Origin of the sequence: Pseudomonas sp. UC 17F4 (assembly GCF_900101695.1) — a bacterium.
In the GTDB taxonomy this organism is placed as follows: Bacteria; Pseudomonadota; Gammaproteobacteria; order Pseudomonadales; family Pseudomonadaceae; genus Aquipseudomonas.
The window spans coordinates 4002996-4060666 of the sequence record NZ_FNKV01000001.1 but is presented as its reverse complement, the minus strand read 5'-3'; the positions used below and the strand labels follow the sequence as shown (position 1 = coordinate 4060666).

Below are 57671 nucleotides of genomic sequence, written 5' to 3'. Positions count from 1 at the left end.
TGGCGGCAGGCAACGAGAAAGCTGTGACGCTCGTCGAAGCCCTCGTGGTAGCGGCCGAGAATGGTCGCCAGGTCGAAGCGAAAACCGTCGACGTGCATCTCGCCGGCCCAGTAGCGCAACGAGTCGGTGACCAGTTGCAAGACGCAGGGGTGGCTGAGGTCGAGGGTGTTGCCGGTGCCCGAATCGTTGATATAGAAGCGCTTGTCATCGGGCATCAGCCGGTAGTAGGAGGAATTGTCGATGCCGCGCATCGACAGGGTCGGGCCCAGCTCGTTGCCTTCGGCGGTGTGGTTGTAGACCACGTCGAGAATCACCTCCAGACCGGCGTCATGCAGGTGCGCGACCATCTCCTTGAACTCGGCGATCTTGCCGTTGGCCAGGTAGCGCGGGTGCGGGGCAAAAAAGGCGATGCTGTTGTAGCCCCAATAGTTGTTCAGGCCCTTTTGCAGCAGATGCTGGTCGTTGACGAAGGCATGGATCGGCAGCAACTCGATCGAGCTCACCCCAAGCTGCTTGATATGCCCCAGCAGTTCGTCGCACATCAGCCCGGCAAAGGTGCCGCGATTGGCCTCTGGCACCGCCGGGTGGCGCATGCTGATACCGCGCACGTGGGCCTCATAGAGGATGGTGCGCTCCCAGGGAATGCCCACGCGCTGGTCGCGGCCCCAGGTGTAGGCCGGGTCGATGACCTTGCACTTGGGCACGAACGGCGCACTGTCGCGCTCATCAAAGCTAAGGTCGCCGTCGGGGTGGCCGATGGTGTAGCCGAACAGCGCCTCGGACCATTTCAGGCTGCCGACCAGTTGCTTGGCGTAGGGGTCGATCAGCAGTTTGTTGGGGTTGAAACGGTGGCCGTTTTCCGGGTCGTACGGGCCGTGTACGCGGTAGCCGTAGATCTGCCCGGGATGGGCATCGGGCAGGTAGCCGTGGAAGATCTCGTCGGTGTACTCCGGCAGCTCGATGCGTTCGAGCTCGACCTCGCCGCTGGCATCGAACAGGCACAGTTCAACCTTGGTGGCGTTGGCCGAGAACAGGGCAAAATTGACCCCCAGCCCATCCCAGCTGGCGCCCAGCGGGAAGGGCAGGCCCTCGCGGATGCGCGAGGGTTCGAGGTGAACTTCGGCGGTAGGCTTTGGCTTGCTCATGGAAATCCTTGATCAGACCGGGGGTTGGCACAGGGGTTATCGCGGGGCAAGTCGAGGCGTCGCACCGCCGCTCCCACAGGCTGTGCAGGAGCGGGCTTGCCCGGCGATCAGGTTCATGCAGTCGGTGGCTTTTTGCTTGCCCTGGGCTTTTTCGGCGCTGGCGCAGTGCTTGCCGGCTTGGCCTTGGCGTTACTGGCCGGCGGCGCCTTGGCCGGTTTGCGCGGCGTTACCTTGGGCGCCAGCGCTTCGGCCTCGGCAAGCTTGCGCGCCATCGCCCAGTGCCGCTCTTCCTGGCCTTCGGGCTTACCTTCCGACTCCCAGATCTGATAGGCGAATTCACGGATACGTTTTTCTTCGACACTCATCTCTACGCTCCTGAGGACTTAACGATGTTCAACGAACAGATTGACCGGAAACTCCTTGAGTGCAGTGCTCAGCCACAGCTCCTTTGAGGCTGTGACTGCGCCTGTGGCAAAAAGTCCCGAGCAATTGCCAGGCGACAAGGCAAACGGCAAAACCAGCCGGGTATCGTCCCAGTTCTGTGCCGGGATCAGCGGTAGCGGTGATTGGCCAAGCAAGCTGCAGGCCAGGCGCGGCACCACCACCACGGCGCGCTGTTCGGCGCTCACCCGGGCAAACGCCAGGACCCGCCCGGCGTGTCTGCCGCGCACTTCGATCGGCAGGTACTGACCGCGCAGGAACAGCTGCGGGGACTGCTGGCGCCACTCCAGCACCTGGTTGATCAACGCCTGTTTGACCCGGCCGCTGCGCCAGTCCTGGAGCAACTGCGCCGTTGTGGTGCCATCCGCCAGGGCCTGGCGCCGACCGGCAAAGTCCACCGCGCGGCGGTTGTCCGGGTCGACCAGGCTGAAGTCCCAGAACTCGTTGCCCTGGTACAGATCGGGCACCCCGGGCACGGTCATGCGCAGCAGGCACTGCACCAGGCTGTTGAGGGCGCCCGGGCAGGCGATGGCCTGCGCCGCCTCGGCCAGGGAATGACGCAACTGCTGGCTGGCGCGCTCCAGCAGCAGGGTGTCGATGAAATCCAGGCAGGCCTGTTCATAGACCTCGTTCGGGGCGCTCCAGCTGCTGCGCAACTTGGCTTCACGCAGGGCTTTGCGCTGCCATTGGCGCAGGCGCTCGGCATAGGCCTCAAGCGCCAACGGATTGTTCTCATCAAGGTCCAGTGGCCAGCTGCCGAGCAGGGTCTGGTACAGCAGCAGCTCATCGCCTGCACCTGGCGCTTCGCCGTCGGCCAGGGTGCTGCGCAAGGGGCTGGCCAGCTCGCGCCAGTGTTCGACCCGGCTGGCAAACCAGCTGCTGCGTTCGCTGAGCACTGCCAGGCGCGCACGGCTGTCTTCGCCGCGCTTGTGGTCGTGGGTGGCGGTGGCCAGCAGGTTGTCCGGGAACTGCTCAAGGCGCGTGAGGCAATGTTGGTGAAAGTCCTCGACCGGGGCGCTGAAACGTTCGGCATCAAAACCTACGTCGTTACGCGACAGCAACAGTGCCGAGCGGTAGAAGGCCGTGTCTTCCACGGCCTTGGCGGCGGTGGGCGAGGTCAGTTGCTGAAAGCGCACGCAGGCGTGGCGCAGGTGCTTGCGCGGCCGGCCCGGCGGCAAGCGCCGCCAGGGCTCGCCGCCGAGCCAGCGCTGCAGGTAGTCGAGCACCGGCCAGTCAGCCTCGCTCAGGCACTGGCGGGCACCGCGCATGGCTTGCTGGAAGTACGCTTCATCTTCTACCGGGCGCCCGCAGGCATTGATGTAGGTGCGGTACACCGGGTAGTGCTCGATCAGCGCCTGCAACGCCCGGCGAATGGCGCCCAAGGTCAGGTCGCGGCTCATCAGGTCGTCGCGGGCCACTTGCAACAGCGCCTGGGCCACCGACTCGAAATCGCCGGCCAGGCTGCCATTGAGGATTTGCTGGCGGGCCAGGCGCACTTCCTCGCTGAAGTCCGGGCGTTCGCTTAGCGCGCTCCATAGCGCCGCCAACTCTGCTTCGCCGTCTGGATCATGCTGCAGCAGCGAGACCTGGTTCATGAACTCGTAGCCGGTGCTGCCGTCGACCTGCCAGTCGCGGTGCAGCTGCTCGTCGGCGCCGAGGATCTTCTCGACATAGATCGGAAAGTGCTCCAGCGCTGCCTCCAGTGGGCGCTGGGCCAAGAGCCCGTCGACCCGCCGGTGCAGCTTGCGGCAGTAGCCGCGCGGATCGGCCAGGCCGTCGATGTGGTCGATGCGCAGGCCGTCGACCAGGCCGCGGCCGATCAGCTCGAAGACCTTGCTGTGGGTGGCCTCGAACACCGCCGCGCGTTCGACCCGCAGGCCGCCCAGCTCGTTGACGTCGAAAAAGCGCCGCCAGTTGATATCGTCGCCAGCGGTGCGCCAGCTGGCCAGGCGGTAGGACTGATGTTCGAGCAGGGCGTGCAGGCGCTTGAAACCTTCGGGGCTGCGGCTGTCGAAGGCGCTGAGCACATCGTCCAGGGGCTGTTGGCAGGCCAGCGCCGCCAGTTCGGCCAGCAGCGGCCTGGCCTGCGCCGGCGCATCGTCAGCGCTGCGCAAGGCATTGAAGCGGCTGGCCAGTGTCTGCAGGGCTACACCACCTTCGGCGAGCACCAGGCCATAGTCGGCCGGGCAGATCGGAAAGCGGTGCTCGTGGTGCTGGATATGCAACTGGCCGGTTGCAGCGTCGAAGCGCAGCGGGATGTCGCCGCCTTGCAGCATCGCGCCGTAGTCACCGGCCAGAAACGGCAGCAGCAACTGACCTTCAAGCAGCGGGTCGGGCGAGTGCCACTGGATGTCGAAGAACTCGGCATAGCGGCTGCGCCGGCCCCAGGCCAGCAGGTCCTGCCACCAGGGGTTGTCGCTGCCGACCGCCATATGGTTGGACACCATGTCGAGGATCAGGCCCATACCGTGCAGGCGCAGCGCTGCCACCAGGCGCTCTAGCGCAGCTTCGCCGCCCAGATACGGGCTGACCTGCCCGGGGTCGACCACATCGTAGCCATGGCGCGAGCCGGGGCGCGCGCGCAGCAGCGGCGAGGCGTACAGGTGGCTGATGCCTAAGCGGGCGAAGTAGGGCACCAGCGCCGCCGCCTGGTCGAGGCCGAAGTCGGCATGAAACTGCAGGCGCAGGGTCGCGGTCAGGGCTTTCATCGGTCACGCTCCCAGGCTTGTTCGCGGGCCTGCGCCAGCAGCTCCAGGCGCCGCGCCGCATCCGCGTCGTCAAGCAGCACGCTGGCCGCCAGGGCAAAGCGCCGGCGCCAGTTGGGGTGGCTGTCGATGGTGCCGGGCAGGTTGGGTTGCTCATCGACACCCAGCAGATCTTCCAGCGGTACCAGCACCAGCGGCGCGCGGGTATGGCCAAGGTAGCGGATGCTGGCATCGATCAGCGCGTCGCTCTCGGCCAGGGCCTGGCCGTAGTTCTGTTCAAGAGTGCGCCGCAGGCCCTGGCGCTCGTGTTGGCGGCTGTCGCGCCAGTGCCGCTCGGTGATGCCGTCGATCAGGCTCAGGCGCTGGTTCCAGTCGATATCACGGGCCTGCAGCCAGCCGGCCAGCGGCGGCAGGTCATGGGTGCTGGTGGTGGCCAAGGCGTTGTCGGGCCAGTCGAGGATGGGCTTGAAATGGCCGGGCGGGTCTTGCTCGAACAGCAGTACGCGCATGCCGAGGATGGCCCGCGCGGCGAGCTTTTCGCGCAGCCCCTCGGGCACGGTGCCGAGGTCTTCACCCAGCACGATGGCCTGGTGGCGCACTGACTCAAGGCTGAGCAGGCGCAGCAGATCATCGAGCGGGTAGTGCAGGTAGGCTCCTTCGGCCGGGGTGGCACCCTGGGGTATCAGCCACAGCCGTTGCAAACCCATGACATGGTCGATGCGCAGGCCCCCGGCATGGGCAAAGTTGGCCCGCAGCATCTCGATGAACGCCCGGTAGCCGTTGCGTCGCAGGCCTTCGGGCGAGAAGGCGCAGATGCCCCAGTTCTGCCCGGCGCGGTTGAGAATATCCGGCGGCGCGCCGACATTGAGGCCGGCCAGCAGCTCGTCCTGGCGGCTCCAGGCCTGGCTGCCGGCGCCGTCGGCACCCACCGCCAGGTCGGCGATCAGGCCGATGCCCATGCCATGGCTGCGCGCCGCATCCTGGGCACGTTGCAGGCTGCGTTCGATCAACCACTGACAGAAGGCGTGAAACGCCACCTCCTCGCTGTGCTGGCGGGCGAAGGCACTCACCTCGGGGCTGTGCGGGTCGTGCCAGGCAGCGGGCCAGTCGCGCCAGTCCTGGCCGATGTCGCGCTTGAGCGCGTGCTCCAGCAGTACCTCGAAGCGGCAGTGGCGTTCCAGGGCGGGGCCGGCGTGCTGGCGATAGCTGTCGAAGTCGGCGAACAACGGGTGCTCGGTGGCGATAAAGTCGCGGTACAGCGCACGCAGCAAACGCTGGCGAAACGATGCGGCCTGCGGCCAGTCGATCAGCGGCAGTTGTTCAAGCTGCTCCAGCGGCCCGTGCAACTGGCAGGCTTCAATGGCCATGCGCACCGCACGGTCCCCGAGCAGCGCCGCCGGGCTTGCATACAGGCTGTTGAGAAACAGCCGGCTGGAGGGCGAGTACGGGCTGTAGCGCTGGCTGTCGCTGGCGAACATGGCGTGCAGCGGGCTGATCGCCAGGGCATCGGCGCCGCGTTCGGCGGCGCTGCGCACCAGCGCCTCGAGGGCCAGGCAATCACCATAGCCGCCATCGTCGGGGCGACGCAGGCTGTACAGTTGGGCGCTCAGTCCCCAACTGCGAGGCGTCGGCGTGCCCAGCGCATCGGCGATGCTGTAGCAGCGGGTTGGCGCCACGGCCAGGGTGAACTGTTGCTGGTCGATCTGCACCTGGTGATAGCCGATCGGCAAGCCGGCGGGGAGCCTGGCCTGATCATCCAGTTGCAACGGTTGTTCGCTGCCATCTTCAAGCAGCACCTGGCAGTCCATCGCTGGCGGAAAATAGCCGGACAGCTGCAGGGGGAGGCCGTGGTCAACCGTCAACAGCGGCGGCAGGTGGCGGGCATCGTGGGCGCGCAGCAGCGCCTGGATACTGGCTTCGATCGCCTCAACGCTGTCGGCCGGGTGGCCTAGGCCGGCCAGCACCCGCTGCAGCGCCGGGTCACTGACCCGCTGGGCGCGGCCGTTGGCGTCGATCCAGTCCACCGCCAGGCCCGCCAGTTCGGCCAGTTGCTGCAAGCGTGGGTCAGTCATGGGCAGGCTCCGCTGGAGTGGTCGGCAGCAGGCTGACCAGGGTGGTGTAGGGCGGCAATTGCGTGTTGCCGATGCAGCTTTCGCTACAGCTGAACAGGCGTGCAGCGTTGGCCGGCAGGTCGGCCACTTGCGCGGTAGGGCCAAGGTTGAGGTCAATACGCAGCTCGCCGCCGCGTTCGAGCTGCCAGCGCACCGTCAAGGCCTGCGGCCCCAGCACCCGGGCGCCGAGGGCATGGATGCCGGGCAGGTTGGGGACGATGTGGCGGGCGCGCAGGGCCAGTAATTGCCGGTACAACTGCAACCATGGCTGTTGGCATGAGTGTGCTGGCCGCGGCCGCGAAGCGTCGAAGGTCTCGAGGGCATTGGGGTCGGGAATCCGCGAGCGGGTAGCGGCGTCGGCGAAGTGGGCAAAACCGGCAAACTCGGCGCGCCGGCCTTCGCGTACGGCGTCGGCCAGTTCATCGTGGTGATCGGTGAAAAACACGAAAGGTTGCTCGCAGCCCCATTCATCACCCATGAACAGCAGCGGGATCATCGGCGCCAGCAGCAACAGGGTGGTGGCCGCGCGCAAGGCCTGGGGCGGGCACAGTCGGTTAAGGCGCTCGCCGAACGCGCGGTTGCCGATCTGGTCGTGGTTCTGCAGGAACAGCACGAAGGCCGTGGGGGGCAAATGCCCGCTGGGCTCGCCGCGGGGACGGCCGTTGCGGTCGGGCTGGCCCTGGAAGACGAAGCCCTGGCTCAGGCAGCGCGCGAGTTTTTCGATGGTCGACTCGCTGTAGTCGGCGTAGTACGCCTCCTGCTCGCCGGTGAGCAGCACGTGCAGGGCGTTGTGACCGTCGTCGTTCCACTGCGCATCGAAGCCCTGTTCAAGCAGGTGCGCCTGGTTGTGTTCGTTCTCAAGGGTCAGCCATACCTGACGCCCCGGGGTGATCTCGCTGCGCACCCGGCGCGCCAGTTCGGCAAGAAAATCCGGGTCGTCGATGGCGTGCACGGCGTCCAGGCGCAGACCGTCGACGCGGTACTCCTGCAGCCACATCAGGGCGTTCTCGATAAAAAAGTCGCGCACCTGGCGGCGGCGAAAATCAATCGCCGCGCCCCACGGGGTCTGGCGATCCTGGCGAAAAAAGCCACTGGCGTACTGGCCGAGGTAATTGCCGTCCGGGCCGAAGTGGTTGTAGACCACATCCATCAGCACCATCAGGCCATGGCCGTGGGCCTGGTCGATCAGTTCGCGCAGTTGCTCGGGGCTGCCATAGCTGTGCTGTGGAGCGAACGGCAGGACGCCGTCGTAGCCCCAGTTACGCTCGCCGGGGAATTGCCCGAGCGGCATCAGCTCGATGGCGGTAATGCCCAGCTCGGCCAGGGCCGGCAAGCGCTCGATCACCCCGGCATAGCCGCCGCACAGGCCGACATGCAGCTCGTAGATGACCGCCTCAGGCCAGGGGCGCCCGCGCCAGTCGGGGTACTGCCAGCGGTAGGCTGCGGGGTTCAGCAACTGGCTGGGGCCGTGCACGCCGTCGGGTTGGTAGCGCGACGCCGGGTCGGCCACCGTGAGCGTGGCGTCGATCCGGTAGCGGTAGCGGTCACCGGCCTTGCACGGCAGCTGGCCGACGAACCAACCGTCGGCCTGGGCCTGCAAGGGCTGGCGCGCACCGGCGTCGAATTCAACCTCCACCTGCTGTGCGTCCGGTGCCCACAGGGCAAACCGGGCGCTGTTGCTGTCCAGCATCACGGCCCCGTGGGTCGCGTGTTCCTGTGACCTCAAGGGCATACCTGCCATCTCCGCTTCAGCGTGGGGTTGCTCGGGCGTTTTCGACCAGCTCCTGATAAAGACGGGCATAAGGCTCGACGGCCTGGCACCAGTTGAACGGTTGGGTCATCGCCAGGCAGCGCATGGCATTGAGCAGGTTCTTCTTGCTGTACACGTAGAACGCCCGGCCCAGTGCTTCGCGGTAGCTGTCGACGGTCGATTCATCGAACAGAAAACCGGTGACGCCATTCTCGATGGTGTCGGCCAGGCCCCCGGTGTTGCGCGCCACCGGCAGCGAGCCAAAGCGCTGGGCGTACATCTGGCTCAGGCCGCAGGGCTCGTAGCGCGACGGCATGAGCAGGAAGTCGCTGCCGGCGAACATGCGCCGGGCATCGGTTTCGTTGAAGCCGATGCGCACGCCGATCTGCCCGGGATGGCGCAGGGCAAGTTCGCGCATGGCCTGTTCTTCTTCCGGTTCGCCACGGCCGATGATCGCGATCTGGCCGCCCTGGCGGACGATGTATTCGGCCACCCCCAGGGTCAGGTCCAGGCCTTTCTGGTAGACCAGGCGCGAAACCACTGCGAACAGTGGCCCGTTCGAAGGTTGCAGGCCGAACAGCTCACGCACCTGGCGGCTGTTGGCGGCCTTGCCGTGCCAGTCGTTGAGGCTGAAGGGGTGATCCAGGTGCGGGTCGCTGGCCGAGTCCCAGCTCTCGTCGATGCCGTTGGGAATACCGCTGAGCAGGCCTTGCTGGGCCTTGCTGGCGAGAAAGCCATCCAGCCCGCAACCGAACGAGGGCGTAGTGATTTCCCGGGCATAGGTGGCGCTGACCGTGGTGATGTGGCTGGAGTAGGCAAGGCCGGCCTTGAGGAACGACAGCTTGCCGTAAAACTCCATGCCTTCCTGTTGCAGGGCGTGGTCGGGGATCGCCAGTTCCGGGCAGCAGGCGCGGCTGACCACGCCCTGGTAGGCCAGGTTGTGGATGGTGAACAGGGTCGGCGTCTGCAGGCCGCGCCAGTGCATGTAGGCCGGGGCCAGGCCGGCCGGCCAGTCGTGGGCATGGACCAGGTCGGGCTTCCAGTGGACCATGCCTTCACCGGCGGCGATTTCTGCCGCGGCCAGGCCCAGGCGGGCAAAGCGGATGTGATTGTCGGGCCAGTCGCGACCGTTGTTGGCGCCGTAGGGCGTGCCCTCGCGCTGGTACAGCTCGGGACAGATCAACACATAGATGACCAGGCCATCGGCCAGGTCCATGCGCCCGATCTTGCAGGGCGGCAAGGCCGCGTGGCCGCCCAGCTCGCCGACCAGGTGGATCGGGTTGTCGCTTTCCAGCACCTGCGGGTAACCGGGGATCAGCACCCGCACATCGTGCAGGTGACGCATGGCCCGTGGCAGCGCCGCCGAGACATCGCCCAAGCCGCCGGTCTTGACCAGGTCGGCGATTTCCGAGGTGACGAACAACACTTTGCGTTTATGTGAAGAATGTCTGGGGTCAGCACCCAGTGCCTTGGCTGTCGGCGTGAAATCCGCTGCAAGCGGTTCACGCGAATCCGGGGTGAATTGCTCTACATGAGGTTCGACAGCGGCACTGATCATACTTCTCTCCGTCCCTATGTTGTGCGGGCGTGGGCGCCCGTTGTTGTTTGTCTACCGATACTGTTCTCTGTGAGTGGTATTGCCTTGCCTTCCATGCCCCGCAGCCAAGCGCACAAGCGCTACGCAAGCCGGCGTCCTGCCGACGGCGTGGTGACGATATGGGGTGGGTGGGCCGCGTCCGTTGAAGCGGAATCGTTGGCCTACTTAGTTCCTGACCTACCGCGATTGCAGAAGTTTCGACTATTTTCAGTCGAGTTTTCCGGGCGATGTCTGGCCGAATACCGAGTGTAGGAGAGAATTCGTGAAGAATGTGACCCGCTGGTCACTTTTGCTCGCAGGAACCTGCAGCAGCGCGACTGCAGGTTGTGGCACAACGTTTCAGACGGCTTAGGCGGGAGAAATGCCGTCAAGCAGGGCAGAAAACATCAGGTGCACAACCCGCCGCGGGGACGCTCAGCTGCGCGCTGGCAACTGGCCGTCCTGGGCTTGCTGCAGAAGCAGACTGAGTTGGGCGACCTGTTGTTGCAACTGCTCGCGCTCTTCTTTAAGGCGACGCAGCTCGTCGCGGTGTACCGTCACGTAGAGGGTCTGGGCAGGCATTTTTGGCAGAAGGGTTCCCATTGCACACCTCGCATAGGGTGGTTCGTTTTTCTAACAGCGTAGCTGCTGGATCGGCGGCGATTCTGAATTCTTTTGCAGGCCTTGGGAACTTTTTTGTTTCTGGCTGTCTTGCCGTTCGTCGCTGAACCAAGCGCGCCAGGGCTGGACTAACCTTGAAGGCCTGAAGCGCTATTTTTCATTCCAGGGGAGCATCGCACATGCAATTGGGAATCGTGGGGCTGGGCCGCATGGGCGGCAATATTGCACGGCGCTTGATGCGTGGCGGGCACCGCATGGTGGTGCATGACCGCGATCGTCAGGCAGTGGAAACCCTGGTCAAGGAAGGCGCCAACGGCGCCCATGACCTTGGCGCGCTGGTAGGCAAACTGGAGAAACCCCGGGCGGTGTGGGTGATGCTGCCGGCCGGTGAGCCGACCGAGCAGACCATCGCCCAGCTTGCTGACCTGCTGGACGCCGACGACGTGATCATCGACGGCGGCAATACCTTCTACAAGGACGACATGCGCCGCGCCGCCGAGCTGGGCAAGCGCAACTTGCACTATATCGATGTCGGCACCTCGGGCGGCGTCTGGGGCCTGGAGCGCGGCTACTGCATGATGATCGGCGGCGAGCAGGCGGTGGTCGAGCGCCTCGACCCGCTGTTCGCCACCCTCGCCCCCGGCGTTGGCGAGATCCCCCGCACCCGTGGCCGCCAGGGCCCGGCCGGGCGTGCCGAGCAGGGTTATATTCATGCCGGGCCCGCAGGTGCCGGGCACTACGTGAAGATGATCCACAACGGCATCGAATACGGCCTGATGCAGGCCTATGCCGAAGGGTTCGACCTGCTCAAGAGCAAGGGCAGCGATGCCGTGCCGGCCGAGCAGCGCTTTGACCTGAACCTGGCGGAAATCGCCGAAGTGTGGCGCCGTGGCAGTGTGGTCACCTCCTGGCTGCTGGACCTTACCGCCGACGCCCTGGTGGCAGACCCGCAACTGGGCGGCTACAGCGGCTCGGTGGCCGACAGCGGCGAAGGGCGCTGGACCATCGATGCGGCGGTGGAGCAGGCGGTGCCGGTGCCGGTGCTGTCCAGTGCGCTGTTCGCCCGCTTCCGTTCGCGCCAGCAGCAGGGCACCTACGCCGACCGCATGCTGTCGGCCATGCGTTTTGGCTTTGGTGGCCACGTCGAGAAGAAAGCCGAATGAGCAAAACACAGATCGAAGCGGCACCGCCTTGCAACCTGTTCCTGTTTGGTGCCAACGGCGACCTGGTCAAGCGCCTGTTGATGCCGGCCTTGTATAACTTGAGCCGTGATGGCCTGCTCGACAAGGGCTTGCGCATCGTTGGCGTCGACCACAACGCCGCCACCGACAACGAATTCGCCGCGCGCCTGCAAGCCTTCATGCGCGAACGCGACAGGGCCAGCGAAGGCGCCAGCAAGTGCCTGGATGACAAACTCTGGGCGCGCCTGGCCAAACGCATCGGCTACCTCACCGGCGATTTTCTCGACGAGGCCACCTACCAGGCCATCGCCGAACGCATCCGCAGCAACCCCAGCGCCAACGCGGTGTTCTACCTGGCCACCTCACCGCGCTTTTTCAGCGAAGTGGTGCAGCGCCTGGGCACCGCTGGCCTGCTCGACGAAAGCGCCGGCTTTCGCCGGGTGGTGGTGGAAAAACCCTTCGGCTCGGACCTGGCCAGCGCCGAAGCGCTCAATGCCTGCCTGCTCAAGGTCATGAGCGAAAAGCAGATCTACCGCATCGACCATTACCTGGGCAAAGAGACGGTGCAGAACATCCTCGTCAGCCGTTTTTCCAACGGCCTGTTCGAAGCGTTCTGGAACAACCACTACATCGATCACGTGCAGATCACCGCTGCCGAAACCGTCGGTGTCGAAAGCCGCGGCGCCTTCTACGACAGTACCGGCGCCTTGCGCGACATGGTCCCCAACCACCTGTTCCAGTTGCTGGCGATGGTCGCCATGGAGCCGCCGGCGGCCTTTGGCGCCGATGCGGTGCGTAGCGAGAAGGCCAAGGTCATCGGCGCGATCCGGCCCTGGTCGAAGAACATGGCCCTGAAAAACTCGGTACGCGGCCAGTACAGCGCTGGCAAACAAGGGCGCAAGAAGGTCCCCGGTTACCGCGAAGAACCTCGGGTCGCGCCCGACAGCAACACCGAAACCTTCGTCGCCCTCAAGGTAATGATCGACAATTGGCGCTGGGTCGGCGTGCCGTTCTACCTGCGTACCGGTAAGCGCATGAGCGTGCGCGACACCGAGATTGCCATCTGCTTCAAGCCAGCGCCCTATGCCCAGTTTCGCGATACCGAAGTCGAGCGGCTCAAGCCCAACTATCTGAATATCCAGATCCAGCCCAACGAAGGCATGTGGTTCGACCTGCAAGCCAAGCGCCCGGGCCCGGCCCTGGCCATGGAGAACGTCGAGCTGGGTTTTGCCTACAAGGACTTTTTCAAGATGCAGCCGTCCACCGGCTACGAGACGCTGATCTACGACTGCCTGACCGGCGACCAGACCTTGTTCCAGCGCGCCGACAACATCGAGAACGGCTGGCGCGCGGTGCAGCCGTTCCTCGATGCCTGGCAGGAGGGCGGCGAGGTGCAGCTCTATGCCGCCGGTGACAACGGCCCGACTGCGGCGGACGAACTGCTGACCCGCGATCGGCGGGTCTGGCACCCGATTGGTTGAGGGTTCACGCACAAGGGGGATGAATGCCGGGTTTGATCGAAGACTACGCCCTGCTGGGTAACTGTCGCAGCGCCGCGCTGGTAGGCCGCGACGGCTCCCTGGACTGGCTGTGCCTGCCCAGGTTCGACTCCCCGGCGGTGTTTGCCGCCTTGCTCGGCAATGAAGAAAACGGCCGCTGGCGCCTGGCGCCGAGCGAGCCTTTGGTGCAGGTCAGCCGTGAATACCTGGACGGCACCCTGATCCTGCACACCACCTTCACCACCGCCAGCGGCCGTGCGCGCCTGATCGACTGCATGCCCCTGGCTGAACACAACAGCGTGCTGCGCATTGTCGAGGGCCTGGAAGGCGAAGTGCCGTTCGAGATGGACCTGGTGATGCGCTTTGACTATGGCAACAGTGTGCCTTGGGTCGAAAAGGCCGAGCCGCTGGTGCTCTCGGCGGTGGTTGGCCCCGACCGGCTGATACTGCGCAGCGGCGCCGCCACCCAGGCCCTGGATCACCACACCGGCAGCCGCTTTACCGTCAAGGCCGGCCAGCGCCTGGCCTTCAGCCTGAGCCACCAGGCGTCACACCTGCCATTGCCTGCAGCCTTCGATGCCGAGCAAGCTTTGCAACGGACCCGGGAGCAGTGGCAGCAGTTTTCGGCGCGCTGCCCGGACGTCGGCCCCTGGACGGCGCTGGTCAAGCGCTCACTGCTTACCCTCAAGGCCATGACCTACGCGCCCACCGGCGGCATTGTCGCGGCGGTGACCACCTCGTTGCCCGAGCGCCTGGGCGGTGAGCGCAACTGGGACTACCGCTATTGCTGGCTGCGCGATGCGACCATGACCTTGCTGGCGTTCATGAACCTTGGTTACTTCGAAGAGGCCCAGGCCTGGCGCGAATGGCTGCTGCGCTCGGTGGCCGGCAACCCCGAGCAGATGCAGATCATGTACGGCCTGGCCGGCGAGCGGCGGCTGGCGGAGTATGAAGTGCCGTGGCTGGCCGGTTATGAAGGTGCACAACCGGTGCGTATCGGTAATGCCGCAGCGTTGCAGCACCAACTGGATATTTATGGCGAGGTCGCCGATGCCATGAGCCAGGCAATTCGTGGTGGCCTGCCGCGCCACCCGCGTAGCGCGGCGATTGCCCGGTTGATCATGCCGTACCTGGAAAAAACCTGGCAGCAGCCGGACGAGGGCATCTGGGAGGTGCGCGGTGGGCAGCAGCACTTCACCCATTCCAAAGTCATGGCCTGGGTGGCCTTCGACCGCGCTGCCGGCTTGAGCGATACCACCGAAGAAGGTCAGGTGCGCGCCGGGCATTACCGTCAGGTGGCGGCCAGGATTCACCGGCAGGTGTGTGAACAGGGCTTCGATGGGCAGCTGGGCTGTTTCGTCCAGGCTTATGGTTCGACCGAAATGGATGCCAGCCTGCTGCAGATTGCCCTGACCGGCTTCCTGCCGGCGGATGATCCGCGCTTTCTCGCCACCCTTGCGCGCATCGAGCAGCGTCTGCTACGCAATGGCCTGTTGCTGCGCTATGACAGCGACAGCGGTTGCGATGGGCTGACGCCGGGTGAGGGGACCTTCCTGGTCTGTTCGTTCTGGCTGGCGGATGTCTATGTGCTGCTGGGGCGGGAGGAGGAGGCCAGGACCTTGTTCGAACGTCTTGCGGCCCTGTGCAACGACGTCGGCCTGCTGGCCGAGCAGTACGACCCGCTGGGCCGGCGCATGCTCGGCAATTTCCCCCAGGCTTTCAGCCATATCGGCATCATCAACACCGCGCTGAACCTGCACCGCGCCCAGTGCCCGGTGCGCGACCGGGCGCAATGTGGTTAAAGGCATCGCGGGTCAAGTCGGGTCGCCGCACCGCCGCTCCCACAGGTAGCGTAGGCCTTTAGAGGCGCGAGCTGATCCATTGGCGATGCTGCTCACACTTCACCTTTGCGCCTTGTCGGCGAATGGACCGGCGATGCACGAGAAGCGAAAGCAAAAAAGCGCTCTGCTTCTAGATGTACGTAATTGCAGACGCCACCGATCGTCCCTTGCAGAAGGCCGAGTGGAACCCTTGCGTAGTGGGGCGACGGCCATGGATGGCCGGCGAGCGCCGCAGGGCCAGGGACGGCCCTTCGGCGCGCCCCCACGGGAGCAAGGGTGGAAGGAGGGAACCCGGAGCGCAGCGCAGGGCCGATGAAGGGACAGGGCGTTTTTGGTTACTTTTGCCGCCAAGCAAAAGTGACCCGCCGTAAGGGCGGAAGGCGCCGGCAGCGCCTCATCATCAAATGGATCAGCTCAAACACAGCCTGGCTGCCCCAATACTTGCAAGCTGCTTAAGACAGTTGCTCCCACAGGCCCGTGCAGTCAGCGTTACAACCAGTAGGTCACCGCCCACCACCCCAGCCCACCCATGACCACGGTATAGGGCAGCGCCATCCACACCATGCGCCCATACGACAGGCGAATCAGCGGCGCAATCGCCGAGGTCAGCAGGAACAGGAATGCCGCCTGGCCGTTGGGCGTGGCTACGCTCGGCAGGTTGGTGCCGGTGTTGATCGCCACCGCCAGGGTCTCGAAGTGCTCGCGGCTCATGCCGCCGTTGACAAACGCCTGCTTGACCTCGGTGATATAGATAGTGGCGACGAACACGTTGTCGCTGATCGCCGACAACAGGCCGTTGGCGATAAACAGCATGCCCGGCTGCTGATCGGCCGGCAGCGCCAGTACCCACTGGATCAGCGGGGTAAACAGCTGCTGCTGGTGGATCACCGCGACCACGGCAAAGAACACCACCAACAATGAGGTGAACGGCATGGCGTCCTGGAACGCACGGCCCAGGCGGTGCTCGTCGGTGATGCCGGTAAAGGCGGTAATCAGCACGATCACCAGCAGGCCGATCAGGCCGACTTCGGCCACATGCAGGCCCAGGCCGATGATCAGGATCAGCGCTGCCAGGCCTTGCACCACCAGTGCGGCACGTTGCTGGGTGGTGCGCTGGGCGTCGTCTTCGGCGGCATAGGCGGCCAGCACCTGGCGCACGTTGTCCGGCAGCAGGGTGCCGTAGCCGAACCAGCGCAGTTTCTCCAGCAGCACGCAGGTGACCAGCCCGGCGGCCAGTACTGGCAGCGACACCGGCGCCACCTTGAGGAAGAACTCGGCAAAGTGCCAGCCCATTTCGTGGCCGATCAGCAGGTTCTGCGGCTCGCCGACCAGGGTGCACACGCCGCCCAGGGCGGTACCGACGGCGCCGTGCATCAGCAGGCTGCGCAAGAATGCGCGAAATTGCTGCAGGTCTTCGCGGTGCAGGTGGGCGACGTGCTGGTCGCTGTCCAGGTCCGAGTCTTCCCGTGGGTTGGCGCCGGAAGCGACGCGGTGATACACCGAGTAAAAGCCGACCGCCGCGCTGATGATCACCGCCGTCACCGTCAGCGCATCGAGAAACGCCGAAAGAAAGGCCGAGAGAAAACAGAACAGCAAGGCCAGCAGGGCCTTGGAGCGCACGCCGAGAAGAATCCGCGAAAACACGAACAGCAGCAGGTCCTTCATGAAGTAGATACCGGCGACCATGAACATCAGCAGCAGGATCACCGGAAAGTTGTGCTGCAGCTCTTCATACAGCGCTTGCGGCGTGGTCATGCCCAGCAGCAGGGCCTCGACCATCAGCAGGCCGCCGGGCATCAGCGGGTAGCACTTGAGCGCCATGCCGAGGGTGAAGATGAACTCGATCACCAGCACCCAGCCGGCCACCACCGGGCCGAGGGTGAACAGCAGCAGGGGATTGAGCAGCAGGAACAGGCACAAGGTAGCCTTGTACCAGCGCGGCGACTGGCCAAGAAAATTGTGGGCCAGGGCGCCGGCCAGGGAGCGGGACATGAAAATGTATCCTTATGATTCAACAGCTGGGCAAAGTGCCGCATGTGTGAACGGAGATCAAGGTAAAAGTCCCGGTTTTGGCACAAGCGCGGCCTTGGCGCCGACGGGCACCTTGTTATAGTCCTGCGATCAACCTCGCCGTCTTCAAGGAGAGCACCGTGACTGACTACCAAGCGTTCAAGGTCGAACTGAACAACCGCATCGCCCACGTGCAGATCAACCGCCCGGAAAAGTACAACGCCATGAACGCGGCGTTCTGGAGCGAAATCGTCGAGATCTTCCGCTGGATCGATGAAACCGACGAAGTGCGCGCGGTGGTCATCAGCGGTGCCGGCAAGCATTTTTCTTCCGGCATCGACCTGATGCTGCTGGCCTCGGTGGCCAACGAACTGGGCAAGGACGTCGGCCGCAACGCGCGCCTGCTGCGCCGCACCATCCTGCGCATGCAGGCCTCGTTCAATGCCGTGGACAACTGCCGCAAGCCGGTGCTGGCGGCAATCCAGGGTTACTGCATCGGCGGCGCCATCGACCTGGTCTCGGCCTGCGACATGCGTTACTGCAGCAGCGACGCGCAGTTCTCGATCAAGGAAGTCGACATGGGCATGGCCGCCGATGTCGGCACCCTGCAGCGTCTGCCACGGATCATCGGCGACGGCATCATGCGCGAACTGGCCTACACCGGGCGCAATGTCGCCGCCGACGAAGCCCAGCGCATCGGCCTGGTCAACCGTGTGTTTGACAGCCATGAGGCACTGCTTGACGGAGTCTTTGCCATTGCCGCCGAAATTGCGGGAAAATCTCCCATTGCCGTGGCCGGCACCAAGCACATGATCAGCTACATGCGCGATCACCGCATCGACGATGGCCTGGAGTACATCGCCACCTGGAACGCCGCCATGCTGCAATCCACCGATCTGCGGGTGGCGGTTGCCGCCCACATGAGCAAACAGAAACCCGAGTTCGCCGACTGACCCCCGGCGGCGAACCCCGCAAGGAACCGGCACATGTCAGCGCGTTGGACCACCGCAGTACTGGACACAAACCTCACCGGCGGCTGGGCGGTCGCCCGCAGCAGTGAGGGTTTTCTGGTCGATGACAACGGCGCGCTGTTCCCGCGCGACTGGCTCAAGCGCCAGGAGCTGGACGTGCTTTGCGAGCACGGCATCGGCCATTTCGATGGCCAGCCGGTGTTCCTTCTGGAGTTGCGCAGCCCCCAGGCGGTAGCCGGCTGCAGCTGGCGCGGCTTGCGTCAGTTCATGCTCGAAGGCGACTTCGAGACCTACAAGATTCTTGGCTATGCCGCGCAAATCGGCACCTGGGCCCGCGAGCACCGCTTCTGTGGCAGTTGCGGCCAGGCCATGGAGCAAATCCACTGGGAGCGGGCGATGTACTGCGCGCCGTGTGATTTACGCAGCTACCCGCGCATCTCGCCGAGCATGATCGTGCTGATCAGCCGTGGCGACGAAATCCTCCTGGCCCGTTCACCGCGCTTTGTCAGCGGCGTGTACAGCACCCTGGCAGGCTTCGCCGAGCCTGGCGAATCGGCCGAAGACTGCCTGGTGCGCGAAGTGCGCGAAGAGGTCGCGATCGAGGTGCAGAACATCCAGTACGTCGGCAGCCAGTGCTGGCCGTTCCCCCATTCGATGATGCTCGGTTTTCATGCCGAGTACGCCGGCGGCGAGATCGTCATGCAGCCGGACGAGATCGAGGACGCCCAGTGGTTTCGCGTCGATGCGCTACCGCCGTTGCCGGCGGGGCGTTCGATTGCGCGCTATCTGATCGACCTGTACGTGGCCCGCCGCCTAGGCCTGGCCGAACCAGTGCTGCCACGCTAGGCGCACGGTCAGCGCCAGCACCACGGTGATGAACACCGGGCGGATGAACTTGCTGCCGCCGCTGATGGCGGTGCGCGCGCCGAAGAACGCGCCGACCATCAGTGCCGAGCCCATCGACAGGCCCACCAGCCAGTCGACCTGGCCGGAGAAGATGAACACCGACAGCGCTGCGGCGTTACTGACGAAGTTCATGCTGCGCGCCACGCCGCTGGCCTTGACCAGGTCGATGGGGTAGAGCAGCAGCGTGCTGACGGTCCAGAACGCGCCGGTGCCCGGGCCGGCCACGCCGTCGTAGAAGCCCAGGGTGAAGCCTTGGGGGATCTGCCACTTCTTTTTCACCGGCGCATCGGCATCCAGCGGCGCCTTGGGCGTGCCGCCGAACAGCAGGTAGACGCCACAGAGAAAGACGATCACCGGCAGCATCTTGTTCAGCCATTCGGCCGGCAGGTAGTGGGCCACCACCGCACCGATCAGGGCACCGATAAAAGTACCGACCAGGGCATGACGCCACTGCGCCGGGTGGAACAGCTTGCGCCGGTAGTAGGTGAAGCCGGCGGTGGCCGAGCCGAAGGTCGAGCTGAGCTTGTTGGTGCCCAGCACCAGGTGCGGTGGCATGCCGGCGGTGAGCAGCGCCGGGGTGGTGAGCAGGCCGCCACCGCCGGCAATGGCATCGATGAAACCGGCAACGAAAGCGACGGCGGCAAGAATCGCCAGGGTGGTGGGGTCTACGCTGAGTTCGAAAGGCATGGCGTGGGCTTAATCGACTGGGCGCAGAAGGGCTGCGCCGAAGGGTCGATATGGTAATGGAGATCGGGACTGTCTGTCAGGGCCTCATCGCGGGGCTAGCCCGCTCCTACTGTAGGGGCGGGCCTGCCCCGCGATGCTTTCATCAGGACAAAAAGCCACCGTCGACATTCAACGCCACGCCAGTGGTGTAGCTCGATGCGTCGCTGGCCAGGTACAGCACCGCGCCGGCCATCTCTTTCGGGTCGGCCACGCGCTTGAGCGGGATCTGCTGCAGCGCGGTGTTGAGGATCGCATCGTTCTTGACCAGCGCCGAGGCGAATTTGGTATCGGTCAGGCCTGGCAGCAGGGCGTTGCAGCGGATACCGAACGGCGCGCATTCCTTGGCGAAGACCTTGGTCATGTTGATCACCGCCGCCTTGGTCACCGAGTAGATGCCCTGGAAGATCCCCGGCGACACGCCGTTGATCGAGGCAACGTTGATGATGCTGCCGCCACCGTTGTCGCGCATCAGCTTGCCGGCTTCCACCGACATGAAGAAGTAACCGCGGATGTTGACGTCGACGGTCTTCTGGAAGGCGCCAAGGTCAGTGTCCAGCACGTTGCAGAACTGCGGGTTGGTGGCGGCGTTGTTGACCAGGATGTCCAGGCGCCCGAACTGTTCGCGAATGCCGGCGAAGACCTGGCTGATCTGCTCCATCTCGCCGATGTGGCAGGCAACCGCGGTGGCCTTGCCACCGGCGGCGATGATCGCTTCGGCAACCTGCTGGCAACCCTCGAGCTTGCGGCTCGAGACGATCACATGGGCGCCTTGCTGGGCCAGCAGGTGGGCGATGGCTTCGCCGATGCCGCGGCTGGCGCCGGAGACGAAGGCGACTTTGCCGTCGAGGTCGAACAGGTGGGTCTTGGACATGGTCTTTTCCTTGTTGGAGTCGTCAGAGTGGGGACTTGCCGATGACCTGCAGGCTCATGTGCTCCAGCAGCGTGTTCATGTGGATGAACTGGGCGAAGCGCTTGTCCTGGGTCTGGCCGTGGAAGAACCGGTAGTAGATCTGCTGGACGATGCCGGCCAGGCGGAACAGGCCGTAGGTGTAGTAGAAGTCGTAGTTGTCGATTTTGATCCCGGCACGTTCGCCGTAGTAATCGACAAACTGCTGGCGGGTGAGCATGCCCGGGGCGTTGCTTGGCTGGCGGCGCATCAGTTGCACCGGCGCCGGGTCGTCGGCTTGAATCCAGTAGGCCAGGGTGTTGCCCAGATCCATCAGCGGATCGCCAATGGTGGTCATTTCCCAGTCGAGCACGCCGATGATGCGCATGGGGTTGTCGGCATCGAGGATGACGTTGTCGAAGCGGTAGTCGTTGTGCACGATGGCAGGCTTGGGGTGATCGGCCGGCATTTTCTCGCGCAGCCAGGCGATGACCTTTTCCCAGCGTGGCGCATCGGCGGTCAGGGCTTTTTCGTAGCGGCTGGCCCAGCCCTCGATCTGGCGTTGCACGTAGCCTTCGGGCTTGCCCAGGTCGCCCAGGCCGCAGGCGTTGTAGTCGACCTGGTGCAGCTCGACCATCCGCTCGATGAAGCTCTTGCACAGGGCCTCGGTGCGTTGGGCATCCAGGCCCAGCTCCGGCGGCAGGTCCGAGCGCAAGATGATGCCCTTGACCCGGTCCATGACATAGAACTCGCCACCGATCAGCGACTCGTCGGTGCAATGCACGTAGGCCTTGGGGCAGTAGGGGAAGCCGCTGTTGAGCTGGTTGAGGATGCGGAACTCGCGGCCCATGTCATGGGCGGATTTGGCCTTGTGACCAAACGGCGGGCGACGCAACACAAACTCGCGCCCGGCGTATTGCACCAGGTAGGTCAGGTTCGAGGCACCACCGGGGAACTGGCTGATGGTCGGCGCACCGGTCAGGCCCTGGATATGCGCTTTCAGATAAGGGTCGATCACTGCGGCATCAAGTTCTTCGCCGGGTCGGACCTGGGTGGACTGGTCGGTGAGCGTCATGCGTTTCCCTTATGTTCAAAGCCAGAGATTATTGGCCAATCTAATTCCTGCCGCGCACGCTCACAAGCACACCCGGGCGTTATAGGTGAGCGTGTTGCAGCACAATCAGCAGGTTTGATCGGCTGAGCATATATAACTACACCCCGCTCCCTGCGTGCCTTTGATTGACTGCTGCCTTCCGCCATCCATGAGGCAGCGACAATGACCACCGACACCCTGACGCCTTTCAAGAGCCATGAGCGCTATTTCAACCAGCAGATCCCCACCTGGCTGAGCCATGCCAGCACCCATGCCATCAAAGAGCTGCATCAACGTCAACTGCCTCCCGCGCAGAGTGCCGCAGATACCGACGCGCAACTGCGCCAGGCATTGAGCGACAGCCTGAGGCGTACCCAGGCCTCCAGCGCTGCGGCCGCCCGGGTTTTGAGGCAAATCAAGGGAATCAGCGAGTTTGCCGAGCCGCTGCTACGCGCTGAAATAAACAAGCGCTTCGCGCTGGATATCAGCGTAACGGCCAATGAGCTGGTGCACATGCGCGATGATGCTTCGTTGCGCGAAGATCGCCTGGCCTCGGTGTTGATATCACGCCAGCCGTTATTGCAGGCGGCCTTGCAGAATTTTACTGCAAGCGACGCAGAGATCTTTCGCACCGATACCTACAGTGCGGTGACGGCGGTCGGTGCCTTGCAACCTTTCCCCTCGACAGTGGACCCTGAGCGGCGCGCCCATCAATCCATCCGTTACGCCAGCAAGCTGCCCATCAGCCCCCAGCAGTTTGCAAAGCTGTGCCGGGAGCTGGATATCGGCCAACAGTACCAGGACCATCTCAAGTCGATTCTCGATGCCGCCCACAGTCGCGACGCCGTGCGCCGCACGCTGGTAGCAGCGGCCAGGGACCGCTGCGAAAGCAACGTGCACGCGGCGCGTATCGCCGGCCACATCAGCGAGCCGGCTTACCACATGCTCAAGCAGATGCTCAGGCAGTCGGCAAGCGCCCCGGCGACACAGACCTTGAGGGTCGACAAGGTGTATGAGAGTGGCAGCAGCGCGTTCGACGGCTCGCGTTGCTACCTGCTCAACCTCTTCGGTAGCACCCTGGGCGGCGGTTTTCTATTGCTTGGCCCCGATCCTGCCGGCCAGGCGCTGCCGGTGCCGGTCGTGGTGATAATGCCGGGCGATGCCAAGCCTGTGCAGGAATACGACTCCTACGCTGATTTTTACCGCAGCCTCAAGGCGCGCCTGCAAGACCCGCAGTTCCAGGGCTTTTTCAGTCGCTTCGTCGGGCGCCGCGGGCAATCCACCGTATTCGCTCAATTGAAGCAAAGCGACAACTGGCACGCGCACCCACCCAGGCTTCAGGAAATACGCGGCGAGTGCTTCGACTACCTGCACAGCGCGATGTTGGCCAGGGCCTGGGACGACGCCAGGACCCTGGCGGTGCCGACCGCTGATGTCGATCGCGACGCCTGGTTGCAGGAGCTGAACCATTACCTGGGCCTGGGCTTTAGTATGCTCAACGTAGCCGCGTTCTTCGTGCCGGGCCTGGGCGAGGTGATGATGGTGGCCCTCGGTGCGCAGCTGCTGGGCGACCTGTTCAACGGCCTGCAAGCCTGGGAGGCCAATGACCAGCAGCAGGCTATCAGCTACTTGCAGTCCTTCGGTATCAACCTGGCTATCACTGCCGGACTGGGTGTGGCTGCGGGAGCCGCGGGCGCAGCGTTGAGCCAGCCGCTGGCGATCGATGCGCTGGAAGTGGTCGAGCTACCAGGGGGTGAGGTCCGCCTGTGGCGACCGGATCTTGCCCCTTACCAGCAAAGCACAGCACTGCTGGAGGGCCACTTTGCCGATGCGCAAGGCATTTACCGGGTCGCTGGCAAACGCTACATCCGCATCGAGGGCAAGCCATTGGAAATCACCCAGGATTCGCACCTGGGCAAATGGCGTGTCGAGCACCCCGACGACCCTCAGGCTTACCGGCCTGTACTTGAGCATAACGGTGAGGGTGCCTGGCATCATGCGCTGGAGCGCGTCGACAGTTGGCCACGCCCGACCCTGGTGCGCAGGCTCGGGCACGCCTTCGAAGGTTGGGCAGACGCGGCGCTTGAGCGCATGGCCGACATCAGCGGCGTCAGCGATGCTGAGCTGCGTGCGGTCTACAGTGACGACCAACCCGCCCCGGCAGCCTTGCTCGACGTCAGGCGGCGGTTTGAAATCGATCGCCTGATCGCGGCACAGATCGACAATGTCAGGACCGGGCAGGGGTTGCAATCAGGCTTCAACTACCCGGTATCGCTGCTGCCGGAGTTACCGCGCTGGCCGCAAGGCAAAGCCGTCGAGCTGTATGACAGTGCCGAACTGTGGGGGCAACCGATGGTGTATGGTCGTGCGCAGCCTGAGGTGGCCGCCATCAAGCTCTCGCGCAGTGACCTGGCCGCAGGACGCCTGATTCGCAGGGTGGTAGAGGGTTTGAGCGTGGCCGAACGCAGCCGCTGGTTTGGTAATGACCACTTGGCCCGCGACCTTGAAGCCGAGATCGGCCAGCAACTGGCTGAGCAGATGCAGGCATCAAGGTCACGGATTTTCGACAGCCTGTACCTGAATGTGAGTGAACCGCTCGACCCCCTGCAAACGGCGTTGCAGCGGGATTTCCAGGGGCTGTCGCGGCCGCTCGCCGAAGCCTTGGTCAAGGCGGCCAGCGAAGTTGAGCGCAGCCGCTGGCAGGCTTCCGGGCGGGTGCCGCTGACGCTTGCCAAACGGGCCCGCGAGGCGTCGCGCCAGGTACGCCTGTCACGCGCTTGCGAAGGCCTCGAAATCAGCTACCTGGCCAATGACGACAACTACCGGCTGGCCCTGCATTTGTTGCCGGAATTGTCCGGCTGGAGCGACTCGGTTCATTTGAGCGTGCGCCGCGACAGTGTGTCCGGCACTGAGCTCGACAGCATTGGCAGCGCGGGCGCGACGTCGCGAAAAACCCTGGTTAAAAGTGCCCAGGGCTGGCGCGCTTTCGACGAAAATGACGCCGAGTTGAGCGGGCTTGAGACAGCGGATCACGGCTTCTTCACCAGCCTGCTGCAGGCTTTGCCCGATAGCGAGCGCGTGGCGCTTGGCTTGAACATCGGTGACAGCACCGCACTGCGCCGCGCCCTGCTGGTGCAGGCGGCGCGTCAGCCTGCCAAGGCGCGGCTGGCGTTGGGCATGGCGGTGGAGCAGGGGCGTTTCAGGCCGCCCCTGCCGGTCGGGGCCGGGCGCCGTGGCTATCCCTTGGGTGGTACGATCGGGCGCTTGTTGCCGCGCACGTATGAGCAGCGTCTGCGCAGCCTGTTTCCCGACAAGACCGATGATCAGTTGCGCGATATTGTCCGTAATGCAGTTTTGCAGGGTGAAAACCTGGAAAATTTAGTCGGCGATCTGGAGCAGGAGCTGGAAGCCGAACGCCAAGGCCTGTCGTCGTGGGTGGAACAGGGGGCTACAAACACGGCCCGCGAAAGGCGCCGGCAATTGGCGATGCAGTTGCTGGATGTCTGGCAACTGCGCAGCAGGGCGCCACTTGAGGTCAGCGAGTATCAAGTGGATGGGGCGCCCGGCTACGTACTGACACTCAACTCCCCCAGGGTTGATGCGCTGCCGCCTCTTACGAGCGCCGTCGGCCAGATTCTCGAACTCGAGTTGAGCAGCATGACGGCCATCAGTGAGTTGCCGGCAGAGTTCTTGAGCGCCTACCCCAATCTGCGTCGCTTGAGCGTACGTCACACGCCGATCACGCAAATCCCGCAGAACATTGGCCAACTGAGTGAGTTGCGGGTGCTGGATCTCACCTATAGCCGAACAGGGTTGGCCCACCTGGCGCGCTTGGGCGGGCTTCGGCGTTTGTGGTCGCTGGATCTTCGGGGCGTGTCGCCCTCGCCGGTCACTGTCACGGCCGAGCAACTGGCGCCCTTGCGGCAGCTGTCCGGCTTGCGCTTCTTGTCACTGATGGAGAACGAAGCCAGCTTCGGCCCAGGCGCGTTTGCCGAATTGGCCGGGATGCCGAACCTGCGCCGGCTGTACCTGACGCGCAACAACATCACCCTGAGCGAAGCCGATGTCAGTGAGCTGGCGGGCATAACCAACTTGCGTGAGTTGTCCATGGGCCATAACCCGCTGGTGCTTACTCCGGACATTCGCCAGATGCCGCGGCTGCGCCTCTTGGCGTTGCCGGACGCGCACATCACTGGCTGGCCGCTGGGGCTTGAGACCACCGCGAACTTTGACGTTCGCCTCGAAGGCAATGCCATTATCGAAGTGCCTGCTGGCGCCGGACGAATGCCGCGGCTGTTGTTTGGCTACGAGGGCATGAGCGAGGCGCTGACTACCCGCTTGATTCGTGAGCGCATGGCGGTTCAGGCCGAGCCCGGGGCGGACGTGCGTATCGAGGAGGTGCTGGATGACGGAGGGGACACCGACCTGAGCGCCTATCAGCAACTGACGCAAGAGCAGGAGCACACCGCGCTGGAGCTGTTTCGCCTGCCTGAGTCACGCTCGTTCAGGCGTTTACTGGCCCGGTTGCTGACCAACGGACAAGTAACCGAGCCTCAGGCTGTGCAACTGATCGAGGCGGCTGCAGCGGACCCTGAACAACTGGGCAGGCAACTGTTCGCCCAGGCAGTTGACGCCGATACCTGCGAGGACCGCGATATCGTGGTATTCAGTGACCTGCAGGGGCTGCGAGAGGCCGATCAGGCACTCGGTCAGGGTGGCCAGGCAAGTCGACAGTTGCTGGCCCTGGGCATCAGCCGCTGGCGCCTGCAACGCCTGCGCACCTATGTGGCGGAGCAGATCCGCGGCTGGCAGGCCGATCCGCAGTTCGTGCACTTCATCGATGCGATCGAAGTGGAACTGTATTACCGGATTCATCTGGCTGAACGCCTGGGCTTGCGTCATCAACCGACAGAAATGATCCATGGCCATACGGTGTTCTGGGTCACCAGCGATATGCTGGCTGAGGCTGCGCGTATAATCCGCCAGGATCAGGCGGCTCTGCTGCCTGAATGGATGACCCAGGAAATCTATTGGCAAGATTACCTCAAGCGCAGGTATCGCGCGCGCTACGAGGCGCTACAGGCTCAACTGGCCGGCATCTTCGATCCTGCGACCGGTTTCATGGAAGACTTGCAACGGCTACGAGGAACGCAAGCAGACCTGACGACGCCGCTTCCTGTGGTAGCGGGGGAGACGGCTGAACAGCTGGCCTCGGCATTTGCGCTGGCACCAAGCGAGCTGGCGCAGCTAGCGTACGATGAAGCCACATGGATTCAGGCCTACAGGAAACTGCAGGATGCCCGGGAAGTGAGGGAAAACGAGCTTCCAGGGGTGCTGACAAAAGAAGAAATTGGACGTGATGCTGGTTGAGCCAGCAAAAAAAAACCGAAGCCTGGGCTTCGGTTTTTTTTATCGCTGCCAGCCGATCAGGCCGGGAACAGCTCGCTCAGTTTCATCGACAGCATCATGTCGCCTTCAACGCGCAGCTTGCCGCCCATGAAGGCCTGCATGCCGTCGGTTTCGCCGCTGACGATACCCTTGAGGGTGTCGCTGTCCAGCACCAGGGTGCAGTTGGCGTCGGCGTTTTCGCCTTCCTGGATTTCGCAGGTGCCATCCTTGACGATGAGGGCGTAGTGCTTGTCTTCGTCAGTGATGTTGAAACCGAATACCAGGTCCAGGCCAGCGGCGGCGGCTGGGTTGAACTTGGCTTTCATCGCTTCGACGGCTTTTGCTACATCGCTCATGGTGTGTTCCTTATTAAGTGATTTGCGTGACGGGTGAGGTCACAACGAGCCGGGGTTCATCGGTAGGTGATGAGCTCCGGCGCCTTCAACAGCTGCACATGGGCCTGACTGTTGAAGGAAGCCAGGGCCACCTCGCGGCCGCGAAACTTCAGTTGGCTGAGCGAGGTGTTGATGATCTGCCAGTTCAGCTCGAAAGCCTGGCCGGCAGTGATACGGGTTACCAGGTGGAGCAGGGCGGCAATGGTGCCGCCCGAGGTGAAAATGGCAATGTTGTCGCCGTTGCCGGCCTGTTGCAGCACCCGCTGCAGGCCGCCATCGACCCGCTGGACAAAGCCCTGCCAGCTCTCGGCGCCTTCGCAGGCATGTTCGCCGCCGTGCCAGCGCTGCACCAGCAAGGCGAACAGGCGCTGGAACTCGCTGCGGTTCTGGGTGCCGTTGCGTAGCACGTGCAAGGCTTCCGGCTCGTCCGGCAACAGGCCGGGCAGCAGGCCGCGGATCACGCCGTCGGCATCGAATTCGTTGAAGGCGTTGTCGGTTTCCAGCGTGGGCACTTCGCAACCGGCGTTGTGCATCACTGCCAAGGCCAGTCGCGCGGTGTCCTGCTGGCGGCGCAGGTCGCCGGCCAGGCAGCGGTCCAGGCGCAAGCCCAGTTGCGCCAGGTGCTCGCCCAAGGCCTCGCTCTGGCGCATGCCCACGGGCGAGAGGACGTCGTAGTCGTCTGCACCAAATGAAGCCTGGCCATGTCGAATCAGGTAGATACTGCCCACGTCGTCCGCCTGCGCTAAGGATGAGCCGAGGTTAGGTTGCCGCTGTCAGGCTGTCAACGAAAAAACATACAAGCGTTTGAAAAGAGCGTTTGAACTGCATTGCCGAAGATTTCCTGCGCTGGCAGGGGCAGGGCGGCCTCGGTATGCTTGACTATCGGTTCGCGCCGCACGGGCGCAGGCATGTTAAGGAGTTACTGTGGAGTTTCTTGCAGAGTACGCAAGCTTTCTCGCCAAGACCGCGACCCTGGTGATCGCGATTCTGATTGTCCTCTCGGCAATTGCCGGTCTGCGCGGCAAGGGCCGGCGCAAGGGCGGCGGCCAGTTGCAGGTCAATAAGCTCAATGAGTTCTATAAAGACTTGCGCGAGCGCCTGGAAAGCAGCTTGCTGGACAAGGCCCAGTTAAAAGCCTTGCGCAAGCAGCAGGCCAAGGCCGAAAAACAACTGAAGAAAAAGCCCGAAGAAAAAAGCCGGGTGTTCGTCCTCGACTTCGACGGCGACATCAAGGCCTCGGCCACCGAGAGCCTGCGCCATGAAATCAGCGCGGTGCTGAGCCTGGCCACGGCCCAGGACGAGGTGGTGCTGCGCCTTGAAAGCGGCGGTGGGATGGTCCATAGCTATGGCCTGGCGGCCTCGCAACTGGCGCGTATTCGCCAGGCTGGCGTGCCATTGACCGTGTGCATCGACAAGGTCGCCGCCAGCGGTGGCTACATGATGGCCTGCATCGGCGACAAGATCGTCAGCGCACCCTTTGCCATCCTTGGTTCGATCGGCGTGGTGGCGCAGTTGCCCAACGTCAACCGCCTGCTGAAAAAACACGACGTCGACTTCGAAGTGTTCACCGCCGGTGAATACAAACGCACCGTGACCGTGTTCGGCGAGAATACCGAAAAAGGCCGGGAGAAGTTCCAGGAAGACCTGGACATCACCCACCAGTTGTTCAAGGACTTCGTCTCGCGCTACCGCCCGCAGTTGCACATCGATGATGTTGCCACCGGTGAGGTCTGGCTCGGCGTTGCCGCGCTGAACAAGCAACTGGTCGACCAGTTGATGACCAGCGACGAGTACCTGAGCCAGCGCGCCCGCGAGGCCAACCTGTATCATCTGCACTTTGCCGAGCGCAAAAGCCTGCAGGAACGTGTGGGCCTGGCAGCCAGCGGTTCGCTCGAACACCTGGCGGTCAAGCTCTGGAGCCGTCTCAGTGGCCGGCTGTGGTAACCGGCTAGCCCTGCAACGCCCAAGCATTAATTAGCACCCTGGCGGTGCTTGCGGCAGGTCTCCTAGGCATTCAAGCCAACAGGAGACTTGCCATGACCACCCCCTCTTCACTATCCGTTCCCGGCCTGCATGGCCCGTTCATTTCGCAACGCCTGCCGGCCTGGCTTCGCCATGCCCGGCCCGAAGACTTCGAGCGCATGGGCGCGCAGTTGCTGGCGCAGCAGCATGGCCGCGAGCAGCAAGACTGGTTTGCGACTGCCAGCGCAGCGGAACAAACGCTACTGGTCGATTACCAGCAGCGCAGCCGCCGCTCAGGCCAGCGCCTGGCCCGTGAGCTGAAAGACCTCAAAGGCATCGGCGCATTTTGCGAGCCCTTGCTCAGGACCCGGCTCAACGCCGACCTTGGGGCCGAGCCTGATGTCGACTTCGATGAGTTCGTGCGCATCGAGCGTGAATCGGTGCTGCTGGGGTCAATGCTCAGGACTGTCCCGCGCCGCCAGAGCCTGATGCAGGCGGCATTGCAGAACTTTGCCGCCGGCAGCGAGTTTGAAGCCGGCACTGCGCTGGCGCCCAAGGACGCTTTCTTTCTTGAACTGGTACCGGGGACCGAGCAGGGCTACCCGCGTTTTCGCTATCGCTACAGGCAAAAGCTCGATATCGAACCCCAGGCGTTTGCCCGCATATGCCATGACCTGGACCTGGGCGGGCAATACCAGCGGCACCTGAGCGAAGTGTTCGAGACACCGGCCAGCAGTGCCCTGCGTCGTAGCCTGGCAATCGAGCTGTACAAGGATCAGTTAAGGGTGAACCTGCAGGTCGCCTTCATGAAAAAACAGATCAGCGAGCGGGGACGTCAGGCCTTGCTCGATCTGTTGAGTGGCGTACGGGCGCCGCGCTGGAATGGCAAGCCCGTGCGTTGCAGCCAACTGAGCATGTTCGAAGCGCCGCTGTCCGATGTGCTGGTGATCGGGCCTGAACGCAACGACAATCGCGTCGAGCCGGTCATCCTCTACCTGCCCGGGGCGCCGGGCGCGGCGCTCAAGGAGTACCCCTCGGTCAAGGCTGCCAGCGACGACCTGAAGGCCCTGCTGCGCAAACCCGCGTACCAGTCACTGTTGCGCGGCTACGTTGCCCACCAATCGCAGCAGCATGTACTGAAACGGCTGGAGGAGGCGCTGTATCACTTGGTCAATGATGGCGATGGCCTGCACTGGCGGCGGCCGAACCCGGACGCCAACCTGCATGTGCGCGAGAGCTTCATCGACCAGGAACTGTTTGGCTACCTGCAGGACCGTCACCTGCAGAAGATCAAGGATGAGGCGCGGGCCCTGGCCGTGCCCAGCGCCGACGCCGATGACCAGGCCTGGCGCGAGCGCCTGGCTTACTGGGAGTCGATCGGTTTCAACCTGCTCAATGCCGCAGCGTTTTTTGTCCCCTCGCTCGGGGCGGTGATGGCCGCCGTGGCGGCGGCGCAACTGATCGGCGAGGTGGTCGAAGGTGCCCATGCCTGGGAGGCTGGCGAGCTGGCCGATGCCTGGACGCACTTTAAATCGGTCGGCCTCAATGTGGCTTTCATCGCCGGGCTGGGCCTTGCCGGCAGGGCCCTCGAGCCGGTTGCGGCCAGCGAAGCGATCAATGGCCTGGTCAAGGTCAGGCTGCCCGATGGTCAATTGCGCTTGTGGCAGCCTGCGCTGGGTGACTACACCCAGGACATCGACCTGCAAGGGATCGAGCCCGACAGCAACGGTCACTACCTGGTCGAGGGCAAGCGCTACATCCGCCTGGGCGACGACACTTTCGCCGTGGCCACAACCGAAACCGGGCAGTGGAGCATCCTCCACCCGGCAGACCCATCGGCTTACCGGCCTGTGCTTGAACACAATGGCCAGGGCAACTGGCGGGTGATCGGCGAGCAGCCACTGGGCTGGAGCCGCTTGCAGTTGTTGCAGCGACTGGGGCATGCCGCTGAGGGGCTCAGCGACGCCGAGCGGCTGCAGGCGGCCGATATCAGCGGGGTCAGCGATGATGTTTTGCGCGCCATTTACGCCACGCAGCAACCACTGCCACCGGTGCTGGCCGATACCTTGCAGCGTTTACGCCTGGACCGCCAGCTCGAAACCTGGATCGGCAACCTGCGCAGCGGCTCGCCGGGCGGCGTGGGCCGGGACTTTGCCGTGGTACTGGCCACCGAACTGCCCAACTGGCTGAACCTGCCGATCGAAGTGTTTCGCGGCCCCGAGTTATGGGGCGACTCAACGGTGTACGGCCTGGCCCGCTGGCCTGATAGGGCAACGTTCAAGGTGTTGATGAGTGAGCTCTACGCCAACCAGTTGCCCGAAGCCATACTGCAGCGCTTCGATGAACAGGCGATCAAGCGTCTGCTGGGTGCCCATGTGCAACCTGCTGATCGCCTTCAGGCACTGCGTAACGCATTGGCAGCGCGGGCGCAGCTCAGGCGTGCGGCGATATTCGAAAGCATCTATGCGACGCCTGCCCTGCAGGCGCAAGCAGAGGTGCGTCTGTTGCAACGGGACTTCCCCTTGCTGCCCCTGCAGGCCGCTGAAGAACTGCTCAACCATGCCACCCCGGGCGAACTGGGCACGCTGCAGCAAGCCGCTGCCCGGGTGCCCCTGCGCCTGGCCGAGGAAGCCCGGCTGTACCAGCGCCAGGTGCGCTTGAACCGGGCGTTCGAAGGGATCTACCAACCGCGTTTGGCCAGCCTGGACAGTGACCTGCTGATGCTGCGGCTGCTCGATCAACTGCCGGGCTGGACTGCCCGGGTTCACCTGCAAGTGCGTGTCGAAACGTTCGATGGCGAGCTACTGGCGTCGGTTGGCGAGCCGAGCGGCGAACTCAAGACCCTGCTGCGCAAAGACCAGCATTACAGCGCCTTCGATGCGCACGGCAACGAACTGACGGTCAACGACGACATGGCCGGGGCGCTGCTGCGGGCACTGCCGGACAGTGAACGCCAGTCACTGGGGCTGCAGATTGGCGAGCGGGATCGCTTGCAGGCGACGCTGGCGGCGTTGGCCTCGGCCGATCGGCTTCGCGCTTCACGCTTGCTCGGCCAGCAGCCGGTACGCCCCTGGTTGCGCTCGCCGCTGAGCCTGGCCGATGGACGCCTGGGCTACCCGCTCAGTGGCCGTGGGGCGGTGGGCAGTCGATTCGACAACAGCTTGCTGAGCCAGGTCCGCAGCCTGTATCCGATTCTGGAGCCGCAAGAGGCGCAGCGTTTGCTTCAGGAACTGGGCGCGACCGAGGTTGAGCAGGCCCAGGCGCTGGAACAGCGTCGGCAAGAGTACCGGCAGTTGAGTGAAACGTTGAAGCAATGGGCCGGCCAGGAGCAGGATTTAGGGTTTGGTGCGATGGTAGCCCCGGCAAACTCGCCGGCGCTGATTCGGGTAGTTGAACAAATCAAAAAGGCCTGGCGCCGGGAAACTGCCCGTGTCCACGCCGGTGACGGACGCTTTATCGGCTACCGTCTGGACTTGAGCAACTGGCGTCTGGGCGTGCTGCAAGCATTGACGGCGGATTTCAGTCACATTGGCGACCTGGTTCTCTCGGCAATGGGCCTGCAAGCAGTGCCGGCAAGCTTTCTGCAGGTTTTCAGCAGGCTGCGCTGGCTCGACCTCAACGGCAACCGCCTGACCGGGCTTGACGAGGCAATCGGCGAGCTGCAGGGCCTGACCCGGCTACAAGTACGCCATAACAACCTGGAGATGACCGAGGCGACCCAGGCGGTGCTGGGGCGGCTCACGCAATTGAAACTGCTGTATCTGGATGACAATCCGCTGGGCCAGCCACCTGCAGTCGCAGCAATGTCGCAGTTGCTCAACCTGTCTTTGCGAAGCACCCAGATCAGCACCTGGCCTGACGGGGTGTTCGAGCTTGAGCGGCTGGTAGTGCTGGATTTGCGCCTCAACCGGATTCGCCATATACCCGAGGCGGTACTGCAGACCACGCCGCAGGTTGTGAGGGTCAATGGCATCACCAGCCTGCATGGCAATCTCCTGGATCAATTCAGCCTTGAGCGGCTCGAAACTTACCACCAGCGCACTGGCGTGAATTTCCAGGTAGTGCAGAACCTGCGCGGGCCGCACCTTGTAACACCTGAATCCCCTGTAACGCTCTGGCTGACCGGCGTCGACGCGGTCAGAGCGGAGCAAATCAAAAACGATTGGCGCGTTCTGGCTGACATGGCGGGAAGTGGCGAGTTTTTCCGTCTGCTCAACGATTTACCCGGCACCGCCGATTTTCGCCTCGATTACACCGGGTTGCGCGAGCGTGTACTGAACGTGCTCGCTGCTGCCAAAAGCGATACAAAAGTCCGCGCTTCGTTGTTCGAATTTGCCAATGGCTTGGATACCTGCGGCGACGGCGTCATTCTGGTGTTCAGCCAGTTTGAGGTGCTGGTGCTGGTGCAACAAGCCAAGCAAGCCGGGACAGTGGTCGGTGCCGAACACGCGCTGGTCAACCTGGCTCGTGGCACAAGCCGTCTGGATGCGGTGGAGCGGATTGCCTTGCGTGATATTGCTGTACGACGGGCGGCAGGGCTTCGGGTTGACGATGTGGAGGTGCGTTTGGCCTATCGCATTGGTCTGGCCGAACGCCTGGACCTGCCGGGGCAGCCGCAAAGCATGCTGTTCGGGCGCATAGCCAATGTGACCCAGGCGCAGCTTGACGCCGCCGAAAACGAGGTGCTTGCGGGGGAAACGCCGGAGTTCCTGAAGGCTGAGCTCTCGAGTCGAGACTTCTGGATCGAGTTTCTCAAAAATAATTACAAGTCTCGATTCGAAGAGGCCAACAAACCGATTTCTGCCCTGCAGAATCAGTTGGACCTCGACGCAGACACGATTACGTCCCAGGAATATAAGGAAAGAAGCGATGCCAACCTTGAAAAGGCAAAGGAGGTTGAGCGCGAACTGATCGAGACACTGACCGCGGATATCTGGAACAGCGTGCCGGACCAGGTTACCCATCTATAACCACTTGGCTCCCGTGCCTGGCCGGGTTCGGGAGCCGCTCTCTTACACATGCCATTACACAAGCACCGGCGTGACAGGTGCCGGCTGCGTAACACTTTGCCCTGGTGCGACTCCAGTCTCGATACATGGAATTTTTCCAAGAGTCTGCAGGAGTACGCCGCTTGAACAGTTTTTGCTCGCCATCGGCCCAAGCCGCATGTCAGCTACCGGTAGGGGCGTCCCAGCGACGTGGCCCGTTGCGTGCTGGGGAGCGTGTCCAGCTCAGTGATGAACGTGGCCATCTGAATGTCATCTGCCTGGCGCCGGGCGGGCATTTTCACACCCACAAAGGCTATCTTGCCCATGACCACATCATTGGCCGCCCGGACGGCTCTCGGGTAACTGGCAGTCAAGGCCGGCAGTACCTTGTCTTCAGGCCGCTGCTGAGCAATTTTATCCAGTCCATGCCGCGAGGTGCAGCAGTGGTCTATCCCAAGGATGCCGGCCAGATCGTGACCATGGCCGACATCTTTCCCGGGGCGCGGGTGGTCGAGGCTGGCGTTGGCTCCGGGGCACTGTCCATTGCGTTGTTGCGTGCTGTAGGTGACCACGGTTACCTGCACTCGATCGAACGCCGCGAGGAATTCGCCGATATCGCTCGTGGCAACGTCCAGAGCCTGTTCGGGCAGGCGCATCCGGCCTGGCGGGTAACGTTGGGAGATTTGCAGGAGCAGGTACTCAAGCACGAAGCTCCGGGTAGCATCGACCGTGTGGTGCTCGACATGCTGGCGCCGTGGGAATGCCTGGAGGCAATCGCCGAGGTGCTCGTCCCGGGCGGCGTCTGGATTAGTTATGTTGCCACCGTCACCCAGCTGTCACGTACGGCGCAGGCGATTTGCGCCGATAGGCGCTTCACCGAGCCACAGGCCTGGGAATCGATGGTTCGTGGCTGGCACCTTGAGGGGTTGGCGGTGCGTCCTGAACACCGCATGGTCGCGCACACCGGCTTCTTGCTGCTGACCCGGCGCTTTGCCGACGGGGCAGGGCCATTGGTGTCGGTGGGGCAGAAGAAAGCTTTTGCCGATGAAGACCTTCAAGCCTGGAACGCCATCGAGACGACCAGGCGCCCCACCTCAGGCCGCAAGCTGCGCCGGGCTGCGAGGGCTGCGGCAGAGGGTACGGGGTTAATGCAGGATGAGCAACGATCTGGAGATTGATCGCCGGGCGACTCGGGTCGCCCGGCAATGCATTCAGCGACGACGGAACAGCGGTTGCGGTTCGTCAGTGGCGGCCTGGTAGGTCACCGAGAAGTCCTGCAGGCTCTTCAGCGCTTCGACCGGGTCCTTGTCGGCACGCAGGGCAAAAGCATCGAAGCCGCAACGCTTCATGTAGAACAACTGGTCGCGCAGCACGTCGCCAATGGCGCGCAGCTCGCCAGTGAACTTGTAGCGGTCACGCAGCAGGCGCGCGTTGGAGTAGTTGCGCCCGTCGGTGAAGGCCGGGAAGTTCAGGGCAATGACCTGGAACTGGTTGGCCACTTCGCCGATTTCTTCGGCTTCTTCGTCGGCGTCCAGCCAGACGCCCAGGCCGCCGTCGCGGGCCTTGAGCATATGGCCGTGTTCACGCCACAGCTGCAGCGGCACGATGTAGTCGTCGCAGTTGGTCACTTCGTCGATGTTGAAATCCTTGGGCAGCAGGTGCCAGGTTTCGTCGACGATCTGGTTGTTCTTAATGATTCGCTGCATAGACGCGTTCCTTGAATGGGTCGATGCCAATACGTTGGTAGGTGTCGATGAAGCGCTCGTCTTCGGTACGTTTTTCAACGTAGACGTCGATCAGCTTCTCGATCACATCCGGCATGTCGTCCTGGGCAAAGGAAGGGCCGAGGATCTTGCCCAGGCTGGCGTCGCGGCTGGCGCTGCCCCCCAGGGAGACCTGGTAGAACTCTTCGCCTTTCTTGTCCACCCCGAGGATGCCGATATGGCCGACGTGGTGGTGACCGCAGGCGTTCATGCAACCGGAGATGTTCAGGTCCAGCTCGCCGATGTCAAACAGGTAGTCGAGGTCGTCGAAACGACGCTGGATGGACTCGGCGATCGGGATCGACTTGGCGTTGGCCAGCGAGCAGAAGTCACCGCCCGGGCAGCAGATGATGTCGGTCAGCAGGCCGATGTTCGGCGTGGCCAAGCCGTTTTCGCGCAGCTCCAGCCACAGGGCATGCAACTGGCTCTGCTCGACGTCGGCAAGAATGATGTTCTGCTCGTGGGAGGTGCGCAGCTGGCCGAAGCTGTAGCGCTCGGCCAGGTCGGCCACGCTATCCAGTTGCTTGTCGGTGAGGTCGCCGGGGGCGACGCCGGTAGGCTTGAGCGACAGGGTCACGGCGACGTAGCCAGGGCGCTTGTGCGCCAGCACGTTGCGCGCGCGCCAGCGGGCAAAGCCCGGGTGCTGCTGTTCGAGCTCACTGAAGTCGAGGTTGTCCAGCGCCTTGTAGTCCGGGTCGACGAAGTGCTTGGCCACGCGGTGCACTTCGGCTTCGGTCAGGGTGGTGCTGCCGCCGCGCAGGTGGGCCATTTCGGCCTCGACCTTCTCGGCGAACACTTCAGGGGTGAGCGCCTTGACCAGGATCTTGATCCGCGCCTTGTACTTGTTGTCGCGACGGCCGTAGCGGTTGTACACCCGCAGGATCGCGTCCAGGTAACTGAGCAGGTCCTGCCAGGGCAGGAACTCGTTGATGAAGGCGCCGACCACCGGGGTACGGCCCAGACCACCACCGACCAGTACGCGAAAGCCCAGCTCGCCGGCTGCGTTGTACACAGGCTCCAGGCCGATATCGTGCACTTCGATGGCCGCGCGGTCGCTGCTCGAGCCGTTGATGGCGATCTTGAACTTGCGCGGCAGGTAGGCGAATTCTGGGTGGAAGGTGGTCCACTGGCGGACGATCTCGCACCAGGGGCGCGGGTCGATCACTTCATCGGCAGCGACACCGGCGAACTGGTCGGTGGTGACGTTGCGCAGGCAGTTGCCGCTGGTCTGGATCGCGTGCATCTGCACGGTGGCAAGCTCGGCCAGAATCTCGGGGATGTCTTCCAGGGCGGGCCAGTTGTACTGCACGTTCTGCCGGGTGCTGATGTGGGCGTAGCCCTTGTCGTAGTCGCGCGCGATCTTCGCCAGCATCCGTGTCTGGCGCGAGGTCAGCTGGCCATAAGGCACGGCGACCCGCAACATCGGGGCAAAACGTTGGATATAGAGGCCATTTTGCAGGCGCAGGGGGCGGAACTCTTCTTCGCTCAGTTCACCGGCCAGGTAGCGGCTGGTCTGATCCCGGAACTGCTTGACGCGGTCCTCGATGATCCGCTGATCGTACTCGTCGTATACGTACATAGGGGTCCTGTTCTCAAGCTGCTTGCAGCTAATCGCGCGCACGGCCGCGCACTCCGGTGCGGAGCCGAGGAAAGATAGCAGTTTGCGTTTATGCGCAAAAGTGAAGTTTTTGCATATGAAAAGAACCATTTGGACTAAGTGAGACTGACTGGCATTTGTCCAATGTGCCACTACGGGCGGTTATAATTGCCGGTTTGAATAGCGGGAGCGTCAACGCATGCTCAAGGCCTTGTGCCAAAGCCTTTGCCTGAGCCTGCCACTGGTGGCCGGTGCGCAGGCGGCTTCAGTGGTGTTTCTCAATCCGGGCTATTCCAACGAGACTTTCTGGGTCAGTTATTCGCGTTTCATGCAGGCTGCCGCCGACGATCTGGGCCTGCAGTTGCGTATCCAGTACAGCGAGCGCCGGCCGGAGCTGGCGCTGACCCAGGCCCGTGAAGTGCTCGAAGGCCGTCAGCGCCCCGATTACCTGGTGCTGGTGAACGAGCAGTACATTGCTCCGGAGATCATCCGCCTGTCCCGCGACAGCGGGGTAAAGCTGTTCCTGGTCAATAACGGCCTGACACCGAATCAGGTCGAGCTGATTGCCAGCCACCCGGACAAATACCCGCCCTTGCTCGCCACCCTGGTCGGCAATGACGAGCAGGCCGGCTACCAGATGCTCAAAACCCTGATTGCCCTGCGTGCCCGCCCGGGGGTGACCCGGCCGTTGGAGCTGCTGGCGTTTTCCGGGCTCAAGACCACCCCGGCCTCGCAGTTGCGCGAGCAGGGCATGCGCCGCGCCCTGGCCGAGCACCCCGAGGTGCGCCTGCGCCAGGTGGTGTATGGCGGCTGGGGCCGCGAGCGTGCCTACGAACAGGCCCGCCAGCTGTTACAGCGCTACCCGAAGGTCGAGCTGGTGTGGTCGGCCAACGACGAAATGGCCTTTGGCGCCATGCAGGCGCTGGAGGAAGCTGGGCGCGTGCCGGGCAAGGATGTGCTGCTGAGCGCCGTCAACAGCTCGCCGGCGGCGTTGCAGGCGCGCATCGACGGGCGCCTGAGCGTGCTCATGGGCGGACACTTTTCCCTCGGCGGCTGGGCCATGGTGTTACTGCACGATGATGCGCTGAAACTGCCAATCGACCGAGATGGCCGGCGCGATTACCAGGTGCCGGTGCTGCAGATGATCGACCCGCAACGGGCCCGGCGCTGGCTGAACCTGCAGGATCAAGCCGACTACGGCCTGGATTTCAACCGTTTCAGCGCTCAGGGCCATGCGCCGGATTACCGCTACCCGTTTCTCAACGCCCCGGTCGAATATTGAAATACCCCTGCTTGAGCAATGGCCATTGCTGAACTTAACTGCTACGGGTGACATGCATTCCCATAAACACTACAAGAGGCGATGCAATGGGAAATTCGACCAAAGCGGGTAAGCCTGACAGCAGTGTCGATGCCTGGGCGATACTCTGTCTGATCATCCTCGTGGTAGTGACCGCCGTGTACTGGGTCAGCCACCAGTGACATCACCCGATGGGTAACAGTGAACCGCCCGCAGAATGGACATCTGCGGGCGGACTGCTTTTCAGCGGGCGGTCAGGTGCATGGCCAGTTGCACCAGCCCGATCAATACCAGAATGAACAGCAAGGTGAACACGGTGCCCAGCGCGATGAAGTGGCTGGCCTTGCCGTGGTTGAAGTCGCGGGCGCGGTTCTTGCCGCTTTGCACCCCGAAGGCCGCTGCCAGGATGCTTTGCAGCATCTGCCAGAAGGTCGGGGGTTTGCCTTGGGCGGGTTCGTCCATGAGGGGCTCCTTATAAAAGCCATCCCCCTCAGTGTAGACGGTAGCTGCAAGCTATGAGCTACAAGCTACAAGAAGCTGGTGCGCCTTCTTGCAGCTTGAAGCTTGAAGCTTCAGTTGTCATAACCAAGGTTAGGCGCCAGCCAGCGCTCGCTCACGCTCAGCTCCTGGCCTTTGCGCGCGGTGTAGCTCTGCACCTGGTCCTTGTCGACCTTGCCGACGGCAAAGTACTGCGCCTGCGGGTGGGCGAAATACCAGCCGCTGACCGCCGCCGCCGGGAACATGGCGAAGTGCTCGGTGAGGAACACGCCGCTGGGCCCGGTTTCGCCGATGGCGGTGCCGTCGAGCAGGCGGAACAGGGTTTCCTTCTCGGTGTGGTCCGGGCAGGCCGGGTAGCCCGGGGCAGGGCGGATACCCGAGTACTGCTCCTTGATCAGCGCCTCGTTGTCCAGGTGCTCGTCCTTGGCGTAACCCCAGTAGTCTTTGCGCACCTGTTCGTGCAGCCACTCGGCGCAGGCCTCGGCCAGGCGGTCGGCGAGGGCCTTGACCATGATCGAGTTGTAGTCGTCGCCCTTGTCCTGGTACGCCTTGGCCACTTCCTCGGCGCCGATGCCGGCGGTGGTGATGAAACCGCCGACGTAATCGGTGATGCCGGTGTCTTTAGGTGCGACGAAGTCGGCCAGGGAGAAGTTCGGCTTGTTGTCCGGCTTGATGGTCTGCTGGCGCAGGTGGTGCAGGTGCGCCAGTGGCTGACCATCGGCGCCATAGACTTCGATGTCGTCATGGTTGACCTGGTTGGCCGGCCAGAAACCGAACACCGCGCGGGCGCTGATCAGCTTTTCGTCGATCAGCTTGGCGAGCATTTCCTGGGCATCCTTGAACAGCGCGGTCGCGGCTTCGCCGACCACTTCGTCAGTGAGGATGCGCGGGTACTTGCCGGCCAGGTCCCAGGAGATGAAGAACGGCGTCCAGTCGATGTACTCGGCCAGTACCTTGAGGTCGATGTTCTCCAGTACCTTGACGCCGGTGAAGCTCGGCACCACCGGCTGGTAACCGGCCCAGTCATACTTGGGCTTGGCGGCGATCGACTGCTCGTAGCTCAGGCGCTCGGTGCGGGCGCTGCGGTTGGCGGTGCGCTCGCGCACCTCGATGTAGTCCATGCGGGTCTTCTCGACAAAGCCGGGCTTGAGTTCCTTGGACAGCAACTGGGTGGCGACACCCACCGCACGTGAGGCGTCGGTGACGTAGATCACCGCGTCGTTGCTGTACTTGGGCTCGATCTTCACCGCCGTGTGGGCCTTCGAGGTGGTCGCGCCGCCGATCATCAGCGGCAGGTGGAAGTCCTGGCGCTGCATTTCGCGGGCAACATGGACCATCTCGTCCAGCGACGGGGTGATCAAGCCGGACAGGCCGATGATGTCGCATTTTTGCTCGCGGGCGGTCTGCAGGATCTTCTCGGCCGGGACCATGACGCCGAGGTCGACGATGTCATAGCCGTTGCAACCGAGCACCACGCCGACGATGTTCTTGCCGATGTCGTGCACGTCGCCCTTGACCGTGGCCATGAGAATCTTGCCCTTGGCTTCGGGCTTGTCGCCTTTTTCCAGTTCAATGAAGGGAATCAGGTGCGCTACCGCCTGCTTCATCACCCGCGCCGACTTGACCACCTGGGGCAGGAACATCTTGCCGGCGCCAAACAGGTCGCCGACCACGTTCATGCCGCTCATCAGCGGGCCTTCGATCACCTCGATCGGGCGCGCGCATTGCTGGCGGCACTCTTCGGTGTCTTCCACGATAAAGGCGGTGATGCCCTTGACCAGCGCATGTTCCAGGCGCTTGCCAACCGGCAGCGAGCGCCATTCCTCGTTCTCGACTTCCTTGACCGCGCCACCGCCCTTGTAGTCGTCGGCGATCGCCAGCAGGGCGTCGGTGCCTTCCGGGGTGCGGTTGAGCACCACGTCCTCGACCCGCTCGCGCAGCGCCGGCGGGATCTCGTCGTAGATCTCCAGCTGGCCGGCGTTGACGATACCCATGGTCAGGCCGTTCTGGATCGCGTGGTAGAGGAACACCGAGTGGATCGCCTCGCGCACCGGGTTGTTGCCACGGAACGAGAACGACACGTTGGAAACACCGCCCGAGCTCAGGGCGTAGGGCAGGTGGTCGCGGATATAGGCGCAGGCTTCGATGAAGTCGACGGCGTAGTTGTTGTGCTCCTCGATGCCGGTGGCAACGGCGAAGATGTTCGGGTCGAAGATGATGTCTTCGGCCGGAAAGCCCACTTCGTTGACCAGGATGTCGTAGCTGCGCTGGCAGATCTCGCGCTTGCGTGCGGCGGTGTCGGCCTGGCCGACCTCGTCGAAGGCCATCACCACCACGGCGGCGCCGTAGCGCTTGCACAGCTTGGCGTGATGCTTGAAGGCCTCGACGCCTTCCTTCATCGAGATCGAGTTGACGATGCCCTTGCCCTGGATGCACTTGAGGCCGGCTTCGATCACTTCCCACTTGGAGGAGTCGATCATGATCGGTACGCGGGAGATGTCCGGTTCACCGGCGATCAGGTTGAGGAACTTGACCATGGCCGCCTGGGAATCGAGCATCCCTTCGTCCATGTTGATGTCGATCACCTGGGCGCCGGCCTCGACCTGCTGCAGGGCGACTTCCAGCGCTTCGGTGTAGTTCTCTTCGCGGATCAAGCGGGCGAACTTGGCAGAACCGGTGATGTTGGTGCGCTCACCGACGTTGACGAACAACGAGTTGCGGTCGATGGTGAACGGCTCAAGGCCCGACAGCCGGCAGGCCTTGGGGATGTCGGGAATGGCCCGTGGCGGGTACTTGGCGACCGCTTCGGCAATCGCCTGGATATGCCCCGGGGTGGTACCGCAGCAGCCGCCGATGATGTTCAAGAAGCCGCTGGCGGCGAACTCTTCGACCACCACGGCCATTTCGGCCGGGGTTTCGTCGTACTCACCGAAGGCGTTCGGCAGGCCGGCGTTGGGGTGCGCCGAGACATGGGTGCCGGCTTTGCTCGACAGCTCTTCGAGGTAGGGGCGCAGGTCCTTGGCACCGAGGGCGCAGTTCAGGCCCACCGAGATCGGGTTGGCATGGCGCACCGAGTTCCAGAACGCTTCGGTGGTCTGCCCCGACAGGGTGCGGCCGGAAGCATCGGTGATGGTCCCGGAGATCATGATCGGCAATTGGACGCGGTCTTCCTCGAACACCTGCTGCACGGCGAAGATCGCCGCCTTGGCGTTGAGGGTGTCGAAGATGGTCTCGATCAGGATCAGGTCGGCGCCGCCAGCGATCAGGCCGCGGGTCGCCTCAAGGTAGTTTTCTACCAGCAGGTCAAAGGTGACGTTGCGATAGCCCGGGTCGTTGACGTCCGGGGAAATCGAGCAGGTGCGGCTGGTGGGGCCGAGCACGCCGGCAACGAAGCGCGGTTTGTCCGGGGTTTCGAGGGTCTTGGCGTCGGCGACCTGACGGGCGATGCGTGCGCCTTCGAGGTTAAGCTCATAGGCCAGCGACTCCATGCCGTAGTCGGCCTGGGAAATCTGCGTGGCGTTGAAGGTATTGGTTTCGAGAATGTCGGCGCCGGCGTCCAGGTAGGCCTTCTCGATGGCGGCGATGACGTCGGGGCGCGACAGCAGCAACAGGTCGTTGTTGCCTTTGACATCGCTTGGCCAATCGGCGAAGCGCGTGCCACGATAGTCGTGTTCCTCGAGGCGGTAGCTTTGGATCATAGTACCCATGCCGCCATCGAGAATCAGGATGCGCTCTTTGAGTGCTTGCTGAAGTGCTTGGAAACGAGCGCTGCGGTCAGACATAGGACTACCTGGTCGGGCAAAAACAAAAGTTGCGGAATAATAACAAAGCTGCGCGGTTTTTAGACGTGTTGAAGATTTACATGAATTTCATTCATGTTGGCACGCCGCCAGCACCGGTAGAATCGTGAAGCTATCAATACCCAGGACATTCGGCACATGGTGCATCGCTTTCTTGCCGGCGCTTTCGCTCTGTTCATCAGCGGCGTGGCGTTGGGGCAAGCCCCTCAATCAAGCTCGGCTATTTCGTATACCCGGGACATCCAACCGATCTTCACCGAGAAATGCGTGGCCTGCCACGCCTGCAACGACGCGGCCTGCCAGCTCAACCTGGGCAGTGCCGAGGGCGCCTCGCGCGGTGCCTCCAAGGTGCCGGTGTACCAGGGCGAGCGCAGCAAGGCGGTCGCGCCGACGCGCTTGTTCTACGATGCCACCAGCACCGAAGGCTGGCAGCGCAAGGGCTTTTACTCGGTGCTCGACAACCAGGGCAGCCAGGCCGCGCTGATGGCGCGCATGCTCGAGCTTGGGCACAAGACCCCGCTGACGCCCAACGCCAAGTTGCCCGAGGAGATTGTCCTGGGCCTGAACCGCAACAACATGTGCCCATTGCCCGGGGAGTTCGACGCCTATGCCGGCGCGCACCCGAAAGAGGGCATGCCGCTGGCAGTTACCGGCCTCACCGATGCCCAGTACCAGACCCTGCAGCGCTGGCTGGCGGCCGGTGCGCCGGTGGAGCACGAGCCGATCCAGCCGAGCGCCAGGGAGGCCGCGCAAATTGCCGACTGGGAAGCGTTGCTCAACCGCCCCGGTTCGACCGAAGCGCTGGTCGGGCGCTGGCTGTACGAGCACCTGTTCCTTGCCCACATCCACTTTGTTGGCGGCGAGCAGGGGCATTTCTTCCAGTGGGTACGTTCGCGTACCCCAAGCGGCCAGCCGATCGACCTGATCGCCACGCGCCGGCCCAACGACCCGCCGGGCACCGACTTCTATTACCGGCTGATGCCGGTGCAGGGCGTGATCGTGCATAAAACCCACATCACCTACCCGATGGGCCCGCAGAAGCTCAAGCGCGTCAAGCAGCTGTTCTACAGCGGCGACTGGCACGCCAATGCGCTGCCTGGCTACGGCCCGCGTCACCGCGCCAACCCGTTCGAGACCTTCGAAGCGATCCCGGCGGTGGCCCGTTACCAGTTCATGCTGGATAACGCCGAATACTTCGTGCGCACCTTCATCCGCGGCCCGGTGTGCCGAGGCCAGATTGCCACCGACGTGATCCGCGATAATTTCTGGACGCTGTTCCAGGAGCCGGCCCACGACCGTTACCTGACCGATGCCGAGTACCGCGGCCAGGCCACGCCGCTGCTGGCGATGCCCGGGCAGATCGACGACGTCGGCAGCATCCTGACCCTCTGGCATGCCTACCGCGACAAGCGCAACGAGTACGAAAAGCTGCGCCGCGAGGCCTATGCCGAAGTGCCGCCGCCGAGCTGGTCGACCCTCTGGGCCGGCAACGACAACGCGCTGCTGACCATCTTCCGTCACTTTGACAGCGCCTCGGTGAGCAAGGGCCTGATCGGTGACGTGCCAAAAACCATCTGGCTGTTCGATTACCCGCTGTTCGAACGCACCTACTACCAGCTGGCGGTCAACTTCGATGTCTATGGCAACGTCTCGCACCAGGCGCAGACGCGGCTGTACTTCGACCTGATCCGCAATGGCGCTGAGGTCAACTTCCTGCGCCTGATGCCGGCCGATGCCCGTGGCGCGATCCTCAGCGACTGGTACCAGAACGGCGGCAAGGTGAAGATGTGGATGGACTATGAGGACATCGACACCGACACCCCGAGCGCACTGAAACTCGACAAGCGCGACCCCAAGCGTGACTTCGGTCTCAAGCTGATCCAGCGCACCGGCAGCCTCAACGCCGCGCCCGACCCGATCAACCGCTGCCAGGGCGCCTATTGCTCGCGGCCGCAAATGAGCGAGGAGTTCCGTGATGTCGAGCAGTCGCTGAGCCGCCTGGTCTCGCGCCCGGCGGCGGGCCTTAAGGTGATCAATCAGTTGCCTGAAGCGACCATGCTGCGCATCGAAGGGCAGGGCGGCCAGCGCCAGGTCTACAGCCTGTTGCGCAACCGCGCGCACAGCAACGTCGCCTTCATGCTCGGCGAGGCCTACCGCTACCAGCCGGGCCTGGACACCCTGACCCTGGTGCCGGGCGTGCTCAGCAGCTACCCCAACTTCATGTTCAACGTTCCGGCCAGCGATGTGCCGGAGTTCGTCGAAGACCTGGAAGCGGCTCGCGACGACACCGCCAGGTTCGAGCGCATCGTCATGCGCTGGGGTGTGCGCCGCAGCCATCCGCAGTTCTGGCAGTACTTCCACGACCTCGACAGCTACATCAAGGAGACCGACGCGGTGGAGTCGGGGGTGCTCGACATGAACCGCTACGAGAACCTGTAAGCATGACCGCCGGGAAGGTCGCCTGACCTTTCCCGGCAACCTGTGGTCCGAGCTCTCATGCGGCCCCGGTTCCGGCCGGGGCTTGAGTGGGACTTGAGACGCAGGTAACCGGATGCTGTATTCGCTTCAGGCTTTAAGGGCGCTTGCCGCCTGGGTGGTGGTTTGCCATCACTTCATGCAGATTTTCTTCGACTTCCATGCCAGTGGCCCGATTGGACAGTTCTTGACTGACCGCGGCGCCGTGGGCGTGGATGTGTTCTTCGTCATCAGCGGTCTGGTGATCTACCTCTCGACCCGCGACAAGGCCATGCCGGCCCGTCGCTTTCTGCTCAACCGGGCGCTGCGCATCGTGCCGGCCTACTGGTTCTACACCGCACTGATGGCCTTGCTGCTGGTCGCCGCCAGCCAGTGGATGCCGCACCAGGCCATCGACCTTGAGCATTTTCTCTTGTCGTTGCTGTTCATTCCGGCCGAGAACCCCGGCGGTTACGGCCAGTACCCGACCCTCAATGTCGGCTGGACCCTGAACTACGAGATGTTCTTCTACCTGCTGTTCTCGCTGGTGTTCGTGGTCCGCCAGCAACACCGGCTATTGCTGGTGGCGTTAGCATTGCTGCTGGTCAGCGAGGTGCTGACCCGCGCCGGGCTGCTCAATCACTTCTACCGTAACAATATCGTCTATGAATTTTTGCTCGGTATCGGCATCGGCGTGCTCTACCGGCGCGGCTGGATCGCCCAGGGCCTGTGGCTGCCGCTGGCGATCCTGGCGGCGGCGGGGCTGGCGATCTATCACCTGGATGCCTCGATGCGCTTGCTGCACTGGGGCGTGCCGAGCGCGTTGATTGTTTTCGCCTGCATTGCCCTGGAGCCGTACTTCAAGGGCAACCGCCTGCTCAAGGCGCTGGGCGATTGCTCGTACTCGGTGTACCTGATCCACGTGCTGGTGCTGTATGCCGGCTGGTTTGCAAGCGAGCGCCTGAACCTAAGCCCGTATGCGGTATTTGCCCTGTGCGTACCGTTGATCGCCGGGCTGTCGTGGGCCAGTTACCTGCTGCTGGAAAAGCGTTTGTACCGGCGCATGAGCGCCTGGTTCGAGGCCCGGCGCGGCACGCCAGTGGCGGTAACCCTTTCCTGACAGAATTACTAGGACTTTGTTCGGCGGCCAGGTTGGCGTAAACTGCCGGCAAGTCTGTGAGGAACTTCCATGAGCGCCATAACTATTACCGACGCCGCGCATGATTACCTGGCCGATCTGCTGGAAAAGCAGAACACCCCGGGTATTGGCATTCGCATTTTCATTACCCAACCGGGCACCACCTACGCTGAAACCTGCATTGCCTACTGCAAGCCGGGCGAGGAGAAGCCGGAAGACGAGGCGGTAGGTCTGAAGACCTTCACTGCCTACCTTGACGCGGTCAGCATTCCGTTTCTTGAGGATGCCGTGGTCGACTACGCTACCGACCGCATGGGCGGCCAGCTGACCATCAAGGCGCCGAACGCCAAGGTGCCGATGGTCAACGAAGACAGCCCGGTCAACGAGCGCATCAACTACTACCTGCAGACCGAGATCAACCCGGGGCTGGCCAGCCACGGCGGCCAGGTCAGCCTGATCGAAGTGGTCGAGGACGGCATCGCCGTGCTGCAGTTCGGTGGTGGTTGCCAGGGCTGCGGCCAGGCCGACGTGACCTTGAAGGAAGGCATCGAGCGGACCTTGCTCGAGCGCATTCCCGAGCTCAAGGGTGTGCGTGATGTGACTGACCACAGTCAGAAAGAAAACGCTTACTACTAAAGTCTGATCACGGGTCAAGCACGCTTCTTGGGGGAGCGGGCTTGACCCGCGATGGTTTTCAAGCCTCAAAAGTCATAACTGACACTCGCATAGTAAAACGCTCCCTGCGCCCCCTCCGGCGAGGTAATCGAATACTTCGGCACCCCATACAACTGCGGCCCATCAAGCTTGTCCGGATGGCTGTCGAACAGGTTGATCGCGCCTACCGATAATTTCAGCCCCTGGTCGAAGCTGTAGCTCAGGTCCAGGTCGGTGATCCACTGCGCGCTGAAGGTCTGGTCCAGGTCCGGGTTGCTGCTGTTCAGGCTCTGCCACTCGCCATAGCGGCGCTGGGTCAGGGTCACGCCCCAGTTCTCGTACAGCCAGTTGGCGCTCAAGGTCAGTTTGTCTTCCGGCGTGCCGTGTTCGATCAGGCCTTGGGTGGCGCGGCCGACGATCTGCTCGCCGCTGATGCCGCCGACATCGCGCAGCTCGGTGATCCGCGTGCGGGTCTTGGCAAAGCCTGCGTTGAGGTTGAGCCGGCCAAACTGCTGCAAGTCCCACTGGTACTGCCCGGCCAGCTCGACGCCGTCGGTGCGGGTGTCGGCGATGTTGGTGTAGAACGCCGCGCTCTGGATGTTGGCGTAGGGCGTGCCGGCAAAGATCGGCCCGACCACGTTGCCCGGCAGCTGGTCGGAGAGGGTGATGCGGTTGTCGATATCGATGCGGTAAGCGTCGAGGGTCACTGAGGCATTGCTCAGTGGCCGCCAGACCAGCCCCAGCGACAGGTTGGTGGACTCTTCCGGCTTCAACGCCCGGCCACCCAGCAAGGCCGCTTCCGGGCTGTCGGCGCGCAGGGTGCGCTGCTGCACCTCGACCCAGTTGCCGCTGCCCGAAGGCTGCTCGACTACCTGCACACTGAACGACGAAAGGCCGCTCTGCACCAGCGACGGCGCGCGGTAGCCGGAGCTGATGCTGCCGCGCGCGGCAATCTGCGGGGTGAAGTCGTAGCGCAGCGACAGCTTGCCGTTGGTGGTGTCGCCAAAGTCCGAATAGTGCTCGGAACGCACCGCCACCCCGGCCTGGAACTTGTCGGTGATCTGCCCTTCAACATCGACATAGGCACCGAGCACCTTGCGCTCAAGCGAGGCGGCATCGACCTGGGTGATGCCAGCGTAGTAACCGGGAATGCGCCGGCCAGTGAGCGGGTCGAGGGTGTTGAACAGCGGCCCGTTCTGCCAGCCGGCCGCTTCGCCGGCACTCAGGCTGTAGTGCTCCTTGCGCCAGGCCAGGCCCGCCGACAGGGTCAGCGGCCTGGCCAGCAGGTCGGTGGGGAAGTCGCGGACCCAGTCCAGGGTCAGGTTGGTCTGCTCGTTCTCGCGCTCGCCGGTGTAGATTTTATCCGGGCTGGCGTTGCCCCAGCTGGGGTTGATGGCATTGCGGTCGGTGGATTTGAGCGTGTCGTTGCCGTAGTTGGCGGCCAGGTCGAACTTGCCCAGGTGTTCGTCTTCGTAACGCAGGCCACCCGTCACGGCGTAGTCTTCGAGGTTGTAGCGGGTGATCGGCAGGCGCCCGTCCGGGTAGCGCTGCAGGGCCACGCTGGCGTAGTTGTTGCGCAGGGTGGTCGGCGGGTCGAAGAAGCCTTCGGCGTCGGTGTTCTTGTGCGCGTAGGTGGCAAAGCCGTAGGCGCTCAGGCCGTCGCCGATGCCCAGCTCGCTGTTGGCCACCAGGTTGTACTGGTCCGAGACATTGCCCGAGCCCCAGTTCCAGGTGCGGTAGCGGTTGTTCTGTTCGCGCTCGCTGTTGATGTTGGTCGAGCCTGGGTAAAAGATCCGGTTGTCCGGGCGGGTGTCGCTGGCCGGGTCCTGGCTGCCGGCATCGAAAATCAGGTTGAGAAAGCCATCGTTGGGCAGCGCCAGGCCTTTCCAGCCGCTGAGCTTGCGCTGCAGGCCGTCGCCCTTGGCGTAGCCGCCGAAGCGATTGCCGAGGTTGCCACCGGCGTCGTTCTCTTTGAGCACGATGTTGATCACCCCGGCGATGGCATCCGAGCCGTACTGGGCGGCGGCGCCGTCACGCAGGATCTCCACCCGTGAGATGGCGCTCAACGGGATCAGGCTCAAGTCCACCGCCGCCGCGCCGCGACCGTTGGCCAGGCCCTGGCGGGTGACGTTGGCGCTGCTGTGGCGGCGCTTGCCGTTGACCAGCACCAAGACCTGGTCGGAGGCCAGGCCGCGCAACGAGGCGCCCTGGGCGATGGAGCCGGCAAAGGCGCCTTGCGGCGACTGCGGGAAGCTGAACGAAGGCGACAGCGCGGTGAGCGCCCCGGACAAATCCTGGGCGCCGGTTTCCTGCAACTGCTCGGCGCTGAGCACATCCACCGGGGCGGCGCTCTGCAGGGCGGTGACATCACTGCGGCGGGTGCCGACCACCACCACGGTGTCGAGCTTGCTGTCGCTGGCGCCCGGCGCCTGGGCGTAAACGCCGGGCGCGCCGAAGCCGCCGATGACCAGCGCGATGGCGCCAGCCAAGGGGGTAGGTCGGAACATGGGAACAGACTCCTGTAAGGCAGAAAGGATGCAGCGATCAGAACCGGCTGGTGACACTCAGGCCCACGGTGCGCGGGTCGCCATAGGTGATCACGTACTGGCCGGCGGTGCCGTTGGGGCGGCCGTGAACCTGGTAGCGGCGGTCGGTGAGGTTATTGACGAAACCGGTGACGCTGAGCTTTTCATCCGGGCTGAACCAGGTCAGGCGGCTGTTGGCCAGGGTGTAGTGCGCCTGGTTGAGCGGCTGGTCGGCGCTGCTCTGGCGGTCGGCCAGAAAGTACTCGCGGTCACGGAAGCTGACATCGGCACCGGCCACCAGCTTGCCGCCGACTTCCAGCGGGATGGTGTAGTCGCCGCCCAGCGACACCACGTAACGCGGCGAGCGCACGAAGCTGTTGCCGCTGTAGTCGGCGGTCACCGCGCCGGTGGTGGGGTTGGTGTTCTTGAAGTCGGTGTACTCGGTGTCGAGGAACGACAGCGCCGCGCGCAGGTGCAGGTAGTCGGTCGGCTGGCCTTCGAGCTCAAGCTCGGCGCCCTTGACCTTGCCCTTGGCGCCGTTGGTCAGCGCGGTGGTGAGGATGCCGTTGTTGACCGTCAGCAGGTTGACCTGGATGTCCTGGTAGTCGTAGTAGAACAGGTTGGCGTTGACTGTCAGGCGGTGGTCGAGCCATTCAGACTTCAGGCCCAGCTCGTAGGCGTCCAGCTCTTCCGGATCGACCGTGGTCAACTGCGCAAGGCTGGTGGATAGACCGGTGTTGAAACCGCCGGAACGAAAACCATGGGCATAACGGAAGAACACCCGCAGGTTGTCGTTGATGCGGTACTCGGGGGTCAGGTCGTAAGTCCAGGCGTCCCAGCGCTTGGCCTCTTCCTGAGAGCCGTTGCTGCCGCTGGCGGTCAGCGGGATCAGCGGGCCGTTGGCAGTGGCGCGGGTCAATTGCACCAGGTCAAGGTCGATGTCCTTTTTCTCGGTGGTCCAGCGCAGGCCACCGGTAACGGTCAGGTTGTCGCTCAGGTCGTAGGCGAGGTTGCCGAACAGCGCGTAGCTGTCGGTTTTGTGGGTGTAGCTCAGGTCACGAAAATCCACCGTGCCGCCGGTCTGGTTGGAACCGGTGCCGTTGGGCGTAGGCCCCGGGGTGACGGTGCGCAAGGCGCTGCTGTCGAGGGTTTCGTGGAAGTAGTGGGCGCCGAGCATCCAGCGCAGGGTTTCCTGTTGCGGCGAGGCCAGGCGAAATTCCTGGGAGTACTGGTCGTAACGGTTGTCGCTGTCGGCGGCGCCGTTGACTTCATAGGGGGTGTAGTCGGCGTCGCTGAGTTGCTGGTTGCGGATGTAGTCGTAGGCGGTGATCGAGGTCAGCTTGTAGTCGCCGATGTCCCAGTTCAGGGTCAGCGAGGTGCCGTTGTGGTCGAGCTTGGCATCTTCATCGACGTTCAGCTCGATGCGCCGGCCTTCCGGGCGCTGGTAGCCGACGTTGTAGTAGCGCCCCAGCGTCAGCGAACCGCTGCTGCCATCGCCCTTGAACTGGCGGCCGTGGACCTTCCACAGCGCTTGAAGGTCAGGGTTGAGCCTGGCCAGGAACTGCACACGCACGGCCTTCTTGTTGACGTCGCCGTAGGTCTGGTCGTTGCTCAGGTTGTGGGTGAAGCCATCGCGCTCTTCGGAGTACAGCGACACCCTTGCTGCCAGGCGCTCATCGACCAGGGCGCCGCCGATGGCGCCACTGAGGATTCGCTCGTTCTTGCTGCCAAAGCCGAGGGTGCCGAAGCCGTCGGTGTCGAAGCCCGGCTTCTTGGAGATGATGTTCACCGCGCCTGCGGTGGTGTTCTTGCCATACAGGGTGCCTTGCGGGCCGCGCAGGATCTCGATGCGCTCAAGGTCGAACAACGGGCCGCCGCCGGCCACCGGGGCATTGAGGTAGACGTCGTCGGCGTAGATACCCACCGGGTAGACGGTGGCGGCGCCGGTGTCGCCGGTGCCCAGGCCGCGAATGTACCAGCGCGGGCGACCATCGCCGTCGGGGTTCTTCGCCGAGGCGTTGGGGATGAAGGTGGTGATATCGCCCATGGCGCGCACGCCGTCGGCGGTGATGCTGCTGCCTTGTACCGCAGTGACCGCCACTGGCACTTCCTGCAGGGTTTCTTCGCGGTGCTGGGCGGTGACCGTAACGGTTTTCAGCGCCGGTGTAGTGCTGGTGTTGTCTTCGGCCCTGAGCAGCTCCGACTGGCTGGCCAGCAGGATGCTCAGGCCGATGCCTTTGGCGATTGGGTTAAGTGTGTGCATGCTGCTGGTCTCCCCGGATGTGCAGTTGAAGGGGATAGAGCAGGGTTTGTGCCATGTTTGTATCTTGTTGTATTTAAAGGATTTTATTGGGTTTTTTAGCGGTGGCTGCTAGTTATTCAGCAGGGGGGTGTGGAATGCCTGTTGCTGGGGCAGCAATCGCGGGGCAAGTCGGGGCGCCGCACCGCCGCTCCTACAGGGTGGGCGGCGGTGCGGCGACCCGACTTGCCCCGCGATCAGGTAGCGACCCGCGAAGTAGAGCCGATCACCGCCTCCAGCACACTGAAATCAATCCACTCACGCACATCGAAACGCCGCGGTATAAAGTCCCAGCGATGGAGAAAATCGGTGAAGTCCTGCAACGCCTCGATCGAGCGGCCATCGAGGGTGGTGCGCAAGCGCCGGTGGGCGTCCTCGCCATAGGCCGCTGCCACCCAGTACTCGCTGGTGTTCAGCTCGCGGGCAAGATAGCGCCGGGTTTCATCGGCATTGGCCCAGGCCCACTGCTCGGTACGCAGCAGCACATCAACGATGCGCTTGCAGGCACCGAAGTGCTGCTCCAGCAGGTTGATGTCCACGGTCAGGGTCCGCGGCGTGCCGTTGTTGGCGCGAATCAGCGGATCAGGGTGGGAGCCGGTGTCGATCACTACCCGCAGGCCGAATTCGTGGGCCAGTTGCAGGGCCGTGGCGCCCTTTAAAAAGATCGCGTCGATATCGCCGCGCAGTAGGCCGATCAGCTCGTTGTTGCGGCGGCTGACGCGGTTGACGCCGAGGGTCACCGCCGCGCCATGCACATGAGTGACCTGTTCATCGCTGTGGGTGCCGCCGTAGGGGTAGTCGACCAGCTCGACATCGGCGACGTTCAGGCCTTCGAGCTTCAGCGCGTTCTCCAGCCCGCGCAGGGCCTGGGCGCGGGTGAAGTCGATCTGCACGTTGGCCCATTTCGGCAGGCCGAAGCGGCGGTTCTTGAGGTCGCGCACGGTGCGTACGCCGCTGTCTTCGGTGGTCAGGATCAACTGCACTTCATCGGCCCAGCTCAGGCCCAGCACGCGGGTCTGCACGCCGCTGGCGTAGGCCCAGATCGCCGGGATGTTGCCGCCGTGGCGCACCGAGTTGCGCAGGTGATGGTCGTAATGGGCTTCGCGCACTTCGCGCTCGCTCGATTCGCGCAGCGACTGGATCGAGGTGCCCAGCGGCTGGAAGGCTTCGGCCAGGCGCCCGCTTTGCACGGCGATGCCAAGGCCGGTGGGCACCGGGCTGTGGGTGTACCAGAGGGTATCGAGGGGTGTGCTCATTGTCGGTTCTAGTCCTTGTCAGGTGGCCGGTTAGCCGGCCAGTGCGGTATGCAGCCCGTCCATGGGGCGGCGGTCGATCCATTGGCGTACATCGAACGCCGTGCGGATAAAGCGCCAGCGCCGCAGGAAGGTCACGAAGTCCTGCAGTGCGGCGATGGCCTGTTCGTCGAGGGCGGTGCGCAAGCGCAGGTGCGCGTCTTCGCCGTAGGCGCGGCTGACCCAGTACTCGCTGCTGTTGGTTTCCAGCGCCAGGTAGCGGCGGGTCTGCTCTGGGTGCTGATGGGCCCAGGCTTCGGCGCGCAGGACGCTGTCGAGCACTTGGGTGGCCACCGGCAGGTGCTGGTCGAGCAGCGCCTGGTCGACCGTCAGGGTGCGCGGCGTGCCGTTGTTGCTGCGCATCAGCGGATCGGGGTGGGCGCCGATGTCCAGTAATGTGCGCAGACCGAAATCATGGGTCTGCTGCACGGCGCTGGCGCCCTTGAGAAAGATCGCATCGACTTCACCGCGCAGCAGGCCGATCAGCTCCAGGTTGCGCGCCTCGTCACTGCTGGCCACGCTGCTGCCGGCAACAACGCGCAGCGGGCTGTCACTGAAACCGCTGTCGTAGCGGTAGTTGACCAGCTGCAAGTCGCCTACCTGCAAGCCCTCGAGTTTCAGCGCGTTCTCCAGCCCGCGCAGGGCCTGTGCGCGGGTGAAGTCAATCTGCGCGCGGGCGCGGTCGGGCAGGCCGAAGCGCTTGCCGGCCAGTTGCCTGATGCTGTGAATGGCGCTGTCGACGCGGGTCAGGATCAACTGCGCCTCATCGGCCCAGGACAGCCCGATCAGGCGCGTCTCGCGGCCCTGGGCGCGGGCCCAGATTGCTGGAATGCTGCCGCCATGACGCACCGAGTGGCGCAGGCTGTGATCGAAGTGCGACTCGCGCACCGCAGCATCGTCGGCCTCGCGAATCGACTGCACCTGGGTGCCAAGCGTGTGCAGGCTGTCCTGCAGCCAGCCTTGCTGAACGGCAATGCCCAGGCCCGTGGGCACCGGGCAGCGGGTGTACCAGAGGGTATCGAGGGGTGTGCTCATGTCGGGCTCCGGTCAGGCGCTGGCGGTCAGCGGCAGGCTGGCCAGCGGCGCCTGGCGCACCAGCGGCAGCACCTCCTGGCCGATGCGCAAGGCTTCTTCCAGGTGCGGATTGCCGGCCAGGATGAAGGTCGAGAAACCGGCGTCGCGGTATTCGGCCAGGCGTTCGGCGATGTTCTCGTGGCTGCCCACCAGGCCCACGGTCGGACCAGGCTTGGCCTTGGCAAAACCGGCCCAGAGGTTGGCGCCGATGATCAGGTCGTCGAAGCGCTGGATGTTCTGGTGATAGGCGGTTTGCCGCGCGCCACCCACCGAGTCGCTGGCGCTGGTGAAGGCCCTGGAGACGGCGCTGGGCTTGCCTTCGAGCTTGTCGAACTGGCGGCGCAGGTCGCGCCAGGCGGCGTCTTCGGTTTCACGCGCGAACAGGTCGACGCGCAGGCCGAAGCGCACCGTGCGCCCTTGCTTGTCGGCAAGCTCGCGTACCCGCTCGATGTGCGGCTTGAGCTGCTCAACCGGCTCGGCCCAGTTCAGGTACACGTCGGCGTGGCGGGCGGCGACTTCCAGCGCCGGCTCGGAGAAGCCAGAGAAGTACACCCCCGGCTTGCGTTCGTTACCCAGGTGCGGCGGCAGTGCGCCGTTTTCCAGGCGGTAGATGTCGCCGTCGTAAGAGAAGCGCTCGTTGCTCCACAAACCCTGGATGATGTCGAGGAACTCGCCGGTACGCTTGTAGCGCTGGTCGTGGTCGAGAAAGTCGCCCTGGGCGCGCTGGCTGGCCGGGTTGCCGCCGGTGATGATGTTCCAGTCCAGGCGCCCGTGGCTCAGGTGCTGGAGGATTGCCGCCTGCTGCGCGGCGTAGGCGGGCAGGGTCCAGGTGGCCTGGAAAGCGATCAGAAAGCGCAGGCGGCGGGTTTCCCGGGCCAGGGCCGCGGCGGCGATCCACGGCTCGGGGCCGGTGGGCAGCAGCGCGCCTTCAAAGCCTGCAAGTTCTGCGGCCTTGGCCACCTGGGCGATGTAGTCGATGTAGGTGAAACCATCGGCGCTGCCGTCCTGCAACAGGCCGGGAGCGATATGCCCGGGGCTGCGGCTGAAACTGCCGCGGTTGTGCTTGTCGGTGCTCAGTTGCGGGCCGTCGGTGCCCAGGGGCAGACGCCAGAAGAATTCGGTGCTCATGGCTGTTCCTCGATGAAGGTAGAGACAGCGGTGCAACGCCCATGCCACGCCGCGCGGGCCCGTAATCATTGGGGGTTGGCGGCAGGGGTGTTGCCAGGGCAGCAACCGGTCAGCAGTGGCTGCGGCGGTTGCAGCACAAAGCATCGCGGGTCAAGCATTGACCTTGTGGGAGCGGCGGTGCGGCGCTCCGACTTGACCCGCGAAAGGCCTCAACCAACCTGTAACTCGGCACCGTGCTGATACCGCCGATACAACGCCGCATAATCGCCACCCTTGGCCAGCAACTGCTGATGCGGCCCTTGCTCGACCAGCTTGCCCTCGCGAATCAGCACGATGCGGTCGGCATCGCGAATGGTCGCCAGGCGGTGGGCGATGATGATCGCCGTGCGCCCCTCGCACAGGCGCCGAAGCGCCCGCTGGATGCGCCGCTCGGTGTGCACATCGACCGCCGAGGTGGCCTCGTCGAGCACCAGCACCGCCGGGTCCGCCAGGTAGGCGCGCACCAGGCACACCAGCTGGCGCTGGCCCTGGCTGAGGTGGCTGCCCAGCGGCCCGACCTGGGTGTCATAGCGATGCGCCAGGCGCTCCAGCACCTCGTCGGCGCCCAGCTCGCGCACCGCGTCAATCAGCGTGTCGTCATCGGCATGCGGCGCGGCCAGGCGCAGGTTGTCGAGGATGCTGCCGTTGAACAGCACGTTGTCCTGCAGTACCACGCCAACGTGGCGGCGCAACTGTTGCTGGCTGAGCTGGCGAATATCGACGCCATCGAGGGTCACCGCGCCGTGATCAACTTCGTAGAAGCGTGTGAGCAACTGCACCAGGGTGCTCTTGCCATGCCCGGACGGGCCGACAATCGCCAGCACTTCACCGGCATTGATGCGCAGGTTGAGGCCGTCGATCACCGGCCGGGTGGGTTGCGGCAAATAGGCAAAGCGCACCTGCTGAAAATGCACCTCGCCGCGTGCCGCGGGCAAGTCCACCGGGGCAACCGGGTCGACAATCTGCGGCGCGGTGTCGAGCAACAGGAAGATCCGCTGAGCCGAGGCGGAACCGGTGGCATAGCGTTCGAACAGGTCGGTCAGTTCTTGCAATGGCCCAAGGAACAGCATCACGTAGAACAGGCTTTCGCCGACCTGGCCGACCGTGACCGTGCCCTTGGCCAGGCTGTAGCCGCCGACCAGCACCAGCACCGCCATGCCGGCGGCGCTGAGCAGCGCGGTAAAGGGCGCGAACCAGCCCGAGCGCAGGCTGCCGATGATCAGCGCTTCGTTGAAGTCGTGCAGCAGTTGTGTGTAACGCTTAAGGTTCGGCGCCTGCTGGCCGGTCTGCTGTAGCAGGCGCACGCCGCTGACGCTCTCGACCAGGTGCGCGGTGAAGCGGCTGCGCTGTTCGGCGACCTTGGCCCAGTTGCGCTGGGCGATGCGCTTGAACGCCCAGGTCGCCGCCAGCAGCAGCGGCACGCTGCCGATCAGGCTGAAGAAGAACAGCGGCTCGATCAGCCACAGCATCACCGCCGCCAGGCTGCAGCGCAGCAGGGCGCCGAGCAGTTCCGGCGGGCCCTGGATCAGCAGCGGCTCCAGGGCATCGACATCGCGGTCGGCGCGGGAAATGATACGCCCGGCGCGGGTGCGGTCGAAGTAACCGACGCTCAAGGCCTGGACGTGGGCAAACACCCGCACCCGCAATTGGTTGAGCACCTGGATCGCCGCGCTGCCGGCGATATACTGCGATACCCCGGCCAGCACAAAGCGCCCCAGCCAACTGGCCGCCAGGCCCAGCCCCAGCCACAGCACCAGCGGCTGGTCGAGCAGCCAGCGATTGCCGTCGTGGATCAGACCGCGGTCGAGCAGTTCACGAACGAACCAGGGCCGCAGGAACACGGTAAACACCAGCAGCAGCTCCAGGCCGATGACCCAGGCGATCTGATTGCGCACCGGCCGCAACAACGGCAGCA

At 63.9% G+C, this 57671-nt stretch carries 36 protein-coding genes (2 of these 36 cut by a window edge); 13 read left to right on the top strand and 23 right to left on the bottom strand.

What is annotated here, in order from left to right:
* The 7 genes from glgX to BLR26_RS27330 form a co-directional block, all read right to left on the bottom strand.
* Positions 1–1145 carry the 5' portion of a glycogen debranching protein GlgX gene (gene glgX / locus BLR26_RS18335; protein ID WP_093383709.1) on the bottom strand. 1012 nt of this gene lie to the left of the window's left edge, so only the first 1145 of its 2157 coding nucleotides appear in the window; the start codon lies at positions 1143–1145; its stop codon lies off the left edge, out of view.
* 113 nt (positions 1146–1258) lie between these two features.
* Positions 1259–1510, bottom strand: coding sequence for a DUF2934 domain-containing protein (locus tag BLR26_RS18330; protein WP_093383704.1), 252 nt, complete (start codon positions 1508–1510; stop codon positions 1259–1261).
* 18 nt (positions 1511–1528) lie between these two features.
* A complete protein-coding gene (locus tag BLR26_RS18325; RefSeq protein WP_093383700.1) occupies positions 1529–4294 on the bottom strand; it encodes a malto-oligosyltrehalose synthase in 2766 nt (921 codons plus the stop codon).
* On the bottom strand, positions 4291–6363 hold the full coding sequence (malQ, locus tag BLR26_RS18320; RefSeq protein WP_093383695.1) for a 4-alpha-glucanotransferase: 2073 nt from the start codon (positions 6361–6363) through the stop codon (positions 4291–4293). The genes BLR26_RS18325 and malQ overlap by 4 nt, the downstream gene beginning before the upstream one ends.
* Entirely contained in the window at positions 6356–8134 is a 1779-nt protein-coding gene (gene treZ / locus BLR26_RS18315) for a malto-oligosyltrehalose trehalohydrolase (RefSeq protein WP_256326742.1), read from the bottom strand. The genes malQ and treZ overlap by 8 nt, the downstream gene beginning before the upstream one ends.
* Positions 8135–8150: 16 nt before the next feature.
* On the bottom strand, positions 8151–9710 hold the full coding sequence (glgA, locus tag BLR26_RS18310) for a glycogen synthase GlgA (protein WP_045198548.1): 1560 nt from the start codon (positions 9708–9710) through the stop codon (positions 8151–8153).
* Positions 9711–10163: 453 nt separating this feature from the next.
* Complete coding sequence (locus BLR26_RS27330) at positions 10164–10331, bottom strand: DUF6026 family protein (protein WP_176794265.1); 168 nt, start codon at positions 10329–10331, stop codon at positions 10164–10166.
* Positions 10332–10528: 197 nt separating this feature from the next.
* On the opposite strand from BLR26_RS27330, the gene gnd reads away from it, so the two are divergent.
* From gnd to BLR26_RS18295, 3 genes are read left to right on the top strand one after another with little or no spacing between them, the layout of a single operon-like run.
* Complete coding sequence (gnd, locus tag BLR26_RS18305; RefSeq protein WP_093383685.1) at positions 10529–11512, top strand: phosphogluconate dehydrogenase (NAD(+)-dependent, decarboxylating); 984 nt, start codon at positions 10529–10531, stop codon at positions 11510–11512.
* Complete coding sequence (gene zwf, locus BLR26_RS18300) at positions 11509–13011, top strand: glucose-6-phosphate dehydrogenase (protein WP_093383680.1); 1503 nt, start codon at positions 11509–11511, stop codon at positions 13009–13011. Before gnd ends, zwf begins: the two co-directional genes overlap by 4 nt.
* Positions 13012–13034: 23 nt before the next feature.
* Positions 13035–14831 (top strand): glycoside hydrolase family 15 protein, encoded by a 1797-nt coding sequence (locus tag BLR26_RS18295; RefSeq protein ID WP_093383676.1) that lies wholly within the window; start codon positions 13035–13037, stop codon positions 14829–14831.
* A gap of 528 nt (positions 14832–15359) precedes the next feature.
* On the opposite strand, the gene nhaB is transcribed toward BLR26_RS18295, so the two are convergent.
* Entirely contained in the window at positions 15360–16862 is a 1503-nt protein-coding gene (gene nhaB, locus BLR26_RS18290; protein WP_093383671.1) for a sodium/proton antiporter NhaB, read from the bottom strand.
* A gap of 158 nt (positions 16863–17020) precedes the next feature.
* On the opposite strand from nhaB, the gene BLR26_RS18285 reads away from it, so the two are divergent.
* A complete protein-coding gene (locus BLR26_RS18285) occupies positions 17021–17833 on the top strand; it encodes a crotonase/enoyl-CoA hydratase family protein (protein WP_045198558.1) in 813 nt (270 codons plus the stop codon).
* A 33-nt stretch (positions 17834–17866) separates the two neighbouring features.
* On the top strand, positions 17867–18697 hold the full coding sequence (gene nudC / locus BLR26_RS18280) for an NAD(+) diphosphatase (protein WP_093383666.1): 831 nt from the start codon (positions 17867–17869) through the stop codon (positions 18695–18697).
* Here the strand turns inward: nudC and BLR26_RS18275 are convergent.
* The 3 genes from BLR26_RS18275 to BLR26_RS18265 all read right to left on the bottom strand — a co-directional run bounded on the left by BLR26_RS18275 (position 18665) and on the right by BLR26_RS18265 (position 21444).
* Complete coding sequence (locus tag BLR26_RS18275) at positions 18665–19444, bottom strand: TSUP family transporter (RefSeq protein ID WP_045198562.1); 780 nt, start codon at positions 19442–19444, stop codon at positions 18665–18667. The genes nudC and BLR26_RS18275 overlap by 33 nt on opposite strands.
* Before the next feature lie 142 nt (positions 19445–19586).
* Positions 19587–20354 carry an SDR family oxidoreductase gene (locus tag BLR26_RS18270; RefSeq protein WP_045198566.1) on the bottom strand — a complete coding sequence of 256 codons (768 nt, stop codon included), beginning with the start codon at positions 20352–20354 and terminating at the stop codon, positions 19587–19589.
* A gap of 22 nt (positions 20355–20376) precedes the next feature.
* Positions 20377–21444 carry a phosphotransferase family protein gene (locus BLR26_RS18265; RefSeq protein ID WP_093383661.1) on the bottom strand — a complete coding sequence of 356 codons (1068 nt, stop codon included), beginning with the start codon at positions 21442–21444 and terminating at the stop codon, positions 20377–20379.
* 201 nt (positions 21445–21645) lie between these two features.
* Between BLR26_RS18265 and BLR26_RS18260 the strand changes: the two genes are divergently transcribed.
* The gene (locus BLR26_RS18260; RefSeq protein WP_093383656.1) at positions 21646–26832 is read left to right on the top strand and encodes a dermonecrotic toxin domain-containing protein; all 5187 of its coding nucleotides are present in this window, start codon (positions 21646–21648) and stop codon (positions 26830–26832) included.
* A gap of 56 nt (positions 26833–26888) precedes the next feature.
* On the opposite strand, the gene BLR26_RS18255 is transcribed toward BLR26_RS18260, so the two are convergent.
* Both BLR26_RS18255 and BLR26_RS18250 read right to left on the bottom strand, forming a co-directional pair.
* On the bottom strand, positions 26889–27206 hold the full coding sequence (locus tag BLR26_RS18255; RefSeq protein ID WP_045198572.1) for an SCP2 sterol-binding domain-containing protein: 318 nt from the start codon (positions 27204–27206) through the stop codon (positions 26889–26891).
* Between the two features lie 56 nt (positions 27207–27262).
* The gene (locus tag BLR26_RS18250) at positions 27263–27973 is read right to left on the bottom strand and encodes a histidine phosphatase family protein (RefSeq protein WP_093383652.1); all 711 of its coding nucleotides are present in this window, start codon (positions 27971–27973) and stop codon (positions 27263–27265) included.
* A gap of 196 nt (positions 27974–28169) precedes the next feature.
* Here BLR26_RS18250 and sohB point away from each other — a divergent pair, with 196 nt between their 5' ends.
* The 3 genes from sohB to BLR26_RS18235 all read left to right on the top strand — a co-directional run bounded on the left by sohB (position 28170) and on the right by BLR26_RS18235 (position 35373).
* On the top strand, positions 28170–29189 hold the full coding sequence (gene sohB / locus BLR26_RS18245) for a protease SohB (protein ID WP_093383647.1): 1020 nt from the start codon (positions 28170–28172) through the stop codon (positions 29187–29189).
* A gap of 92 nt (positions 29190–29281) precedes the next feature.
* The gene (locus BLR26_RS18240; RefSeq protein WP_093383643.1) at positions 29282–34177 is read left to right on the top strand and encodes an NEL-type E3 ubiquitin ligase domain-containing protein; all 4896 of its coding nucleotides are present in this window, start codon (positions 29282–29284) and stop codon (positions 34175–34177) included.
* Between the two features lie 125 nt (positions 34178–34302).
* Positions 34303–35373: a tRNA (adenine-N1)-methyltransferase gene (locus BLR26_RS18235; RefSeq protein WP_093383638.1), complete on the top strand. Its 1071-nt coding sequence runs from the start codon at positions 34303–34305 to the stop codon at positions 35371–35373.
* A gap of 33 nt (positions 35374–35406) precedes the next feature.
* Here the strand turns inward: BLR26_RS18235 and BLR26_RS18230 are convergent, their stop codons facing one another.
* The gene (locus BLR26_RS18230; protein ID WP_045198582.1) at positions 35407–35901 is read right to left on the bottom strand and encodes a DUF934 domain-containing protein; all 495 of its coding nucleotides are present in this window, start codon (positions 35899–35901) and stop codon (positions 35407–35409) included.
* Positions 35885–37537, bottom strand: coding sequence for a nitrite/sulfite reductase (locus BLR26_RS18225; protein ID WP_093383634.1), 1653 nt, complete (start codon positions 37535–37537; stop codon positions 35885–35887). The genes BLR26_RS18230 and BLR26_RS18225 overlap by 17 nt, the downstream gene beginning before the upstream one ends.
* Positions 37538–37754: 217 nt before the next feature.
* On the opposite strand from BLR26_RS18225, the gene BLR26_RS18220 reads away from it, so the two are divergent.
* Positions 37755–38837 carry an ABC transporter substrate-binding protein gene (locus tag BLR26_RS18220; protein WP_045198586.1) on the top strand — a complete coding sequence of 361 codons (1083 nt, stop codon included), beginning with the start codon at positions 37755–37757 and terminating at the stop codon, positions 38835–38837.
* A gap of 261 nt (positions 38838–39098) precedes the next feature.
* Here BLR26_RS18220 and BLR26_RS18215 read toward each other — a convergent pair whose 3' ends face one another.
* Complete coding sequence (locus BLR26_RS18215) at positions 39099–39317, bottom strand: DUF2970 domain-containing protein (protein WP_010223692.1); 219 nt, start codon at positions 39315–39317, stop codon at positions 39099–39101.
* A 110-nt stretch (positions 39318–39427) separates the two neighbouring features.
* Entirely contained in the window at positions 39428–43135 is a 3708-nt protein-coding gene (gene metH / locus BLR26_RS18210) for a methionine synthase (RefSeq protein WP_093383629.1), read from the bottom strand.
* A gap of 156 nt (positions 43136–43291) precedes the next feature.
* On the opposite strand from metH, the gene BLR26_RS18205 reads away from it, so the two are divergent.
* The 3 genes from BLR26_RS18205 (at position 43292) to nfuA (ending at position 47381) form a co-directional block, all read left to right on the top strand.
* Positions 43292–45592 (top strand): fatty acid cis/trans isomerase, encoded by a 2301-nt coding sequence (locus BLR26_RS18205; RefSeq protein WP_093383624.1) that lies wholly within the window; start codon positions 43292–43294, stop codon positions 45590–45592.
* Between the two features lie 112 nt (positions 45593–45704).
* Complete coding sequence (locus BLR26_RS18200) at positions 45705–46727, top strand: acyltransferase family protein (RefSeq protein WP_093383619.1); 1023 nt, start codon at positions 45705–45707, stop codon at positions 46725–46727.
* A gap of 69 nt (positions 46728–46796) precedes the next feature.
* Positions 46797–47381 (top strand): Fe-S biogenesis protein NfuA, encoded by a 585-nt coding sequence (gene nfuA, locus BLR26_RS18195; protein WP_045198594.1) that lies wholly within the window; start codon positions 46797–46799, stop codon positions 47379–47381.
* Between the two features lie 65 nt (positions 47382–47446).
* Here nfuA and BLR26_RS18190 read toward each other — a convergent pair whose 3' ends face one another.
* The 6 genes from BLR26_RS18190 to BLR26_RS18165 all read right to left on the bottom strand — a co-directional run.
* Positions 47447–49906, bottom strand: coding sequence for a TonB-dependent receptor plug domain-containing protein (locus tag BLR26_RS18190; protein ID WP_093383613.1), 2460 nt, complete (start codon positions 49904–49906; stop codon positions 47447–47449).
* Positions 49907–49943: 37 nt separating this feature from the next.
* Entirely contained in the window at positions 49944–52187 is a 2244-nt protein-coding gene (locus BLR26_RS18185; protein WP_093383608.1) for a TonB-dependent receptor, read from the bottom strand.
* Between the two features lie 233 nt (positions 52188–52420).
* The gene (locus BLR26_RS18180; protein ID WP_045198597.1) at positions 52421–53479 is read right to left on the bottom strand and encodes an ABC transporter substrate-binding protein; all 1059 of its coding nucleotides are present in this window, start codon (positions 53477–53479) and stop codon (positions 52421–52423) included.
* Positions 53480–53509: 30 nt separating this feature from the next.
* On the bottom strand, positions 53510–54550 hold the full coding sequence (locus BLR26_RS18175; RefSeq protein WP_093383603.1) for an ABC transporter substrate-binding protein: 1041 nt from the start codon (positions 54548–54550) through the stop codon (positions 53510–53512).
* A 12-nt stretch (positions 54551–54562) separates the two neighbouring features.
* The gene (locus BLR26_RS18170; protein WP_093383598.1) at positions 54563–55717 is read right to left on the bottom strand and encodes an LLM class flavin-dependent oxidoreductase; all 1155 of its coding nucleotides are present in this window, start codon (positions 55715–55717) and stop codon (positions 54563–54565) included.
* 209 nt (positions 55718–55926) lie between these two features.
* Positions 55927–57671: the 3' portion of an ABC transporter ATP-binding protein gene (locus BLR26_RS18165; protein ID WP_093383592.1), read on the bottom strand. The gene runs 94 nt beyond the window's last position; the window shows 1745 of its 1839 coding nt (coding positions 95–1839); its start codon lies beyond the right edge, outside the window — the gene reads right to left on this strand; it ends in the stop codon at positions 55927–55929.

Bases quoted from the DNA above. Each gene is read 5' to 3' on its own strand.
- BLR26_RS18330 (WP_093383704.1), bottom strand. From the start codon at position 1,510: ATGAGTGTCGAAGAAAAACGTATCCGTGAATTCGCCTATCAGATCTGG.
- BLR26_RS18325 (WP_093383700.1), bottom strand. From the start codon at position 4,294: ATGAAAGCCCTGACCGCGACCCTGCGCCTGCAGTTTCATGCCGACTTC.
- malQ (WP_093383695.1), bottom strand. From the start codon at position 6,363: ATGACTGACCCACGCTTGCAGCAACTGGCCGAACTGGCGGGCCTGGCG.
- treZ (WP_256326742.1), bottom strand. From the start codon at position 8,134: ATGCCCTTGAGGTCACAGGAACACGCGACCCACGGGGCCGTGATGCTG.
- glgA (WP_045198548.1), bottom strand. From the start codon at position 9,710: ATGATCAGTGCCGCTGTCGAACCTCATGTAGAGCAATTCACCCCGGAT.
- BLR26_RS27330 (WP_176794265.1), bottom strand. From the start codon at position 10,331: ATGGGAACCCTTCTGCCAAAAATGCCTGCCCAGACCCTCTACGTGACG.
- gnd (WP_093383685.1), top strand. From the start codon at position 10,529: ATGCAATTGGGAATCGTGGGGCTGGGCCGCATGGGCGGCAATATTGCA.
- zwf (WP_093383680.1), top strand. From the start codon at position 11,509: ATGAGCAAAACACAGATCGAAGCGGCACCGCCTTGCAACCTGTTCCTG.
- BLR26_RS18295 (WP_093383676.1), top strand. From the start codon at position 13,035: ATGCCGGGTTTGATCGAAGACTACGCCCTGCTGGGTAACTGTCGCAGC.
- nhaB (WP_093383671.1), bottom strand. From the start codon at position 16,862: ATGTCCCGCTCCCTGGCCGGCGCCCTGGCCCACAATTTTCTTGGCCAG.
- nudC (WP_093383666.1), top strand. From the start codon at position 17,867: ATGTCAGCGCGTTGGACCACCGCAGTACTGGACACAAACCTCACCGGC.
- BLR26_RS18275 (WP_045198562.1), bottom strand. From the start codon at position 19,444: ATGCCTTTCGAACTCAGCGTAGACCCCACCACCCTGGCGATTCTTGCC.
- BLR26_RS18270 (WP_045198566.1), bottom strand. From the start codon at position 20,354: ATGTCCAAGACCCACCTGTTCGACCTCGACGGCAAAGTCGCCTTCGTC.
- BLR26_RS18265 (WP_093383661.1), bottom strand. From the start codon at position 21,444: ATGACGCTCACCGACCAGTCCACCCAGGTCCGACCCGGCGAAGAACTT.
- BLR26_RS18260 (WP_093383656.1), top strand. From the start codon at position 21,646: ATGACCACCGACACCCTGACGCCTTTCAAGAGCCATGAGCGCTATTTC.
- BLR26_RS18255 (WP_045198572.1), bottom strand. From the start codon at position 27,206: ATGAGCGATGTAGCAAAAGCCGTCGAAGCGATGAAAGCCAAGTTCAAC.
- BLR26_RS18240 (WP_093383643.1), top strand. From the start codon at position 29,282: ATGACCACCCCCTCTTCACTATCCGTTCCCGGCCTGCATGGCCCGTTC.
- BLR26_RS18235 (WP_093383638.1), top strand. From the start codon at position 34,303: ATGGAATTTTTCCAAGAGTCTGCAGGAGTACGCCGCTTGAACAGTTTT.
- BLR26_RS18230 (WP_045198582.1), bottom strand. From the start codon at position 35,901: ATGCAGCGAATCATTAAGAACAACCAGATCGTCGACGAAACCTGGCAC.
- BLR26_RS18225 (WP_093383634.1), bottom strand. From the start codon at position 37,537: ATGTACGTATACGACGAGTACGATCAGCGGATCATCGAGGACCGCGTC.
- BLR26_RS18220 (WP_045198586.1), top strand. From the start codon at position 37,755: ATGCTCAAGGCCTTGTGCCAAAGCCTTTGCCTGAGCCTGCCACTGGTG.
- BLR26_RS18215 (WP_010223692.1), bottom strand. From the start codon at position 39,317: ATGGACGAACCCGCCCAAGGCAAACCCCCGACCTTCTGGCAGATGCTG.
- metH (WP_093383629.1), bottom strand. From the start codon at position 43,135: ATGTCTGACCGCAGCGCTCGTTTCCAAGCACTTCAGCAAGCACTCAAA.
- BLR26_RS18205 (WP_093383624.1), top strand. From the start codon at position 43,292: ATGGTGCATCGCTTTCTTGCCGGCGCTTTCGCTCTGTTCATCAGCGGC.
- BLR26_RS18200 (WP_093383619.1), top strand. From the start codon at position 45,705: ATGCTGTATTCGCTTCAGGCTTTAAGGGCGCTTGCCGCCTGGGTGGTG.
- nfuA (WP_045198594.1), top strand. From the start codon at position 46,797: ATGAGCGCCATAACTATTACCGACGCCGCGCATGATTACCTGGCCGAT.
- BLR26_RS18190 (WP_093383613.1), bottom strand. From the start codon at position 49,906: ATGTTCCGACCTACCCCCTTGGCTGGCGCCATCGCGCTGGTCATCGGC.
- BLR26_RS18185 (WP_093383608.1), bottom strand. From the start codon at position 52,187: ATGCACACACTTAACCCAATCGCCAAAGGCATCGGCCTGAGCATCCTG.
- BLR26_RS18180 (WP_045198597.1), bottom strand. From the start codon at position 53,479: ATGAGCACACCCCTCGATACCCTCTGGTACACCCACAGCCCGGTGCCC.
- BLR26_RS18175 (WP_093383603.1), bottom strand. From the start codon at position 54,550: ATGAGCACACCCCTCGATACCCTCTGGTACACCCGCTGCCCGGTGCCC.
- BLR26_RS18170 (WP_093383598.1), bottom strand. From the start codon at position 55,717: ATGAGCACCGAATTCTTCTGGCGTCTGCCCCTGGGCACCGACGGCCCG.